Below are 57,671 nucleotides of genomic sequence, written 5' to 3'. Positions count from 1 at the left end.
AGAAATCGTAAATATTCAGTTCCAAGGCCGTGAGTTTCAATATCATATCCGCAGCGGCTCCGATCATCTGGAGGTTATTTCCTCCCTGCCGTTCCGGTTATACGATAAGGTAACTTTAAGTCTCAAACAGCAAGTCGGGTGAGCTGAATCGGCAAGACGTAAAGGTGGCAGCAGCGCTTCATAGTAAATGTTCGCCGAAGGATATCATTGATCGCCAAAGCAAAGAACCCGGACACTGGCTGTCCGGGTTCTTTCATTTTAAGAATTTCTTTCAACTTGCCTCTTGAGCGCTTACATTCTTCATAACATACAACTTTTTACCGGATAATGTAAAGATTGAAATCAAGGTGAAGATGAGCGCAATAGAACCAAGTAACAAGTATGCGCTTTTAAATCCAACCGTATCATACATATTCCCTGCGATGGTCGACAGGAAGATCGCTCCTATCTGTTTCGTGAACTGGAAGCCGATCAGATAGATCGTCGCGGACAATCTCACATCGAAATTCGCCGAGATGTACTTGAAGATGGCCACCAGCAGAATCGGAACTTCAAAGGCATGCATTAATTTCACCAAGCTGATGGCGACCGCTCCGTCCGCCAGACTTGATCCCACCATCCGTAAGGACATAATGAAGCCGGCGTAGAGCAGTGCGTTTTTCGCTCCGATTTTGTTGATAACAAACGGCGCCAGAATCATTACAATCGCTTCCAAAAAGATTTGGAAGGTGACGAGATTGCCAAAAACCTGTGTTCCCTTCTCCGGCGTGGAGAAGAAATGGGTAAAGTAAACGGCAAATTGCTGATCGTAAACATCGTAAACGCATCCAACTCCAAGAACATACAGCATAAGCATCCAGAACTTTCTATTCTTAAAAAGAGCTATCGTTGAGCCTTTAGGAGGAGCCGTTGCTTTCTCCGTATCAACGGCTTGGGACTCGGCTTTCCCCATCTTGGCGAAGGAGAACACAACGGCCAGCAGCAGCGCCATCCCTGTACCGATCCAGAAGACGAGATCCGGGTTGGTATTAAACAAATGCCCTGTCACAAAGGTGCTTGCCGCGGCGCCAATGTTCCCGAATACTCTGACCCGTCCGTACTCAAACCCGTTCAAATGACTGACTCTTTCAATATAGGCTTCGATTGCGCCGACGCCGCCATTGAAAATTGCTCCCAGGTAAGCGCCGCCAATTACAGCCGCCAGAATGATATTCGTCTTAAGCAAAGCCGGAAATAAGTAAACAAAGAACGGTCCAATGAACACCAGCAGTCCAATAAACAGCCAAAGCAGGCTCTTTTTGAGTCCCAGCTTATCCGACACGATTCCGAAAAAAGGCTGGAAGCACATCGCCGCGATCGATATAGCCGAAAAGATAATCCCCGTCTTGGTGGAGTTGAGACCTCCCTCTTGTGTCAGCCATAACGACAAAAACATGGTACAAGCAGCCCAAATGAAGAAGTAAAGCATAAAGAATACCCCAAAAATCCAATAATTTCTGTTAAGCGTTCTCAATTAAATCTCCTCCTTAACTTGCTTTGTTTCCGTACCTGGTAAAACGCTTTCTTAAAGTTAACTAGTTAATAGTCGAATAATTTACTAAAACGAGTATACCAAAGATAACGCATACATTCAATAGAATAATTGGATTTTTCCCATTTTCTATTAAATTGTTATATTATTTTTGACAATTAAGCGAATAATCACGAAAACGAACAACTTCATCGCTTATTTTACCGATTTATTAACTAAATAACCAGATTTATAGATAGTTAAACGGCCTCTCCTCTAAAGGAAAGGCCGCTTCTTAATTTTCGTAATTCGATTTTACACTTCGGTAAAATGCCAAACATAACTATGGAAATCCCGCTCAGCCTCCGTGGGAATACTCAACCCGACATAAGCAAGCTCGTCTCCGCCGTATACCTGATCCGTCCCGGTTAACCGGTATGTCTTGGTCACATCGATTCCGTTCAACTTCAAGTATTTTAACGGGGCCGCGGGTTCGGCCACAACATTGAAGAAGAAGGCCATGACTTCTTTCTTCTCTTTGTCCGCAAACAGCCATGCGGTTTCATTGCCCTCAAACGGGCTGAGCAGGCGGTAGAAATCGCCGAATTGAATCAGGCTTCGGATCTCCTTGTACTTGGCTACCTGCTGTTTGACCGTCTCTTTTTCCTCATCGGTCAGTTTGGTCAAATCCAGCTCATAGCCCAAATTCCCGGACATCGCCACATCGCCCCGCATCTCCATCGAAGTAATCCGGTGAACCTGGTGATTCGGAACCGCGGAGACATGGGAGCCCATTGTAATAATCGGGTACACGAGACTTGTGCCGTACTGGATTTTTAAACGGGAAACGGCGTCTGTGTTATCGCTTGTCCACGTCTGCGGCATGTAGTAGAGAATACCGGGATCGAATCTTCCACCCCCGCCGGAGCAGCTTTCAAACAGCACTTCTGGAAAAGAGGAGGTGATCGCATCCATAACTTTGTACAGTCCAAGCATATAGCGATGCGCCGTTTCTCTCTGTCTGTCCGCCGGCAGGGATGCGGAGCCGATCTCCGTCATATGACGGTTCATATCCCACTTCACATAAGACACCGGAACCGTCTCCAGAATCGCGCTTACCCTCTTGGTAATTTCTTCACATACATCTTCCCGGGAAAAATCAAGAATGAGCTGATTGCGGCTCTCGGACCGGGGACGGCTGGGCACATGCAGACACCAATCCGGATGCTCACGGTATAAATCGCTGTCCACCGAGATCATTTCAGGCTCGAACCAAAGCCCGAACTGCAGCCCCATTTCATTTACCCGTTCCGCCAGATGGTCCAGCCCGTCCGGCAGCTTGTCACGGTCCACGAACCAGTCGCCTAGCGAGGACTTGTCGCCATTTCTTTTTTCAAACCAGCCGTCGTCAAGAACAAACAGCTCGATCCCGAGTTCCTTTCCGACGCTTGCAATATCCAGTATTTTATCCGCATTGAAATCGAAATAAGTCGCTTCCCAGTTGTTAACCAGCACAGGCCGTTCTTTGTCGCGGTAGCTTCCTCTCGTGAGCCGGGTCCGATATAAATCATGGAAGGTTCTCGACATCCCCCCAAGGCCCTCCGATGAGTAGACCATAACCGCCTCGGGCGCCTGGAATTCTTCGCCGGGGTCAAGCTTCCAGTTGAAGTCGAAGGGATTGATCCCCATCGTCACTCTGGTATTGCGGAATTGATCCACTTCGGCCTGGGCCAGGAAATTTCCGCTGTACACAAAGTTAAAAGCATAGACCTCGCCGGAGGTTTCATTCGCGCCTTGTCTCAGCAGGGCAATAAACGGGTTGTGCTGGTGGCTGCTGGCGCCTCTTGTGCTTTCAATGGACTGGATTCCGTGTCTGAGCGGCTGTCTTGCGATATGCCTTTCTTTCACGTGGGCCCCATACAGATGAAGGAAATCGAAGTCGGCATCCTGAAAATCTACGCTTAAGCTTAAGGCTCTCAGCAGCTTCAGGGACTCGGACCCTTTATTCGCGAAGCGAACGGATCTGGTAATGACATTGAACTGTTCAAACACGGTGTAGCTTAACAGCACCTGCAATCCGGATACTTGATCTTCCAAGACAATTTCAAGCGTTTCCGCTTCCTGATCATCCTCGGTGTAAACGGCGGGAAGGCCTTCCAGCCCCTGTTTTCCTTTAAAAATAGTATGCGACCGGTAGCGCAAATCGGAAACTGTCGATCCGTTCTCCAACTGAACCTGATAGGCGGGCTTGCGGTAATCGGTATTTCCGTACTGGGGATACTCCTGCGGAAGCGTATCGAGCGAGAAAGCACGGTCTTCTTTGTAGGGATTTCCGGAAAAACCCCGATCAAGCAGCTGAATCCGGTTGGAATGATGATATTCGGCAATTTTCCTTCCCCAATACAGGTGCAGCAGGTATTCATCACGAACAATGCCGATAACATAGCTGGTATCTTTGGCTTGCAAATGAAAAAGTCGGTTCTCTGCATCAAAAAGTACTCCCATTGAAAAGATCACTCCTACTAGATTGTTATAATAATGGCCCGCTGCTTTCTCTCACAACGAGTTCGGTCGGTAAAATGACTTTGAGCGGCAGCTCCCTGCCGTTCTTCATCCGGTCAACCAAAAGCTTGACTGCGGTCCTTCCCATCTCTTCCGTGTGGACTTTAACCGTAGACAGCGTTGGATTCAAAAAGGCGGAAGCCACGATATCGTCAAAGCTGAAAATGGAAATATCGCCGGGAACCTTTAGGCCCGCCTCATGCAGCGCCTTCATGGCGCCAATCGCCATGGGATCGCTGGCAATCACAACCGCGCTCGGAAAGGATTTTTGGCCGATCAGCCGTTTCATCAGGGTATATCCGCTCATTGGTCCGAATTCCCCTACCAGAACATTGTCCTCTTCAAAAAGCCCCTTCTCTTTCATCATTCTCTCATAGGTTTTCAGCCGGATATCATCTTTCTCAATCGTTCTTCCGTTATGGATGCTCCGGATTAAACCCTTTCCGCCGATGTACGCAATTTGACTGTGACCGTTACTAAACAGGTGGTCCAAAATCTTACGGGTTGCGGTTTCAAAATCGGAAATCACGACATCCACATTCACTTCCTCGGGTAAAAAATCAACAAAAACAATGTTAGGGTTGTGGCTGTATACGCCCTGAAGTTCCTCGCTGTTCACATCACCCAGAACGATAAGGCCATCAAGCTGGGCCATGCTGTCGGAGGAAAAATTACTTTTGCCGATATTGAACACCGAGGCGATTTTCACCGAATATTCATCGCATGCGCTCTCGGCGCCTTGTCTGATGGACATGAAATAAGGATCTATGGCTTCATCATTTGTCAAAACAAGGCCTACGTTGTAGGAGTCTTTGTCCTGAACCGCTTTGGTCCTCTTTCTTCTTCCGGGCTTATAGTTTAATTCATTTACCACTTCCAGAACTCTTTTCCTCGTTTCACCGGAAACTGAAAGGGAAGGATCATTGTTCAATATTCTGGATACTGTGGCCGTTGAGACATTGGCGAACTCGGCTACATCCTTAATCCTTGTCATCCTGCTCATCACCCCCACTGATTTAACCAACAATTTTACTTAACAACTAGTAAACTTTTATGGTAACAATATATCAAAGAAATCGTTTTCATGCAATAATTTATCCAAAAAAGGTGAAGCCTTCGCAAGTCCCGAATGCTTCACCCAAGTCGGAATGGCCTCCGGCCGTAGCTTATACCCTCCGGTAGCAATAAACCGGGTGGCGTAAAGCGTCGTGACATATCGGCCCCGGCTGTCCTCCACCCATACGGCGAACTGGTTGGACGCGATTCCGTCCTGACGGACGAAAGGAAATGAAATTCCCAGCGTCCGGGACGCCGCTCCCGGCTGCTTGATGCCGCCAGATCGCTCCCGCCGCAAGCCGTCGCGAGCGGCACAAGAAAAAGCGCCGTCGCTAGCAGCACGGGACCCTGTATTCTTTTCATGACCAAGACTCCTTTTTCGAAAGATAGCCTGCAAAATAGCCCCACAAAGTGAGGTCTATGCTTCGATGCTTATTCCCTTTTGCCGTCGAAATCCTCTTTCAGCTTGTCCACGTCCAGGGCCGCCCGAATGTGCAGAATATGCTCTCTCATCGCTTGATAGGCGGCTTCGCTGTCCCGCTGCTCAATAGCACTGACAATGCTGCCGTGATAAGCAACGGATTCCTCAATGTGAAGCGGGTTCACCGTGTATTTTTCGGCAAAAATATGACGGCTCTGCCCTGCGTGGCGAACGGTATCGATGATTTGCAGAAAGAAATTGTTATGAGCGGCGGCGGCGATTCCCAAATGAACCTCGTTGTCGCATTCCAGAACGGTTGCGATATCCGCCTCTTTCTCCGAATACCGACGCACCGTTTCTTCATGCCTGCGCATAGCCTCTTTGATTGTGCTTAAATCCTCGTCGGTACGGTTCACGGCGGCCAGCCTGGCCGCATCGGCCTCCAGAAGAACCCTCGCTTCAAAAATTTCCTCGATCAGGGAACGGTCAAACAAGCGGTACGTCCGGATGATCTTACCGATTGCACCGGGATTATACTCGCTGACGAACGTGCCTTCTCCCTGGCGGGCTTCCAGAATTCCCAGCGTCGACAACGCCGAAATCGCTTCGCGCAGCGGAACCCGGCTAACGCCAAGCCGTTCCGACAACTCGCGCTCATTCGTCAGCTTATCGCCGGACTTCAACTCACCGCGCTCAATTCTTTCCAAAATATGCTGAATCACGTATTCTCTGATGTTCTGTTTCTCCGCCGGCGGCATAGGGTCGCTCCTCCGCATACAAAATGGTTATACCAATACTGGTATAACCATTTTAACAACGCTCTATGGGAGAGGTCAAGGAAGGAGAGGATCTTCAGACATACCATTTTTGGTATGTATCCTATGATTAATATTCATTTTATTTATGTTAGATTTTGTTGTATTATCGGAACAGACATCAAACGACAATGCTTATTCCACCCAGATAGGGTGACTCGGAAAGGGATTTCCAGAAGGAGGAAGAAACATGAGTTTGATAATGGTAGATCAAGACAAATGTGCGAAATGCGGGGTTTGCATAAACGAGTGTCCGGAACAGGCATTGAAGCTTGGAGAAAATGGTCCGGAAGAAGTTTATCCGCAGAACTGTATTGCCTGCGGCCATTGCGTGGCCGTCTGTCCCAAAGAAGCTATTGATAATAAAAGAACACCGCTTGCTAATCAAACGAGTTCAAAAAAGCTGCCAAAATTAAGCCCCGAGGAGGCGGAAAACTTCCTTCGTTCCAGACGTTCCATCCGGTCTTACAGAAACGCTCCCGTTCCAAGAGAAAAGCTGATACAGCTTGTTAATATCGCTCATTATGCCCCTACCGGAAGCAATTTGCAGGGCGTCTCCTACATAATAATTGACAATAAGGATATCATTGACCGGGCTGTTGCAATGGCAGTTGAAGGATTGGAAAGTGATGCCGAGCTCAGTCGAGGACGGGATAACTTTTTCAAGCCTTATCATGAGAAAGGTATCGACACGATTTTACGGGGAGCCCCCGCTCTTGTTCTGGCCATTGCCGATAAGAACTTCCCGAGAGGCAGAGAAAACTCTATTCTTTCCTTGGCCTATTTGGAGCTGTATGCGCCAACGCTTGGATTAGGTTCATGTTGGGCCGGAATATTTGAGAAGATTGCGCTCAAGGATCATTCCCCCATGCTGAAATTATTCAATATTCCCGAAGGGAAGAAAATAACAGGCGCCGTTATGGTAGGCAGCCCGAAGTATCGCTATCCAAGATTTGTGGATAGAAACCCGCTCAACGTCAGTTTTTATGAATCCGATACGGAGACAATCCACTAGTTCAGTTGCAGGGAGATACTCTATTCCTCTTCCCGTATCTTCTTGTAGTAAGCGGCGGGCGAAAGCCCTGCATATTTCTTGAATACTTTGCTGAAATAATAGATGTCTGCAAAGCCGACGAGATAGGCGATTTCACCGATGCTTAAGTGCGTGGCCTGTAGCAGCTCTTGAGCCTGGTCGATTCTTACCTTGTTGATATAATGGGTGATCGAGTGGCCGGTCAGCTTGTTGAAGGTCCGGTTCAAGTAATCGAAATTGCATTCGAACAGGGCTTCGATATCCCGGCTCGTGATTTTGCTCTGATAGTGGGTGTGAATGTAGTCGAGCAGCCCGTGAGCCTTGACAATCGCTTTCGTTGTCCTTTTCCGGTTGTTCTGCAGTTCCTCCAGAAGACTCTCGCGCGAGAGCAGGATGAACAGCTCGGACAGCTTCAGCGCGGTCAGGCTCCGGTTATAATTTTTGCGCCGGTACAGCTGCAGCATTTCATTCAAACTGTTGTAGATCTGGGACAGAACCGATTTGTCCGTAAGGGTGAAGTGCTTCGGAAAGCAGCATTTGACGCTCTCTTCGGCGCCTTGATCCTCAAAGATAAATCTTTTGGCAAAAGACTCCGGGTCCTCCACACTAAGAGGCGCTATATCGGGATGCTTAAAATGAATGTAGTAGTAGTCGCATGTATGCTTCTCGAACCCTTCATGATCCAGATTCGGCTCAAGGATCAGCACATCCCCTTTTTTCAAAATATATTCCTTCCCGTCCTCCACCATATGGAGCTCGCCGCTCTTGATCAGATACATAATGTACTCGTTCACGTTGCGCTTGAAATGAATCCACGGACTCTTATAGGAAACGAACCCCATCCATGTAATGCGGGGCACGAGATCGATATTTACGGCCAGCAAGCAGAGCACCCCCATCAGCTTAAATCGTTCCAAAAGTCGCTATTGTACAAAAAGAGTCTAGATTCGCCATCCTCATTCATTCTATCACAGACTATACTGACAAAGGAGTCTCCACCAATCTTAACCGTTAGGATGATGATGAATATGGGGAAATTAAAAATCGGTATGATCGGACTCGGTGGAATCGCGGATTTTCACAGCAAAGGGATCTTAGAGAGCGAAGACGCGGAGATTTGGTCCATCTGCGACTGTAACGAAGAGAAGCTTGCCGCCCGAAGCAAGGAGTGGAATATCCCGGAGTCCCGCACCTATTTGAACTATGCCGATCTGCTTAAGGACCCGGAGCTGGACGCCATAACCATCGGCACGCCCAACTATAATCATTTTGCCATTGCGTTGGCCGCAATTGAGCACCGCAAGCCCTTCGCCCTTGAAAAGCCGGTTACTCTGGAAGCCAAAGAAGCGGCGGTCCTCAAGGAAGCGCTGGAGCGCGATCCCCTCCCTCATATGATCTGTTTTTCTTATCGCTACAAAACGGCCGCACGGTACGCAAAGTGGCTGATCGAAGAAGGCAAGCTGGGGACCATTCATCATGTATACAGCCAATATCTTCAGAGCTGGGGCATTAAAGAGGAGATCCCGCTGGTGTGGAGATTTCAAAAGGAGCTTACCGGCTCCGGAGCCATGGGGGATCTCGGCTGTCACATTCTTGATCTGACCCGTTTTCTGGTCGGTGATACGCAGCGCGTCTTCGCCGATGCCGGAACAATTATCCATGAGCGGAACCGTCTGGACGGATCGGGCAAAGGCGAGGTTGACGTCGATGATTACTGCCACGTCCTTTCCCGAATGGAAGGCGGAATCTCCGCCACCATGAACATCTCGAGATTTGCTTACGGCCGCGGGAATTACCAGCAAATTGAGATTTACGGAACCAAAGGCGCTCTTGTGTATAATCTGGATGAAGAAGATACGCTGCTGGTGAAATTGGCCGACGAGGAAGATAAGCAGTTCCGCCAGGTGCAGATTCCCGATTCGTTCAAGCTGGGCCAAATGCAAGCCTTTTTCAATCTGCTGAACGGACGCGGCGATGGCAAGAACGCCACAATGGCGGACGGATATGTCAATCAACTGGCCGTTGACGCTATTGTTGAATCTTTTACCGAACAAAAATGGGTATCCATCAAACAGGAGGTTCTCACAAATGAATACGCTTAAAGTAACCGTATGGAACGAATACCGGCATGAAAAGGTCAATCCGCAGGTGGCGGGCATTTACCCTGAAGGGATTCATAACGCCATTGCCGGCTATCTGAAAACCGCCCCCGGCCTGGAAGTCGCAACGGCGACGCTGGACGAACCGGAGCATGGATTAACGGATGATGTATTGGACAACACGGACGTGCTCATCTGGTGGGGGCATATGGCGCATGACGAGGTCCGGGATGATATTGCGGATAAAGTACGGGACCGGGTTTTAAAAGGAATGGGCCTCATCGTTCTTCATTCGGGGCACGGCTCCAAGGTGTTCGAACGTTTGCTGGGCACCAAGACCGGCGCTCTTAAATGGCGGGACGACGGTGAAAAGGAACGGCTGTGGGTCATCGAGCACGGCCATCCCATCGCCGACGGGCTGGGTGAGTATATCGAAATTCCCAAGGAGGAAATGTACGGGGAGCGTTTTGAAATTCCGGCCCCGGACGAATTGGTCTTCATCTCCTGGTTCGAAGGCGGCGAAGTGTTCCGCAGCGGATGCTGCTACCGCAGGGGCAAAGGCAAGCTTTTCTATTTCAGACCGGGTCATGAGACCTTCCCGATCTACCATCAGCCTGAGGTTCTGCATGTAATTAAGAACGCCGTACACTGGGCGGCCCCGACGCAAGGGGCGAATATATCGTACGGCCGTGTGTCCCCCATTGAACCCTTGCAAATAAACAGCGTACTTAGCTAACACTTGTACATTTTGAAAAAGGTGTCCGGGCAGCCACTGAGGGCCGTTCCGGACACCTTTTTTTTGAGCAAATTTGCCGAATGGAGTTCATCCGCGAATGCATATTCGTCAGACCGTAACTTCCTCCGTGCAGGGCATCAGCGCCTTTTGCTCCCATGCTCTGCTTCTCCAGCGCATATAGAGGACCAGTCCCCGCACCCACTCGTCAATAATAAATCCGGCCCATATGCCGTACAGGCCATAACCCAGATGAATCCCGAGCAGATACATAAGCGGCATGCTGAACAGCCACATAATGAGGATTGCCGATTTCATGGCGAACCGCGCATCGCCCGCCGCCTGCAGGGAGCGCTCGAAGATGATATTGAAGTTTCTTCCCGGCTCCAGTAAGAAGCCCAGCAGGATCAGAGTGGACCCCATCCGGATAATCTCCTTCGACTCGGTGAACATTTCAAGCATCGGAAAGCGGAAGAAGCAGATGACGGCGACGGCCGCAAGCGTAATCAGCATACTGCGGAACAGATTGCGAAGCACTTGCTTATAGGCTTCCTCACGCTCTCCAGCCCCTACAAGATGTCCTACGATGATCTGGATGCCCCTTCCGATCGATACGGCGATGATCATGACGATGAACGTGATGTTCTGTGTATAAATCTTGGTGGTCAGCATCATGGGGCCAAGCGACGTAATGAACGAGGTGATCACGATCTGGCTGACGTTGTACGACAAATTGACCGCTGAAGAGGGAATGCCGACCTGCAGCACTTTGGACACAAGCTCGCGGTTCCAGTGAATCAGATTGAACCATTGAATCGGAACCCCGACCACCTTCCGAAGGATGAACAGATTGATGGCTAAACCGATCAATTGACTGACATTCGTTGAGATCGCCACACCCGTCACACCAAGCTTTGGAAACCCCATGGGACCGAAAATAAACATATAGTTGCCGAAGACGTGCAGCAGGTTGATCCCGACGGCTACCATCATCGTGTGCCGGGTAAATCCGTGGGATTGAATAATCGCGACCGTCACCGTGTTCAAAGCCTGCAGTACAAGCGCTCCGCCGGTAATCAGCAAGTAAGTGCGGGCCATTTCAAACAGGTCCGGCCCCAGATTGAATATATGCAGCAGCTTCCCGCTGAACAAGACGACAATCAGGCTCATAAGGAGGCCAAATACAAAATTGATTCCGAGCGATGAAGCCACGATCTTCTCGATTTCTCCCGTCCGGCGGGAACCGAGATACTGGGTGACGACAACGGTAGAACCCAGTGCGATAAAGTTGAATGTCAGCAAGGCAAACATGATAATCTGGTTGGACACGCCGACAGAGGCAACCGCTTCATCCGAAACCTTGCTCAGCATCAGTGTATCCGTCGTCCGCAAGAGCACTTGGAGGGCGGATTCAATAAATATCGGCCAAGAAATAGCAAACAGGGATAAGCTCCCTGCCTGGTTTCTGTTCATGTTAGACGCCTTCTTCCTTATACCCCGTAGGCTTTCTTGTTTTCCCCTTTAACGTCAATTCTTTAACCTTTTTGTACAATAGCGACCTTGGGGATATACGCAAGCAAAAAGGGCATAACCCCTCAGGATTACACCCTTTCCGCATGGTCTTATTTCCTCACTCTTATTTGCCGTTAGCCGCGCGCCAAGCGTCAAGCTGTTTTTGCGCTTCGGCGATGACTTTGTCAGCGCCTGCCGCTTTTTGCTTCTCAAGCAGCTTCGGAAGATTTTCCTCCGGATCCAGTTGGCCGGATTTAATTCCGTCTACGAATGCTTTGTTGGCATTGTCGATGGAGATCATTTCATTCTTCACCGGTTCCGGGTCAAAGACGAATCCGAAGATCCGGGACGGGTTACCGGAAACCAATGCGTTAAACTTCTCGTAGTTTTGATATTTGTTCGGATCTTCGCCCACCCGGGTATAGTTCAGCATTTGGTTCCCGATTTGCCACATAATATCGTGATAGAATCCGACATCGTTATTCGTTTTGCCGTCAGGCAGGGCAACTTGTCCGTCTTTCAGCACATAGTGCGTTCCTTCAATACCGAAGTTGAACAAGGTCAGCAGATTTTTATCCTTGAAGAACAGGTTGAGGAGCATCATCGCGCGTTCCGGGTCTTTGGACGTTTTGGAAATCGCCTGCATCGTCGCCGTCATTTTACCGGTCTGCAGTCTGTCGACGTTGAGCGGAATTTGAAGCATATCTCTTCCGGCCTTGAGGGAGCCGTTCGGCGATTTCGATACCGAGCCGATCTCCATGTTAGCCAGGATATCCATATCTCCCACCAAGGCGAAAGCTTGACCCGCCTGAATCTTCTTCCAGGCATCCAGACCCGGAGTCAGCGCATCCTTGTTGGTGTATCCCGCCTTGTACCATTTGTTCGTCATCTTGGCCAGCTCCATAAAGCGCGGAGTGTTGTACATATTTGTAACGGTGAAATCATCGGGCGCCGTACCTTTCACATTGAGAGCGGCCAGGTTGCCGATTTGATCCAGCGTACCCGAAGAGTAGTAGGCGTCCAGCGGGAAGCTCGGCATAACGAGCGGAGTGATGCCGGGCTCGTTCTCTTTGATCGTCTTCAGCATCGGCTCCAGTTCTTCAACCTTGCCCGATTTAAACGCGCTCAGATCAAATTTATATTTGTCGACCAGCGCTTTATCGAGATAAACACCCTGCGCGCCGCCCAGTTCCTGGTGGGTATGAATGCCGTACAGCTTTCCTCCGCGCTTGGCCGGATCATGATAATTTTTTTCGACCGCTTCGATGTCCGGTCCGTATTTGGCAAGCAGGTCATCCAGAGGAAGCAGCGCTCCCTTGGTTACTTCCTGCTGGAAGCCGAGCCAGTCCGCGGTAAACATCAAGTCGAACTTGTCCCCGGAAGCCATCATCAGATTCGTTTTGTCGCTCCAGGCGCCCCAATCGATCGGGTTCAGCTTGACGGTTACGTTCAAGTCGGGGTAGGTCTTTTTCAGATAATCATTCATTGCGTTCTGAACCAGCTCATTATCCTTCTGCGGCGCGTCGGGGAAGACCATAACCACTTCGTACGGCTTAAGTCCGCCTGCTGCACTGTCTCCGCCGCTGGATGCCTGGGGAGAATTGGAACTGCCGCTGTTATTGCTGCTGGAACATCCTGTTGCCGTCATAGCAACCGTCAGCATAAGTGAAGAGAGAATGACCGAACCTTTCTTTAACCATTTCATATTGCAGCCTCCCTAGTTCGTCTCATATTTCTATATACTAATCCGGTCTGTCCCGGTATTAGCCTTTCACTGCCCCTACCGTAAGCCCTTTCACAAAATACTTTTGCAAGAAAGGGAATACGAGCACCAACGGTCCGATCGCAATCATGGCCATGGCCATGCGGATCGATTCCAGAGGCTGGGTAACCTGCGCTGTGGAACTGTAAGCCTTATTGGCGATACTCTGGAGAAACGAAGCATTCATCAAGGTTTTGTTCAGCAAATACTGTAGAGAGAACAGCTTCTCATTCTGGATAAAGACCAGGCTTGTGAACCAGTCATTCCAGTACGATACGGTAATGAACAGACCGATCGTTGCCATAACCGGCAGCGACAGCGGAAGAATAATGCTGAAATAGGTTCTGTATTCGCTGGCTCCGTCAATCTGGGCGGAGTCAATCAGCGACGGCGGAATGCTGGTGGTAAAGAAGGTGCGCATGATGATTACATTAAAGCCGCCGATCAAACCGGGGATTATCAAGGCCAGCAGCGTATCCTGCACATGAAGGAAACGTGTATACACCAGATACCAAGGGAGCAGGCCGCCCGAGAACAGCATCGTAATTAAGATATAGAAGCTAAGGGCGCCTCTCAGCGGAAAGTCCTGGCGGGACATTGCAAAGGCCATCGCCGAGGTTACGAACAAGCTTACGACGACTCCGACAACCGTAACAAATATAGATACCCCATATGCCCTTAGGATTTTTTCGGCATCCTGCATCAGATATTGATAGGCGACAAAGCTAAACTTCTGGGGCCAAAAGCTGTATCCGTGTTTCAAAACCTCTTTCTCATCGGCAATGGACACGGTCAGCACGAGCCAGAACGGAATAAGGCAGGCCAGACTGAAGAGAGACAGAACCGCAATGATCAGCGGGTTGGTCCGTTTGTTCGTCGACATATTCTCCTCCTAAAATAATGCGTTCTCTTTACTGAATTTACGTACGATGAGATTCACTGACAATATCAGGACAAAGCCGACTACCGATTGGAGCAAACCTGCCGACGAGGCCAGCCCGGTATCGCCCGTAACCATCAGCGCATTGTATACATAAGTGTCGATGACATCCGTTGTCGATTTCAGCATGCCCGACGCCATGGTCGCCTGGTAGAACAACCCGAAGTCCGCATTGAAGATTCTGCCGATAGCCAGCAGCGTTAAGATGATAATGACCGGGGCGATAAGCGGAATCGTAATCTTCGTCATCTGTTTCCATCGGCTTGCGCCGTCAATGACAGCGGCTTCATAATATTCCTGATCGATTCCGATAATCGCCGCCAGATATACAACGGCCGCATAGCCGACATTTTTCCACGTGTTAACAATCGTTAAAATATAAGGCCAATGCTCAGGAGCGGCATACCAGTTGACCGGTTCCCAGCCCATAGGTTCCATGATGAACTTGTTGACAAAACCGAGATCCGGATTCAGGAAACCGTATACAAGGTAGCCCACAATAACCATGGAGATGAAATTCGGCAGGATGACCGTGCTTTGAAAGAACTTGGACATGAACTTATTCTTGACTTCATTCAGCAAGATCGCCAGCAATATGGCAAGTATGGTGTTGATGATAAGAAAGGCCACGTTATAAAAAATCGTATGCCGGATAATTACCCAGGCGTCGTTGGAAGCGAACAGAAATTTGAAGTTGTTCAGGCCCACCCACTTGCTGGCCCAAATACCATCGGTATAATTCAGATCCTTGAACGCCAGGAAAATGCCGAACATGGGCAAATAATTGTTGATAAACATTAACAGGATTCCGGGTAAAGCCAGAATAATCAGCGACCGGTACTTCCACAGCTTTCCTTTTCTTGTCTTACTTCGCGTTATGGAAGCCTTTGCTTCCAGGACCTCTACCGAAGCCATAAGTCCACCCTCTTTGATTTGGTATGGCTTCATTATACGTTTGGAAAAAGGTCGTACCCACCGTTTTTGTAACCTCAGTCCATTCGTTTTGTGACATTCCGGTATTCCTGCGGATTTACCTCAAATTGCTTCCTGAACATTTTGGTGAAATGGGAAAAGTTGGAGTATCCCACTTGCTGCGCAATGGCGCTGACCGTCATGCCTGTGGTGTCCAGCAGTTCCTTCGCCCGGTTCATTTTGGCTTCAATCAGGAAGTCGATCAGGTTCTGGCCGGTTTCCTTCTTGAACAGCCGGGACAGGTAAGCGGGATTCAGGCCGACGTGAGCGGCCACATCCTCCCGCGACAGGTCCTCCTCCACATTATGGTGGATATACCGGATGGATTTCTGGATGACTCCGTCCCTTTCATCCGGCTCGAAGGCCGCCTCCATTACGGCGGAGACCAGGCTCTCCGCCCAATGCATATAATGGCGCAAGCTGCGAACTTGAGCCGATGCCCACATGGGGAACTGGGGAACGTGATTGGCGCTGATCCCTTTGACCTGAAGAAAATGATAAATAATCTGCAAGGTATCCTGATGAAGAGTCGTCAAGTGCTTCCCCTGAACATTCGGGGTCGCTTCCAGTCTGCCGACAATCCGGTGAATCAGCCGGATCATCATCTCCTTGTCCCCGTTCAGCATATAGTTGGCCCATTCCGAAATATGAATCTCGCCCGGACCGGCGGATGGCAATGCCTGAAGAGACTGGGGAGTGTACAGTAGAACGGACTGCGTTCCGGTGATATTGTCTCGCTCCATATTTTTCAAATTGTCGCATAGACCAGGCAACTCCTGAAGCAGGGCATATTTGCCCACGTAGCAGGTTACCGAACAATAAAAATACTCCCGGCACACGTTGATAAAACGGCTGCCTGTTTGTATCCATCGGTCTAAGCTAGAATCCGTCATGCTTGCTGCTGCGGCATCCTCCGCTGAACCGGAAGCGTACACGACGACGAACATAACGCCGGCTTTGTCCGTAATGACTTCTCCAGGCTGGCCGGCAAGCCAAATTTCCTCCGCCGCCTTCTTGACCGCATACTCCATGATTTCCTGATTCCGGGAATCCATAGGCTTGTTCCATTCTTCAATACTGATCAGAATAGGCAGCACCCTGTCGTCCGGATGCAGGTCAATCTGCGCATCCTGAAGCGCGCGTTCCAGAAAATCGCCGAAGGAAAGCAGTCTCCGGGACAGCAGATCCTGCCAGAAGCGTTCTACCAGCCGCGGCTTCTGTTTCTTCCACAGCGAATAGTATTTACGGTACATCTCGGTGTAGCGCGTATGCTCTTCTTTTTCCTTAATAGCTTGCAGCATGCGGGTGACGGCCCCGGCCAATTCTCCCCCGTCTACCGGCTTCAGCAGATAATCGAAGCTTCCCAGATTGATCGCCTGCTTCGCATAAGCAAACTCCGAATGGCAGGTCAGGAACAGGGACTCCGTGTGAGGAGAGCACTCTTTTACCCACCGGACCAATGACAATCCATCTTCGTCAGGCATTTCAATATCGCAGATCAGAATGTCTATCCGGCGGTCCTGCATAATCTCCCTTGCCTCATCGGCGTGATTGGCTGTATGCACTTCATCGATTCCAAGCGCTTGCCAGTCGTTGCAGCGGCAGATTCCTTCCACCGCAAATTTCTCATCGTCCACAATCAGCATCTCCATGATGTTCTCACTCCTCAAATATATTCGATGGGCACAACCATCGTCACCCGCATGCCTTTCGGCTCGTTGTGGCTGAGATGGATCCTGGCCTTTCCTCCATAACGCATCGCTATCCGCTTCTTCACATTCCAAATCCCGATATGCTTGTCCTCGGATGCCGGGGCATATTCGGGAGCATTCAGCTCCTCCAGCTTCTCATCAAGGATGCCTTTGCCGTTGTCCTGCACATCAATGCGCATCAGCCCTTCCATTTCCTCTGACGGGTTCGCTGAAATCTGTAGACTAAAGGATTCGCCTTTAAGGCTCATACCGTGAATCATGGCATTCTCCACAAAAGGCTGAATGAGCAGGGACGGAATACAGGCGCCAAGCAATTCATCCGAAATCCGGATGTCAAAATCAAAGGAATCCTGATAGCGCATTTTCTGAATTTCCAGATAATTTCGGATATGCTCCAGCTCCTGGCTGAGAGTGATCGTGTCTCTCTTCGACTGCAGCATAAACCGGAAATACTGGACCAAATGACGCACCGTCTTCTTCACCAATTCATACCGCTGCAATTCCGCCAGTTGATAGATAATGTTCAGCGTATTGAGGAAAAAATGGGGATTAATCTGCGTCTGCAAATGCTTGAGTTCAGCATTCTGGGCATTCAGCCGCTCTTCATACACATCGATCTTTAGGTACCCAATTTCCTCTACCATACTGTTAAAGGCATGATTGATGCTTTGAAATTCGACGAGATTGGAAACCGGCAGCTTCGTCTCCATCGCGCCGCCCCGGATCCTGTGGATGGCGCTAAGCAATTTCAGGATGGGCCGAATGACCGTTCTGCGGAAGATATAAAGATAAAGCAGCAGAATCAGAAAGACGAACAGCGGCAGCAGATTCACCAGAGTCTGAAAATCATTCAGTCCCTGTAAAAGCTCGGAATTGGGGAGAACGATCGCCATATTAATTCCAATCTCGGGAGATTGGCTGGAGACGACAAAAAGCTTCCTGTGCCCTTCCGATAACGAAAAGGAGGAGTTCTTGTTCATTTTATCCGCCGGCAGCCTGAAGTCCCCGCCGAGGGAGGCAGAGGGAGAAGACAAAACGATTCCGTCGTTGCCGACAAACAGGAGATCTCCCCCCGCCTGCAGATTGAGGCTGTTCAAGGGGGACTTCAGCGAATTTATATTGATCAAGGCCCCTATATAGGCGTTATTGGTCAGATCGTCGCTAATAACGCGGTTCAAATAATATTCTCCCCCGATCCGGACGATCGTCCATTTATACAGCAACGCCTCCAAAGACTCGGGATGAAGAATGGAATCCGTAATCCAATTTTTGATGTTGTCCATATAGCCTTCCGTAGAGCCGAGGATGTTGGAGGTAACCAGCACATCATTGGGCTTAGAGTAGGCATAAAACATGTCGACGGTGTGATAGTAGGCTTGATAAGCCTGGTTTCGCTGGATCAGTCCCATTTGGGCAAAATAATAATCGGAATCCGAAAGGCCCGGCCGCCCGAACCTCTGGAAGTTCTCGTCATGATCGACCATATCAATCATGTTTGTCGTAATATCATCCAGGCTCTTATCGATCATCTGAAGATTGGAGTTGACCAGATTTTGATAAGATTTGGACACCTGTGCAAGCACGACATCCTTGGCATAATAGCCCGCCGCAAAAAGAACAAGCAGAAGAGGAATCATAATAGCGGAAAAAAGCAGCATTAACCGAAACCCCAGCGTATTGGTTTTTATCCTCATGTTTATCCCTCGCCTTGTAATGTAAAAGAACCGTATATACTTCCAGAGTAAGCGTTTACGTTCCTCTCTATATGCTAAACTAAAACCAGAAAAATTACATCAAAAATCTCAGGTGGAAACGAGTGAAATCCTAATCAAAGCAAATAAAAAAGAAGGCCTCGTAAAATGTTTTACGATGCGCCTTCCTTTTTTATGCAGTATAGCTGCCTCTGTGTTTGACACCAACTTGGAATCCTATCATTTAAATGATTCGTTTTCTTTCCGGTACAGGGCAGGCCTGCGGTCGTAAAACGGAGCGACGGTACCCCGTTCGCGGTTCTCGCGAAGCATGGTAAAGTCGGCGGTTGCAAATACGAGCATGCTCTCATTCATCTCCCCCGCCCCTATCACTCCATCCGGAGGAAAAGGGAAATCACAGGGAGCAAATAGCCCTGCTTGACCATATCCCCTGTCTACTTGAGAGCGCTTCTCCGTCAACTCTCCGACAATCCCGCTCAAGGCGACGAACAGCTGGTTTTCGATGGCGCGCGCCTGGCACGTATTCCTTACCCGGTAATATCCGTTGGCTGCTTCCGTATAAGAAGGACACAAGATAAGCTCTGCTCCTTTATCGGCCGCGATTCTGGCCGCCTCGGGAAATTCGATATCGTAGCAGGTCAAAATCGCCAGTTTACCCCACGGAGTTCCAATCACGTTTAATCCATCCCCATACCCAAGCTTCCAATCCCTCTGCTCTTCCGGAGTCAGATGAAGCTTGTTTTGCGTTTCCACCCGGCCGTCGGGGAAAAACAGCGACGCTTTGTTCACAAACCGTCGCTCATCCCTGCAAATATGGGTTCCCGCCAAGATGGCTATGCCGGATTTTGCGCTGGCAGACTGGAAAAAGTCGCGATACACCGCCGTAATTCCGTCCAGATAGCCGCAGGCCTCTTCATAGCTCATGGCGGGAACGATGGACAGCAAATGGGCCGTCGTGTACTCGGGAAAAACAAGCAGATCGGCCTTTTCTTTCACAGCCTCATCGATTCTGGACTGCAGCCCGTCCCAAAACTGCGCTTCCGTTTGGATAGGACTCAGCCCATACTGCATAACGGCTATTCTAAGTTGTGTCATTAGCTGTCCTCTCTACGAACGGACGTGAAGCGAATAGATGTCCGTCCTCCGGTCACTCATCGTCAGCACGTCCTTCGTTTTTTTGTAACGTTGCAGCACTTCCAGATCCACTTCCGCCATAATGGCGGTTTCCGTATTTTCACTGCATTCCCCGGCGATCCCGTCCCTTGAAAAAGAGAAATCCGACGGTGTATAAATGCCCGATTGCGCGTACTGGATATCGACATTGTCGACGTGGGTCAGGTTTCCGACGGTTCCGGATGTCACCACAAACACCTGGTTCTCGATCGCTCTTGCCTGCGCGCAGTATTTTACCCGCAGGAAGGTCTGGCGGTCTTCCACGCAATACGGCACGAAAATGATTTGCGCTCCCTCTTCAGCTACAATTCTCGAAACCTCAGGGAACTCAATGTCATTGCTGAGGAGAAGGGAAACCTTCCCGCAATCGGTATCGAACACCTCCAAATCATTCCCGCCGTTGATTCCCCACCACTTTTGCTCATTGGGAGTGATGTGAAGCTTGGTCTGCTCGGAAATCGTACCGTCCCGCCGGAATAAATGGGCTACATTGTAAATCCGGTTGTTTCGCTCGACAAAATGGGATCCTCCAATAACGTTAACGTTGTATTTAACGGCCAGTCCGGAGAACAGTTCCATATAATTCGGGGTGAATTCCGCCAATTTGCGTACGGCCTGGCTCGGAGACTTCTCTTCGAGAAAGGAAAGCAGCTGCATCGTTATATTCTCCGGAAACACGGCAAAGTCGGATTTATAATCGGACGCGACATCCACGTAATGCTCGCACTGCGTGGCGAATTCCTCAAAGGATTCAATCTTTTTCATCATGTACTGCACTACGCAAATCCGTACGGGAAAAGACATTTTACTATGGATTCTGGATTTCTTCGGCTTATACTCAATGTTGTTCCACTCCAGCAGAGCCGCATAGGTCATGGATTCCTTATCGTCCGGCAAATAATCCGTAATAATCCGTTTCAGAGTAAAGCCGTTCATCATTTGAAAGGTAAGAACGGGATCATAAATATTTTTCTGCAGCACCTCTTCGGCATATTCCCGCGGGCTCAGCTTGTCGCTGTATTTATGGTAAACCGGTATCCGGCCCCCGACGATAATGCTCTTCAGATTCAGCTCCTCCGCCAGCCGCTTCCGGGCCTCGTATAACCGTCTTCCAATTTTCATACGGCGGAAGTCCGGATGAACCATAACCTCCATTCCATATAAATTTTCACCGTTTGGATTATGGTTTTTAATATAGCCGTTGTCCGTAATTTCGTCATACGTATGCTGCTCCAAATAATCGTTGAAATTGACGAGCAGACTCGAACAAGACCCGATAATGCGCGAATCGTACTCCACACACAACTGCCCTTCCGGAAAAATCCGGATATGGCTTTCGAGCTGACTCTTTTTCCATGGCTTCATGCTCGGGAAACATACCTTCTGAAGCTCAATAATATCGTCAAAATCTTTGCGTTCAATTCTGCGTATAATGATCTTTTTTTCAAATGGTGAAATATGCCCGTCATCCGTCATAGTAACTCCCCATTCGTCTGTAAGGTGGGCTGCAATCCAGCTCTTTACCGTTAATTTATCCTCCTGCGCATGGAAAGAAACATAAATGGCTTCCAAGGCTATGGTTTAATCTCGGGCAGCGGCCGGCCTTCCCTGACAAGCTGCACTCCATCCTGGCATACCCCGTATGATTTCCACGGACAGGTGACACATAAACGCTCGATGTCGGAAGGTTCCACCTGCTTGGCTACATACCCGCATACCTCCCGCCACTCTCCCCGAAAACCGGGTGCAAGACCCAGCTTGGCCAAAACCGCCTGATCCAATTCATGCACGGTTCCGTCACAATGATTCTCTTGATCATGCGGAAATGCACGGCAAATGTCGTCCAGACCCGTGACAATTTCGATCCCGGTATCCGGTTTGGTTCGAAGAGTCTCATAAATCTCCGTCATGTTCACACAAAAATCCGCGGAATATCCCATTCCACGGTATCCCAGCAGGCAGAGCAGATGATGCCCGCGCAATCGTATCGTCATCCTGTCTTTCCCCTATCTATGAAGATATCCATAATTTCATCAATTATAGCATGGCAGCCTCCTGGATTAATCCTGGCTGGATAAGGACATATAAATAATAAAGAAAAGAATGGTAATCTTAAAAGTGAAATACTACTATGCTTGGGGGTCAATAACAATGAAACCATTTGCTTTTCTCTCCGATTTTGACGGCACGCTTTCGCAGCGGGATTTTTATCATTTGATGATTGACCGTTTTTTCCCGGAATGGGGGCATCAATTTTACCGGGACTGGAAGAAAACAACGAAGATTAATGTGGAGTTTCTTAACCATATTTTTGGCAAGCTTAATCTTACGGAAGAGCAGCTATTGGACGAGATCCGCAAAATCCCGCTCACGCCGGGGGCGATTGATTTTGTCCATGAGGTTCAGGCGCGCGGGGGAGACTTTTATATCGTAAGCGCGGGTACGTCATGGTATATCGAGCGGCTCCTGCAGGCTCTTGAAATTCCGAATGTTACGGTCATTTCCATGCCGGCCGTACACGAAAACGGTGCGCTGCGGATTGTTCCCGACACCTCAAACCCTTTTTTCTCGGAGATTTTCGGGCTGGATAAACGCAAGGTGCTTGAGGATATGCGGGGACGCTACCGCACGGTTTTATTTGCCGGGGACAGCGAGCCCGACCTTGAAGCGGCCAAAGCGGCCGACATCGCTTTTGCCCGAGGCGAGCTGCGCGATCTGCTGACGCGGGACGGAATCAGTCATGTGCCGGTTGACGATTATCATGCCATTTCCGGCTATTTGAAAGAAAAAGGGTGGCCGGAGTGAAGCGCCAGGCCCATGAAATCGCAATTCCTGCGCTTCTGGAGGTTGGCGACCAGGTTCTTTCCCATTTTGGAGCGCTGCTCTGTAAGGCAGGGTTTTCACGCATTGTCCTCTGCTTTGGCGAAGGCATTCGCCCTCTATGCGAGCCGCAAATTGTTCAATCGTTGACGGAGCAAGCGCAGCTTGAAGTGCTGGACAACCGGGATGTTCTGGACAACAGCCTTGAATCTATTGCGAAGACCGCCTTCACGCTTCCGGCTCGTACAGAAGCTGTTGTCGGAATCGGGGGAGGGAAGGGACTGGATATTGCGAAATATATCGCGTTTTTAAACGGGCTGCCGTTTATCAGCGTGCCGACTTCAGTCGCCCACGACGGCTTTGCAAGCTCCGGCTGTTCCCTTTATGTGGAGGGGCGCCGCACGTCGGTTCCGGCCCGGATGCCTTACGGCATTTTGGTGGATCTTGGACTTGTCCGGAATTCGCCGATTCAGTTCCTTTACAGCGGACTGGGGGACATCCTCTCCAAAATCCCGGCGATTTTCGACTGGCGGTTCGAGGAATCCCGCGGCGCTACCCGCGTTAACGACTTCGCGGTGATGATGGCCAAAAAATCGGTAAACAGCATTGTGCGCATGCCCTATACCGATATCCGCGAGTTCTTTTTTATAAAAGAAATTGTGGATTCCCTGACGCTTTCCGGAATTGCCATGGAGATTGCCGGAAGCAGCGCGCCTGCAAGCGGCAGCGAGCACCTGGTCTCCCATGCCCTCGACCAGATTGTGGAGCGGCCGCAGCTGCACGGAATTCAGGTGGGCGTAGCCTCTTACCTGATGTGTCTCGTGCAGGAGCACCGAGTGGAGCGGGTCCGGAAGTTCCTCGGTGAAACCGGATTTTTTGATTTCGTCGCGACGCTTGGGATGAAGCGGGAGGATTTTGAACGGGCGATTGCGTTGGCCCCATCCATCAAGCCGTCCCGCCGGACGTATCTGCATCTGCCGGAGATGCGCGAGAAGGCGCTGGGCCTGCTTCGCAGTGATGAAACGCTGCGGCGGATTTTGAGTTGAGTAATGAATCCGACTTGAGTGGCCATTCTTTAGAGCCGGAAGTTACTCCTTGATGAGATATTAGCAGGCAATGGGTTTAATTTGTCCATACGGGTCCAACTGAAGATCTCACAAGTTCGGGATCGGATGTTATGACGGCAGAAAACTGCCTATGTTCTATACTCATGTAAATATCTTCCTAAATATAATGCCCCCATGGTATAATCACAGCAGCGATAGAAGGCTTGCAAGGGCGGTCGGCTAGTCTCCCGGAAGGGAGGTGATGCCTGTGGAGGTTTATCAAGCGCTGTCTTTAATGTTCATGTTTGGCATGTTCATTATTGCTCTGCTCAATTACCTCAAAAAGAAATAGACCGCCCTGGTCAAAGGAAGCGGTCTATTTCATGAGGCCTAACCTGTTAAGCCGCCGCCCTTAAAAGCGGCTATTGCTTGGGGAGTCGTGTTGGTAGCACGGCTCTCTTTGCATTGTACGCAGTTTCTGGCTTTATTATAACACGAGGAACGGATAATTCAATGACACGAGTCGTTCCTCATGACCCTTTACTTCCTCTAACATGCGCCAATATTTAACTCCACATAGGGATATGTACTGAATTTTACCTGATACCGGCATTGATGTTCATTATTCCCGCTAGATAATTGACCGCATCTTCATAACAATTAACTTTCTTCACCGTAAAATACTTCATGAATTCTTTCGTCCACATATCCATTTCTTCTTCTATTTCATTTACTTCATTCATGATGAACACAACATATTTACAATCTGTATTTGCCATAGCCGGAAGCAATACGGAAAATCCCCATTCCACATCTTCTTGTTCATCTTCAAATCCGTTTCTCGCATCCACGACAAAATTACTATTGGGGTATTTCTTAAGCAATTCCAAAGCGAATGTCGTTGGGGTTCTATAATCATCATAGCAGCAGAATTTTTTCCATGTAAGAAATACAATATTGTCTTCCGGCATATATTTCACATGACTAAATTCCGAATTAAATTCATTTTTCTCAACATTCATATTCATAGATTCCCCCTGCTGAATTGGATGAATTCCTATTACATTTTTGCCTGTATCCATCAAGTATATCATTGTTACCGGAAGTCAAGCATGAACATTCCTCCATCTTAGAATCCTCGGGGGTACACCGCTTTGAAAATCGCACTGAAAAATTATCAAAAAGATCTTTCAAAATAATTGTGAAATACTTCACAAATAAACAAATTTAATGGTATACTTAATATAATGAATTAAAGAGAAACATGTTGAAGACCAGGGACGTAGCAGCGAAACAAGATTTGAAGTCCGAGATTAAAGCCATGCTCGCGCTCCTTCACTTCCCATTTCGTCCGTTGCTCCCTTCTTTTTTTGTTTCGTTCTTTCTTTCATCTTAAATAAAAGAGATTCAAAACTGGGGGGTTAACCAATGAACAAGAAAGTATTACCGGCTCTTATTCTCGTTCTCTCGGTCCTGCTTGTTATCGCGGGATGCGGCAGCGGGAATGCGGGCAACAACACCGAAAACAAAGAATCTGCTGGAGCAACTGTGGGACCAACCGCCAAAGCAACAGCTGAAGCCACTTCGGGAGCGTCTACAGTCGAGTATACGCCGATCGATCAACTGAAAGATAAATACGATATCATCATTGTCGGAGCGGGCGGTGCCGGTATGACTGCCGCGCTTGAAGCCAAAGCGAACGGCAAGAACCCGGTTATTTTCGAAAAAATGCCGGTTGCCGGCGGGAACACGACCAAATCCTCTTCGGGGATGAACGCTTCGCAGACGAAATTCCAACAAGAGCAAGGCATTAAGGACAGCAATGATTTATTTTATGAAGAGACCTTAAAAGGCGGCCATGGCACCAACGACAAGAAAATGCTTCGTTTCTTCGTTGACAATTCCGCAAGTGCTATCGATTGGCTGGATTCCATCGGCATCCGATTGAACAATCTCACGATTACCGGCGGAATGAACGAAAAGCGCACACACCGTCCTGAAGACGGCTCCGCGATCGGAGGATACCTGGTCAAAGGTTTGGTGAAGAACGTAAGAGAACAAGGGATTCCGCTTTTTGTTAACGCCGACGTGAAGGAGCTTACGCAAGCAGACGGCAAAGTTAACGGCGTGAAGGTCCTCTTCAACCAAACTGACGAAAAAACAATTGCTTCCGATGCTGTCATTGTGACAACCGGCGGATTCGGGGCCAACAAGGAAATGATTGAAGAAGTCAGACCAGATCTCAAAGGATATGTGACCACTAACCAAGCAGGCAGCACCGGCGACGGCATTAAGATGATTCTCAGCGTTGGCGGCACAACCGTGGATATGGATCAAATTCAGGTCCACCCGACCGTGCAACAGGAAAAATCCTACCTCATCGGGGAAGCGGTTCGCGGCGAAGGCGCCATCCTCGTTGCCCAAGACGGCAAGCGTTTCGTGAACGAGTTGGATACCCGCGACAACGTTACGGCAGCTATCAATGCCCTTACCGAAAAATCCGCTTATCTGGTGTTTGATTCCGGCGTGAAATCCCGCGCCAAAGCGATTCAACAGTATGAAAAAATGGGCTTTGTGAAAACAGCCGACACCATCGAAGCACTAGCCAAAGAAATCAACGTTCCGGCGGATCAGCTTAAAGCGACACTGGGCACTTGGAACAGCAGTGTGAAAAATAAAAAAGATGCCGAATTCGGCAGAACTACAGGAATGGACAACGACTTGTCCGCAGCGCCTTACTACGCCATCAAGATCGGCCCTGGCATCCACTACACCATGGGCGGCGTGAAGATCAACACGAACACCGAAGTGCTCAATAAAGAAGGCAAAGCGATTCCGGGCCTTTTCGCCGCAGGCGAAGTCACCGGCGGCCTGCACGGCCAAAACCGCATCGGCGGCAACTCCGTAGCCGAAATCATTATTTTCGGCCGCCAGGCGGGTATTAAGGCTGCTGAATCTGTAAAAGCACAATAAGATATTAGCTTTCTCTTTTCACTGAGTAAAATACAAACGCTTGGGCCATCATGGTCCAAGCGTTTGTTTGTTTTGTTATTCGGTTGGGAGACGCCCGGAAGACGGAGCTTCCACTTTTGAAGTTCCTCCGGTGCAGCTGTCTATGACCGGAAACAGCTATCGCTTAAGTCCCTTTGATCTCATCCAGCATTTTGACCATTCGATATAAGGCTCTGTTATAAGGAAGGTCCATCCCGAAGTCACCGGCTAACCGGATGACAGCTCCGTTCAACGCTTCGATCTCCGTCATTCTCCCTTTCAGCACATCCTGCAGCATACTGGGCAAATGATCGCCGCATGCCTCAGGTTCGCAAGCCCGCCTCAATTGATTCATGACCTCATCGGTTCTCACATTGATACCCAGCCGGTGCCCCACTGCCGCTACTTCCCCCACAATCGAACTCATCAGTTCTATGCCAAGCGGGTGGGTTCCCGCCTCTCCCGCGTTTAGCCGGGTCAAGGCCGTAACCGGATTGATCGAGGCATTAAACGCCAGCTTTTCCCAAATCATCTGCATTGCATCCTCTGAGACCACCGTCTGAAATCCCGCCGCGTTGAAAGTAGCTTCCAGCAAATCAACAGCAGGCGAACTCCCGCCGGTCAACCGGGAGAGATATGTGATGCCTGAACCGCCGATTTGTACAGCGCCCGGACCGAGCAGGTCGGAGCTGTACGTAGTGACGCCGGCAAGAATACGTTCCTTCGGAATATAGCGGGGAAGAATTTCGATGCCGGCGATGCCGTTCTGAAGGGAAACCACATGGGTATCCGTCCCGATAATGTCCCTGAAGCCGGAGAGGGCCTCATCCGTCTGGCCGCTTTTGGTCAGGAGGAGGACATAATCATATACTTCGCCGGGAAGCGGCCGGCTGGCCGCCTTAATCCTAAGTGTTCGGGCTGAATGTTCGTGTACAATGCGCAGTCCATTTCGCTGTATTTCAGCCACGTGGTCTTTCCAGGAATCGTAAAGAACAACCGCATACCCCGCTTCAAACAAGTGGGCGCCGATCCGGCTTCCCATCGCGCCCGCTCCCAGAACGGCGATTCTTGGAGAAGATTTCATAGTCCCAGCTCCTCTTTGCTCTTTTACGTAAGTTTACCTTACATAATAACAACATATCGGAAACAAACCGGTTCGAAAACGACTGAATCGTACGCTTTTCAGGTTCTGACTTATTCGATTCGCCCAGTGCGGCTTGTTTTTTGTGAAGGATTTGTGAAATGAACTGTACGGTTCGCCCGGTAAACTTAAAAAACACCGTCCGTTTCGAATGTATTCAACCTTTTTCAATTCCGTTATGGTAGACACATGGAATATAAGATGACATAAATTATTAATTTTTCTTGAACGATACGGGGGCCGGCAGGTTAATCCGACGTTCAAAAGTCCGCTTCTATTCCATCCGGATACTGAAACAAGGAGGAACGAAGGCATGTTAAAGACGGAAGACAATGAATTGCTGACGCGTACCGGTCCGGAAACCCCCATGGGCGAAATGTTCCGGCGTTACTGGATTCCCGTTCTGAAATCGGATGAACTGCTTTCGGACGGGGAGCCGAAGAAAATCAAAATCCTCGGCGAAGATTTACTGGCTTTCCGGGATACGGACGGGAAGGTCGGCTTAGTCGACGAGAAATGTCCGCACCGCGGCACCTCCCTGAGTCTCGGCAATAACAGCGGCTGCGGATTGACCTGTATTTACCACGGCTGGAAGTTCAACACCGAAGGGGAATGCGTCGATCTGCCGTCCGAGCCGAAGGACAGCAAGCTCAAGAAAGGCATTCACCTTAAAGCCTACGAGACGACCGAGAAGAACGGCATCGTATGGGGGTATCTGGGGCCCCAGGAGCATCAGCCTCCTTTTCCGGACTTTTACTGGATGAACTTGCCCGATTCCCGGCTCGTATCCGAACGGGTATGGCAGGAATGCAACTATTTGCAGGTTATGGAGAATGACCTGGATTACGTCCACGCCGCTTTTCTGCACAAGGCGCTTCAGAAGCAGAACATCAAGGACGGGCTGCTAAGCAGCAAGCTCGGCATTAATCCCGATCATCCCCTGGTTAAGAATCCGCCGGTCAAACAAGCCGTCGAAACGACCAGCTACGGCAAACGCTGCATCGCCGTAGGCAGCGAGGACGAGACGACCGATGTGTTTATGGAAATCCACTACATTTTCCCTTTTTATACGTACCCTCCAAGAATGAAAGGCGAGGACGGCATGTGGCACGCCTTTATCCCCCGGGACGATCACAGTACATGGAGCTGGGACGTACAATTCGCCCATTACAGCGACATCGACGCGGAAGCCCAGCGCGAACGGCGCGGCATCCTGGTCGACGAGCAGTTCCGCAAGCTGAACAATATGACGAACAACTACAAGCAAAACCGCGAATTGATGACCTACGCCAACTATTCCGGGATCGAAGGGATCGCAAATCAGGATCATGCCGTCACCGAAACGATGGGACCAATTGTGGACCGTTCCAGGGAGCATCTGGGGACGAGCGACCTCCCGATTATCCAGATGCGGCGCATGCTGCTCGATAATGTGAAGGCGCATATGCGGGAAGAGCCCACCATACGGCTGCAGGACATTCCACTCGGTAAACTGTACAGCTGCGGACTTACAGGACCCAAAGGCCGGAAATGGAGTGAAGTAATTCCGCTGGACGGCGAGTTTGTCTACAAGGACGGAAGCTTTACGGAAGAAACCGAAGGCCCTCATTCCTATGAAAAGGTTTGACGGGTACCGGTCATTTCAGTACCTTCGCCAAGAAGCCGATTACCGGTTCTATCCGCTCGCGGAGCGGTCCGATCCGGGGAAAGCGTGTGAAGAAACGCTGACCGAACCGGAGCGGAGGCGATACGAAGCCTTGATGAGCGGCCACCCCATTCTCTCCCTGCGCGATCACGGCTTCACCATGCCTAAGCACAGTGAAGATATTCTCGCATACTGCCGTCAGGGGTATACCGCATTCGACTATGAAGGCCTTGCATTGTCCAGACTTGACGGCCTGTTCGAAAACTTCATGGACGGCGTCATGAATGTGACGTCCAAAGCCGGACTGAAATGGGACGATGTCCTGTGGAACCTCGGGATACGGTACTGTGATATGGCTCATCAGGATACGGTGCGCATCGCTTCAAGTGTGAACGATATCCTCTCTGCCAAAGCAACCGGTCAAATCGCCATTATCCCTTCACTTGAGGCGGCTACCGCCCTTGAGAACGAAATCGAACGCGTGGATATCCTCTATGGCTTCGGAATCCGCTGTATGGGCATCACCTATAACGATGCGAATACGCTCGGTTCGGGACTGTCAGAGACGCATGACGGCGGACTGACCCGATTCGGCAGGCGGGTAGTGGAGCGCATGAACCGCCTCCGCATGGCGATTGACATTTCCCACTGCGGCGACCGCACGAGCATGGAGGTGATCGAGGCGAGCGAACAGCCCGTGCTGATTACCCACGCGGGAGCCAGAGCGCTGTGGAACACTCCCCGGATGAAGCCGGACGAGATTCTGCTCGCCTGCAAGGAACGGGGCGGCCTCATCGGAATCCTGGCCGCTCCGAACACGACCATGACGCGAAACCACCCGCACCACTGCCTGGAATCGGTCATGGAGCATTTCGAATATGTCGCAAATCTCGTCGGAATCGACCATGTTGCCTTTGGACCCGATACGTTCTTCGGCGATCACACGGCGCTGCAGCGTGCGGTAGACAATCAGCTCTCGATCGGAGCGTCGCACAGCGGAGAGCATTTTACCGAAGCGGACTATGTAAGGGGAGCCGAGAATCCGGTGGAGGCAGTGCCCAATATGATCCGGTGGCTGATCCGGCACGGATACACCGACAGCGATATCGCCAAGGCAGCCGGCGGCAACATCTTGCGCGTCCTTCGTCAGCTGTGGGACTGAGGCGGAACTACACTTCCAGAAAGGAGACTACATATGGATGTCTCGGAACACCGGACCGTTATCGTTACCGGCTCCTCGCAGGGAATCGGGCTCGCCATCGCTGGCTATTTCCTTGATAACGGCTGGCGTGTGGCATTTGTCAGCTTGGACCTGGAGCAAATCCGTTCCCGATTTCAGGCGAAGCTGGACAGCGGGGAGGCTTTGTTTTTTGAAATGGATGTTACCGACAACGCCAAGATCGCCGAATGCGTGAGCGTTGTGATGGAACGCTGGGGACGAGTCGACGCGCTGGTGAACAATGCCGGCATCCGGACAGGAACCTCCATTGCCGATACGACGCCGGAAGAGTGGAACCGTATCATGTCCGTTAATTTGGGAAGCACCTTCTTCTTCTCCCAGGCTATTGCTCCCGTTATGAAACAGCAGAGCCAAGGCCGGATCATCAATATGTCCTCCTTCGGCGGACAGTTCGGACCCATGACTTCGAGCGCGGCCTATTCCGCTTCCAAGGCCGGACAGCTCGCGTTAACCAAGGTATTCGCACGCGAGCTCGCTCCTTACAGCGTAACCGTGAACGCCGTCGCTCCGGCTTCCGTAAGGACACCGGAAATGGACAAGATGGACCCCGCCTTTATTGAAAAAATGGTTGAGACGATCCCCGTGGGGCGTGTCGGAGAATCGGAAGAGGTAGCGGAGCTCGTCTACTATTTGGCGGCCGGTTCCACCGGCTTCATCACCGGAGCGACCTTCGACATTAACGGCGGAAGGCTGATGCGGTAGTCCGCGTGCGCTAAACAGTAAGTTGCGTGAACCAAATTTTATGAATGAGGTGATAGCTATGGCCATGGAGCACGGAGCCCCGAAAATCCCCGAGAAGCTTCGCGTCCTGATCATGTTCGAATCGACAGGCTGGTTCGATACGACACCAGAGGAGAAGAAGGAGCATGTACTGCCTGCCCTGAATGAGGTCATCACCGCCTGGAAGCAATACGCAATTACGCTTCTTGGCACGATCGACCGGGACATTCTAACCGCCGGACATGCCGGAGAAAAAGGCTTTCACGCCCTTTTTCTGTACGACGTTCCGGATCTGCAGACCGTAACAAACATGACCCACGCTTTTCGCGCGACCGGACTGGACCGTTATTTCCGTCTTGAAGCGATTATCGGACGCCCCTTTTTCTTGCTGGAAGCCTGATTATTTCATACCCGGGAGGTAATGACGATGAAGTTTGGTATTTATGTGGAAATGCAAAATCCGAAGTCGAACCCGAAGCCCCACGCGCAGTTATATCGCGAAGTTCTGGAGCAGATTGAGCATGCCGACAAGAACGGCTTCAATTCCTTCTCTACGCTTGAGCATCACTGGTTTGAAGAGTTCTCCATCTCCGCGAATCCGCTGGCGCTTTATTCGGCGGCGGCGCAGCGGACGAACCATATCCGCTTCCGCACCTGCTCCCACGTCCTTCCGCTTCACAATCCGATGGTCTTCGCCGGTCAGCTGGCGGCCGCGGATATCCTAACGGGCGGCCGGATCGAAGTTGCCTTCGGTCGAGGCCATTCGTGGGTATTCCCGAAAGCGTCCATTCCGCTGGAGCAGAGCCGCGGCCGGTTTATGGAATCGCTGGAAATTCTGAAGCTGGCCTGGTCGCAGGAATCCTTCTCCTATGACGGCGAGTATTACAAGGTAAAGAACGTTTCGATCGTTCCGAAGCCGGTGCAGCTGCCGCATCCGAAAATTTATACCGGCGGCGCAAGCAACCACAACTACGAGCTGGCCGGCAAGGAAGGCTGGGGCGTCCTGATTACTCCAATGCTGCCGTTCAGCAAAGTGAGGCAGCACCTGGATATTTACCGCGAAACCTGCGAGAAGTACGGCAACAAGCCGGATATCGTATACGTCCAGGCAGTCTACCTGGATGAAGACGAGCAGCGGGCAATCAGCGAGGCTGAACCTTACATCAAGCAGTTTATGGCAGGCAACGTCTCTCCGACCAAGGAGATGCCTTCCCGGGAAGAAATGCTGGCCAAGGATTTCGCATTCTACGCGTCCGGCGCGTTGGAAGAGCTTGTGAAAATCCCCTATAAGACGCTTGTGGAAGAGGAATACGTATGGGTGGGCACTCCGGAGACGATTAAGGAAAAGGTCCAGCAGATCGTCGATGAATGCCCGGGACTAACGGAAATCAGCCTCCTCTGTACCTATGGCGGGATGGAGCACTGGCGCACAATTCGCACCCAGCAGCTGTTCAGTGAGCGTATTATGCCGCACATTCATGAGAAAGCACCGGTTATACCCGGTTAATATTCCTTCACCCGGGAGGTTGATCGACGCCATGAGTTTAAGCGAATATATCGCAAGCCTGTTCGGCGAGGAAGCAGTCGCGCTGCTTGAGGAGGAACCGGCCTTTATCGGCCCGCTCTTTGAAGAAGGTGATGCCGAATGAACGAGTCGGTTCACAGCCTTACGCTTTCTGCGCTGTTCCCGTTAATCAAGGACAAGCAGATTTCGCCCGCCTGGCTGACGGAGCAGACGCTCCGGCGCATCGAATCACTGGAGCCCGGGCTTCGCGCCTTTATCCGGGTACTGCCCGAGGAAGCGATGGAGCAGGCCAGGACGCTTGAGGCCGAGGCCGTGCAGGGATACATTCGCGGTCCCCTGCACGGCATTCCCGTCGCCGTCAAGGACGTGCTGCAGACTGGTGGAATCCCAACAACGGCCGGCTCCAAAGTACTGGAGCACTGGATCCCCGATCAGGACGCAACCGCCGTCGCCAGACTCAAGCAGGCTGGGGCGATTGTGATCGGGAAAGCGAATCTGCACGAATTCGCCATGGGAGCTACGACGGAGAACCCCCATTACGGCACGACCCGGAATCCCTGGGACCGGGACAAAATCGCTGGCGGCTCCAGCGGCGGCAGCGCAGCGGCTTTGGCTGCCGGGATGTGCTTCGGGGCGCTCGGCACCGATACGGCGGGCTCCATCCGGCTGCCCTCTGCCTTGTGCGGAACAGTCGGCCTGAAGCCGACTTACGGGGCGGTCAGCCGCTTCGGCTGCGTCCCCTTCAGTTGGTCGCTGGACCATGTCGGCCCGATGGCGCGCACCGTTGAAGATACCGCGATCCTGTTCGAATCCATAAGCGGATTCGACCCGAAGGATGCCGCCTCGTCCCGGCGGCCGCTTGCGCCAGACCCAATCGGGAAGCGGGAAGATTTAAAGGGTTTTAGGCTTGGACTCTGCAGGGAGTATTTCTTTGAAGGCATGCATCCGGAGATCGCCGGGATCGTGGACCGGGCAATGGAACGCTTACAGAGCCTCGGGGCGGAGATACGGGAAATCAGCATCCCCGGTCTAAGCGAGGCTCAGGGGGCGGCGAGAATTATCGCCCAGTCGGAGGGCTATTCCTTTCATAAACCGATGCTTCAGCATGCGTCCGGGCAATACAGCGAAGATGTGCGCTTCCGGCTCGAGTTCGGGCGGCAGGTGTCCGCGGACGATTATTTGCAGGCGCAAAAATTCCGCCGGAAATTTATCGCGTCAACGGCTGCGGCCATGGCATCCGTTGACGCGCTGATCTCTCCGATGAATCACAATCCGCCGTTTCCTATTGGCTCGGTCTCTCCGGAGCAGGCCATCCACAACATGTTCCGCCTGGCCAAAGCGCCGCTGGCGAATTTTCTCGGCTTTCCGGCGCTATCCGTTCCCTGCGGTTTCGTGGAAGACCGGCTGCCGGTAGGGCTGCAGCTCATTGGGAAGCCGTTCGACGACCGCAAGCTCCTGCTTATCGGAGACGTGTACGAACGTTCTGAATCGTGGTCGGAGCGGCTCGCCCGGCATATTTCCGAACTGCTGTAACACCTTAAAAGGCCTGTGACCTTCAGATCCCCAATGGATGACCGGTCACAGGCCTTTATATGCTACAAAACGGATGAAACCCGAAGGAACGTTCCGGTTGTGACACTTAACACTTCCCGCTGCTCATTCTCCACCCTGCACTCCAGAAACAGAGCTTTATATCCATCCTTTACAAAGCGGGCATCGGCGATCAACCGGCCGCCGGCGGCCGACTTCATGTACGAGGTTTTCGTTTCCAGCGATACATAAGGGACATCCTTAAATTGTATCGTCAGAAAACCGAAAGCCGTATCGGCCAGATAAGCATGAATACCTCCATGAACAATGCCTAGCGGATTCAGCATGAGCGTTTGGACCGGGCATTCGATCCGGCATACTTTGTTGTCCTCGTCATAGGAAACGGCAAATCCCAGGAGAGCGAATAAAGGCGTTTGCTCAGTGTCCACGTTCTTTTCCCCTTTCGCCCTCCGGTACTTTTTTATTCAAAAAGGCTTCAATCCCCGCGATATAATCGGGGCCGTCGAAGGATGAGAGGACAAGCGCGGAGATTTCTTCATTTTCCTCAGTCATTCCGTCCATAATCTCGTGAATGATTCTCTTTGTTCCTTTAATGGAAAGCTGCGAATTTTGCGACAGCATGCGGGCATAGGCATAGACCTCATCCTCCAGCCGATCCGGTTCAAACAGACGGTCGATCAGGCGCATCCGTAACGCCTCCTCGGCCGCCACCCTCCGGGCTGAATATAAAATATCCTTGGCATTCGACGGTCCGACCTGCCGGACCAGATATTTCATGCCGAACAAATTATAGACCATCCCCAGCTTGGCGGGCGTAATGGCGAACGCCGCCGAGGTATCGGCAAACCGGAAATCACAGACCAGGGACAGCTCGCAGCCCGCCCCGATGCAGTACCCGCGAATCATCGCGATCGTCGGCTTGTTCAGCCGCGCCAGGACGTCCTCTGCCCGATGGGCCGCTGCGTTGTACAGCTTGGCGGACGCGGAGCTTGCCCGGACGGAAGTGAATTCACCGATGTCCGCTCCCGCCGAAAACGCCTTGTCGTCATCGCTCCGGATAATAACAGCTTTGACCGCCTCGTCCCTCTCCACTTCGATCAGCCGCTCATACAGGGTGTGCCACATGTCCAGTGAAATGGCGTTTCGCCGCTCGGGCCGGTTGAGCACGATTGTGGCGATATCCCCATCTTTTCTAACATATATCTGTTGATCCTCCCGCATCCAATCCCCCCTAAATCACGTCTTGCCGGCGCAGCATTTCAATCTCTTCCTTGGACATTCCCAAATAGCTGCCCAGGACCTCTTCCGTATGTTCACCCAAAAGAGGGGCCGCAGACCGGATCTTTCCCGGCGTTCTGGACATTTTGGCCGGAATGCCAAGCATCCGGGTCTTACCCGCGACGGGATGCTCCGCCTCGAGCACCATTTCGCGCTCAAGGACATGCGGATCGTTCATCGCCTGATCGAATGTATTGATGGGCCCGCCGGGCACCCCGGCCTGCTCAAGCTTGCTGACCCAGTAATCCTTCGTTTCACAGACAAAGATGTCTTCAATGCACCGCTCCAGAATATCGACATTGTGAATGCGATCCTTCGGCCGGGCGAATCGTTCGTCCTCTATCCATTCAGGCTTATCGATCACATCCGTGCAGAATCGTTCCCAGGTGCTCTGATTGGCCCCGCCGACCAGAACATAGCCGTCTTTGGCCCTGAACGCCTGGTATGGAGCCATGACCCGGTGCCGGGAACCGTTCGGCTTCGGAACCGTGCCGTCCGCAAAAAAAGCCGCCGCTTCCCAAAAGGTCCATGCCAGTCCCGATTCCATGATGGACACATCGATATACTGCCCTTCGCCGGTTTTGAGTTTATGCACATAAGCCGCCAGGATTGAATAAAGCGCCGTAACGCCCCCCGTCAGATCATTGATGGCTATGCCCAGCTTTACCGGACGCCCGCCGGGTTCGCCGGTCATGCTCATCAGACCGGTCATCCCCTGGGCGACGATATCAAAGCCCCTTTTATCCCGGTAAGGCCCCGTTTGACCGTATCCCGAAATCGAGCAGTAAATAATGCCGGGATTGATTCGGCAGACCGCTTCATAATCCAGACCCAGCTTACTCATTACACCGGGTTTGAAGTTCTCGACAATGACATCCGACTCCGCCGCCAGCTGGAAAAAGATTTCTTTGCCCCTCGCAGACTTAACGTTCAGCGTCACGCTTTTCTTATTGCGGTTGATCTGCATGAAATTGGCGCTTTCCCCGTGAATAAACGGAGGCGTGGACCGGGTATCGTCTCCGCTCTGAATCTTTTCAATTTTGATCACCTCCGCGCCCAAATCTCCAAGCACCATCGTACAATAAGGCCCGGCCATAACCCGGGTTAAATCCAGAACCTTCAATCCTTCAAGCGGCTGCATCTTGGTTGCCTCCCGTCAATTTTTAGCAGGTTCGGAGCGCTTAAACCAGAACCATTATGATATAATTATAGGAACAATTGGCGGTCTGAAGTGATAGCAAAAAGGAATCACGCCTGTCCGGCTGACGCCCCTCAAGGGAGGATCACGGAATGAACTTGTCCGATATGGAGCTCATCATGACGGTGTCCAGAACGAAAAGCATGCGGAAAGCGGCCAAGCTCGTCCATTTGTCGCAGTCCGCCATCAGCAAGAAGATTCAGCTGATCGAAGATGAGTACGGGATTACGCTGTTTCATCGCACAGCCACGGGAGTGGAGCTTACGGCCGATGGACAGCTGTTTATTCAGTATGCGGGCAGCGCGCTGCACACCCTGAGAACCGGGATCGAGCAGACCCGGATGAAGAACGCCGAACGCAAAGTGACGAGACTTGGGGTAGCCTCGCCCTTGATATCGGAGCTGCACCGGTTCTCCGGGTATTTCCAGTCCCACGGCGGGCCTCTGGAAATCGTCACATCGAACTCGCCTGAAATCGTGAGAAAGCTGCAGGAAGGAACGCTGGATTTCGGCCTGTTCGGGTATGAATCCATACCCGGGAACATCAGCGCCATCCCCCTGTACCGGCAGGATTTTCATCTTTACGCCTCTGAGAGATATCTTCCGGCTTTCCTTCCGTTTGCGGACAGAACCGTCTCTTATGTTCGCGCCTCTTTTATTCAGGCCTTGCGTGAGCTGCCGCTGATCCTTCCTAAACAGGGAATTCATGTCCGGCAAATGATTGACCGAATCATGGAGAAGGAGTTCGGCGGCGAGCCGCGTATCGCGGTTGAAACCGATACGCTTGAGCTGATGGAACAATTGGCGGAGAGGGAGTTTGGCTGCACGTTTATCACCCAATCCGTGTACGAACCGTCCACGGGGCGTTCACCCGCCGATTTCTCCGGCGAGACGTTCCGGATTGAAGCGCTCGGCAGTGGCATGTTCCGGATTCCGCTCCCCTTCCTGTTCCCTTCCCGGCAGGTTTTCTTCGCCCAGTCGCCCCATCGATCGGACGGGCTGGACGGTATCGCCGGCCAGACGTCCGGATGGACGGAACCTCCCCTTGGTCCAGGCAGTCCAGCGGCAGAATAACCCTTCTTTGTGTAAAAGGGCGGAACAAAAAGGGTTATTACATCCGGGCAGGGGTTCGTCCGCAGCAGAGCACTTGCCTCATGTAAAGGACTGGACCAAAAGCGGTGGTTGTCACACAGAACTTCATCCTAGTGCGCTTTGGCATTTATAAAATTTCCTGCTGCGCGCTTCAATAGTTATCTAAATTCCTGCGAATGTACATCAATTAGTGGCAGATGGCTTACTCTCATAAGAATTCCTCCAAATATGCAGGAATTTCGGCCACGATCAGTGTGGTGAGTCTCCATACGTTAAAAATACTGCATAATCGCAGGAGTTCTCTCAAAGCAACCGATAATCCCTATAAATTCCTGCACATCCGCAAGCTTTTCTTCAACGACAACGCCGCTGCTGCTGCTAATTATTCCATTCTTCAAGGCAACGCTCTCTGCCGGAGTACAATCCGATCAAAAAGCATGCTGCGGAGCACAAAACTAGGTTACCTCTTTATTTAGCCGCCTTGTTAAGTAGCAGTATTCTACTTTTGGACCCTAGCGTTTCCCCGAGATCCTGCTATTAATAATCGATCTTCCCGAGCACCAGGAATATCTCCAAGGCCAATTGCACCTCGAACCGGGTCAGCGAGTTGGATAAATCGAAATCGGACAGCTGTTTAATCCGGTCCAGGCGATATCGCATACCGCTGATGGAGATATTCATCGTCCTGGCAGTTTTATGCAGATTGCATTCATTGTCGAAATAGTAGTAGATCGTCTTCAGCAGCTCCGTTGCGTACTTTTGGTCGTATTCCTGCAGCGCTCCGAGCAAATTAGAGGCGTACTGCTCCAGCTCTTCCGGGCGTCTCGCGTCCAGCAAAATCGACAGATGTTTGATATCCGTGGACAGGACAACCCGCTCAGTCTTCCCTTTGATCCTTCCGATATCGATCGCTTTGACCGCTTCATTGAACGCCTTGGAAAAAGAAGTGCGGTTGTGGCATACGCCGCTGATTCCCAGCACCGTTGTAACGGCTTCGTCGCCCAGTCCTTCGATCAGGGATTCGCCGTAATCCCGCACCTTCATATTCAGCTTTTCGATATAGGCCTGCGGAATCAGGGTATGAACGCGTTCCAGCTTGGTGGACATCAGGATATGGAATCCGTTTTGCTCGGCCCTCCTTTTTAAACGGTCCATGATTTTTTCACGCAGGGCGGTGGAACGGGCATCCTGAATCGACCCTTTTTTACCGGACGTTTCGAATTGAAAAACAAAGACATAGTGAGGCTGGCTGAGGTCATGGTCCAGATAGGCCAGCCGCCTGGATACAGCGGAGATATCGGCGGAAGGATTAAACAGCTCGTCCAGCAGTTCGCCCTTCAGGCGCTGTTCCGTCTCGACAACCGTCCGTTCGTTCAGCAGCTGGATGGCGCAAATATTGGCGGACCGCTCAAGCAGAACCGATTCCAGCTCGCCGAACCGGCCCTCTGGTTTGAGGATGGAGATATAGCCAAGCACTTGATTGCGAAGCATAATGGGGGTAACGAGCCGAACATGGGGAAAGAAAAATGGCTCGGGGATTTCAAATTGCACCGTGCAGTGTTCTCTGAGCATAGTGTTAATTTTACTGTATTGCTGGCTTCCTTTATCGTGAGCAAGATGCTCCATTACTTTATTTAACGAGCTGTCCAAAACCTGGCCGTAGCCCGTGAGCATATCCAGGTGCTGATTTTCGATAATAACGTTGCAGTTCAGGCTTTTTCCGAGAATCTCGGCCATATCTTCCAGCCCTTTACCCTGCAGGATCATACGGGTGAGTTCCTGGCTGACCGTCGTTACCCGGTTCAATATTTCTTTCTGTTTTTCAATCCGCTTGTAAGCCCGGTCGAGCTCATCTTCCAGCTTCTCCTGGCCATCATCGATAAGATCCTCAGGAAGGCCGTCACCCCACTGTTCCAGGGTCTTGCCGACATACTTGCATCTTGGATCTCCTTTGGCAACGCATTCTACTTCTTTAAAAATAATTTTGGTGCCTACTGTTTCCGTACAATACCCGCTGGCATAACCTACCAAAAAGTGGCATACGGGCTCATGGTGTTTATTAAAATGCATCAAAAATTGCTTCGCTTCATTGGAATCGATCCAATACCCTTCGACATCGAACAAGCCTTCACTCTTGTTGATGTTCATCCGGATGGGGGTCGAGAACACGCGCCCCGCAATATTGTGCATTTTGGACCCGGCCAAAATCCATTCCAGATCGTCATCCCAGCTGAACATATCGTTCAAATAGCGCGCTTCGCTTACGCCGAATTGCCATCCGTAGCGCTGCAAAAAGCGTTTCGCCCTTTCCAATCCGAGAGCGACGATCAAATCCCTGCACAGCATACCAAAGGCATCTGAGCTGATCAGCATCATTCTCCGGTCCCTCAGGAAAAAATCGCCTTCCTCCTTGCTGAAATGAACCAAATCTTTCAGTGACATCGTACTCGCTTTTGTCATCTGACCGTCCCTCCTTTGACTGCGTTCTAAAGGATTTTTCAGAATGGAAATATGACTACCATGAAACAATTTTAAATTTTAACATGTTAGCCAGTCAACCATAAGTTGAATGATAAAAAGCCCCGTGAACAAGGAACATTTTCGGCTCCTCGTGTTCATCAGGGCAATATAGGTACACTTTATATCGAAGTTTTGATTTATTTCGAATAAGAGGCCTTCAATTCATCCAGCCGCTTCTTGAATTGTTCGGCAGGCAAGCCCTGTGCTTCGAGATCGGCGACCGCCTTATCCTGAAGCGGCTTCAGCTTCGCATCCCACGCCTGTTTCTCCTCTGGCGTCAGCGTAATAACTTTCAGCCCTTCTTCCTTCATGGACCAGTCCATGGCTTCCTTCACATGATTATCGAGATATTCCCCGGCCCAGGCGGCCATCTCCGGCCCTAACTCCTCAATCACCTGCTGGACGTCCGGAGGAAGCGAATTCCATGTATCCATGTTCATAACAGCGGCGAAGGTCGAAACGCTCAATGGGTAGTCCGTCACAAATTTGGCCATTTCTGCAAGCTTCAAATCCATCAGCACTTCGCGCGATGACACGTAGCCTTCGATGACGCCGGTTTGCATCGCTTCGACGGATTCCGCCTGCGACATCCCGACGGGTGAGGCGCCCAGCTCCTTTAGCAGCGGCGCAAGCGCGCCGGAAATCCGGATCTGTTTGCCTTTGATGTCATTTAAGGACGCGACAGCGGCTTTGGTCTGGATATAAGCCGGTTCGGTTGCAAAGGCGGTGATGACCTTCAGGTCTTTAAAAGAATCCTGCGGGTATTCCTTCAGCAGATCAAATATGACCTGGCTGGCTACCTTGCCGCTTGGAAATCCCGAAGGCAGCTCGGCGATCGTAAGCAGGGGGAATTTTCCCGGTTCGTATGTCATAACCGACAGGCCGATGTCCGCCACCTTGCTTTTGACCCCGTCATACATATTGTTGGCGGCCAGCAGGGTGCCGCCCGGGAACAGGTTCACCACAACCTTTCCGTTCGTCCGTTTCTCCACTTCTTCCTTCCATTTCTCCATCTGCTTCGCCGGAAATGTGCTGGCCGGAGCAAAGAAAGCATAGTTCAGCTCGATCGGTTTATCGTTAGATGCCGCCGCATTGGCCGCGCCCGTCTCTTCCGGCGCGTTGGCGGTGTTCGCATTGCCTCCGCATGCAGCCAGCACGACAACCATGAACACAGACATGACGCCAATCCAAAATCTTCTCATGCGCTTCTCTCCATCCGTTGTTTATTTATGTAGGCTTGGGCTGATTCCCCGCAAAGACGGCTCACCCGGAGGCGACCAATACCCCAGGTGCTGCAGCAGATCGACGAACTTCCGCATCGTTTCCCGTTGGTAGGCGGTGACATCCCTGCCGCTGAAATCGTAAAAGCCTCTCCCGGATTTCATGCCGATCCGGCCGTTCGCCATATTCTCCGAGATAATGTCCGGGGGAGCGTAGCGATCCGTAGACAGCTCCTGCTCCAAATAGCGGTCGGCGTAATACAGGATGTCTCCGCCTCCCCAATCAATGAATTCCAGCAATCCCAGAACGGCAAACCGAAGGCCGAAGCCCACCCGGGAGGCAGTGTCGATCGCCTCGGGTGCAGCCACCCCTTCCTGAACGAGCCGGGCTGCCTCGTTCATCGCCAGCGCCTGAATTCTCGGCACAATGAATCCGGGCGAAGCGGCGCACTGGACCGGCACTTTTCCAACGCCGGACAGCAGCTCCATCATACCGGCCAGCACTCCGGAAGCGGTCTGTGCGCCGGGACTTACTTCAACCAGCGGGATAAGATAGGCAGGGTTAAGCCAATGCGTATTGACGAACCGCTCCGGCTTGTCCAGAAAGGAAGCCAGCGTATCCACCATAAATGTCGAGGTTGTGGAGGCGATCCAGGCATCGTTCCGGGCCGAAGTGCCGATCCGGTCAAATGTGTCCTTTTTAACCTCCAAAATTTCGGGAGCCGCTTCAAACACAACATCCGCCCCGGGCAGAACCGCTTCCATATCATTCAGAGAATGGTAATCGATTCGCCCGAGAATCTTCTCCGCGAGCGATGGATCGAACAATTCAAGAGACGCCAAAAAATGGAGGTTGTTCTCCATTTGTCCGGCCGCTTCCTTCAGGAAACGTTCCGTCTCCGGCTGACTTCTTTCTTTGCTGTCGATCAGCTCGACCTTATGGCCCGCATAAGCAAAAACATGGGCAATGCCAATTCCCATACGACCCGCGCCGACAACAGCGATTACGGGCTTGTTCATACCCATTGCCGCACACCCTGCTGCAGCATCATTCGCATGCCATTAACGGACAGGCCGCTCAGCTGCAGGTTTTCCAGTGTCCTGCCCGTCCCGCGCAAATCCTCGCCGGTCACGGCCGAGGCGATCGCGAGCAGCCCCTTGGCGACGGGAGCGGGCATACCCGCCCAATCTGCCAGAGACACAAGGAAGGCTAAACCGCAGGCGACATCTTCGCGCATGTACCGGTGCGTCATCAGATCCAGATGCTCGCGCCAATCCGAGCTATCCACCAGCTTCTCATGGGCGGCATTTCCGTACATCCATTCGTCGCCGTCCTTGCTGTAATGGTCCGCGAGCGGAAAATGCGGCGCCCGGTAGCCCAGTGCTTCCCGGACGGAAATTCTTTCCGCATCCAGCGCATCATGCACCCTCCGTACAGACGGCTGCGTTCCTTCATTATGAATATCCCAGTGTTCAAAATGCTCGATCGGACCGGCGTTCATGAGAATAAGGGGCGGATGGATAATCGGTCCCGCGTTCATCAACGCGCCGTCCAGCGCGTCCTGCAGCCGTTCGACTGCCGGAAAGGCTTCCTCCAGGACGGCAAAAGCTTGCTCCGCCAGCTCGCCCGGAAATACGCCGGTCGGGAGCCGGGTCGCCCGTCCGCTGACGGCGACCGTGTCAGCTCCGTGCTTGCGGGCCAGATAGGGAAGCGTGCCCGTTTCGGCAAACGCAACCTTGGCCCGGCTGCCCGCTTCGGCCAGCGCCTTCGCCATCACATAGCTGCCGAAGGTTCCGGGGGGCAGGAAGATCACCTGCCCGTCCTGCAGGTGAGGCGCAAGCTCTGAGGCTACAGAAGCCTGGGCAAAAGCGGGCAGGGGGAGCACAATCAACGCGGCGCCCTTCACGACCGCGGACAGATCCGTGCTCGCGAGCGACAAGCTTACCTTCCGGACGCCGCCGGCGTCCTTCAATATTAGGGACTGGCTTTCCAATACAGGCTGAAAAGCTTCCTTGTCCCGCCTCCACAGCCGTACACGGTGGCCCTTGTCGGAAAGGTCCGCCGCCGCCGCATAACAACCGTGTCCGCCGCCTATCACTGCAATTTCCATGCTGTGTCCTCCACTCGTTGTTTTTGGAAATGCCTAATCCAGAAAGTCGGGCTGCAGCCGGATAATTTTATCCCACAGCGGCTGGAAGCAGCACCAGCCGGCCGTTTCGGATCCTACATGCTGCATGGTCGCCAGAGCGGCTTCGTGAGCAACCGGTATCGGGGAAGTTGAAGCGCCTTCGGCAAGCAATTGGGCATGGCAGGAACGCTCCATCGTAATGTACCACCATGCCGCCGATTCCACGGAATGCCCGACAGTCAACAGACCGTGATTTTGCAGGATAACCGCCTTCTTGCTGCCCAGGCACTCCGCGATCCGTTCCCCTTCTTCCGTTTCGTACACTACGCCGGAATAGTCGTTGTACAGGCCGTGATCGTTGTAAAAAATACAGGCGTCCTGGGTAAGCGGGTCGAGCAGGCGGCCGAGGCTGGAGAACGTCTTTCCGTAAAAGGAATGAGCATGTGCGGCGGCAACGGCGTCGGGACGGGCTTTATGGACACTTGAGTGAATGGCGAAAGCCGCACGGTTGAGCATATTGCTGTTGCCCTCGACTACCTTCCCTTCATCGTTCACCAGCAGCAAATCGGAAACGCGAACCTGGCTGAAATGCATGCCGAACGGGTTCACCCAGAAATGATCGGGAAATTCCGGGTCCCGGGCGGTAATATGACCGGCGACGCCTTCATCGAAGCCAAACAGGGAAAACAAACGGAAAGAGGCGGCGAGCCGCTGCTTGCGGTGCAGCCGTTCTTCCTCAAAGCTGCCGAATTTCATCGGATACTTATCCTGCATCAATTCCAGGTTTGTGCTCAATTCTGTACTCATATCCCATACCTCCCGATATTTTTGGTTTGTGCTTTTAGTTCTGTACACTTTCCTTAAATTCGCGGATTAAGAACGGAGGGGTTTCCCCTTTGAGAGCCGCCACCAGGTTTCGGGCTGCTGACATGACCATGTTGAAGCGGGTTTTTGCCGTTGCCGAACCAACATGCGGAAGTGTGATCACATTGTCCATGTTCAAAAGAGGGTGATCCGGGTTAACCGGTTCGAACTCGTAGACGTCCAGGGCGGCTGCGCTTATTTTGCGCGCCCGAAGCGCTTCGATCAGTGCCCGCTCGTTCACAATGCTGCCGCGCGAAGCGTTGATTAGGACTGCGGAAGGCTTCATAAGGTCGAAATGCCGGTCGCCAATCAAATGATCCGTTTGTGCAGTGAGCGGCAGCATCACGACGATAAAATCCGACTGTGTCAGCAGCTCCTCCAGGGAACAATACTCCGCGCCCAGCCGGTGCTCGACCTCAGGCCTTCGGCTGCGGTTGTAGTACAGCACCTTCATGTCGAAGCCGGCTTTGGCGCGTTTGGCAACCTCCTGCCCGATGCCGCCCATGCCGATGATTCCGATCGTGGAATGATGGACATCAAGTCCGTACCAAGACGAGTCGATACCCCGGGTCCAGCACCCTTCCTTTACATAGCGGTCCAGCTTGACGATTTTTCTGGCGGCTGCAAGCAGTAATCCAAATACGAGGTCTGCGACGGAGTTATCCGAAATACCGGGATTATTCGTTCCTATGACGTTGCGGCTTTTCATCGCTTCGATATCCAGGTTGTTGTATCCGGCGCTGATCGTGCTGACGACCCGTAAATGGGGGGCCTGCTCCAATAATCCGGCGTCGATTCTGCCCTCTCCGAGAAGCAGCCCTTCGGCATCCTTCAGTTCATCTTTCAGCTCCTCGTACCGGATCGGAATTTCCCCCTTCCACTTTCGAAGGCTGCAATGCTCAGCCAGGTAAGCCTCAATTTCATCCGGGATGGGCCAGGCAATATATACTTTGGGCCGCATTTCGATATCACCTCCACTATAGGGTCAACCGTTGTCCGCCCTCCCTGCTGCTTACAGAATAAAAGTCATAAGAGCCGGAAATGCCGTCAACAGGATGATGCATATCAGATAGGCATACACATAATACATGGAGCCTTTGAATATTTTCGTAATGGGCACGTCTGGCGCAAGGCCTTTGACAACAAAGACGTTGATCCCGACAGGGGGCGTAATGGCTCCCAAGCTGGTAATAATGCACATCATAAGCGCAAACCATACCGGATCATAGCCGAGCTGAAGAGCCGTCGGAAAAAAGATCGGGATGGAAATGATCAGGAAGCCGAAGGCGTCCATAATCGCGCCGCCAATTGCAAATACAATGAAGATTCCGGCCATAATCCAGACAGGCTCCAAAGGCAAGGACGTCACCCAATCCGCCACTTCATACGGAAGCCTGGTAATCGTCAGGAAACGGCCGAATATCAACGCTCCAACGACTAGCATGATGACCATAGCGGAGGACCGCAGCGAATCAGAGACGGCCAGCTTGAAATTCGCCCAGCTTAGACTTCGTGTCGCCAAGGCATACACCAAAGCTCCGATTACGCCGACGGCCCCCGATTCGGTTGGAGTGAACCATCCGAGAAACAGACCGCCGATAACAAACACCAGAAGCAGAAGCGTCGGCATAACGCCGCTAATGGCCTTCAGCTTCTCCACCAGGGCCACATTCTCACTCGCGGGGCCGATATTCGGGTTTCGCTGGCAGATGTACCATACGATGAGCAGGAACAGCACCACCAATAAAATGCTGGGAATAATACTGGCCGCGAACAAATCTTTTATCGAGAGCTGTGCCTGAATGGCAATGACCAGGAGCACGGTGCTCGGCGGAATAATAATCCCGAGCGATCCGCCTCCGGCAACGCTGCCGGTGCTTAATTCATCGTCGTACCGGTATTTCTTCAGCTCCGGCAGCGCCATGGAGCCGATCGTTGCCGAAGTAGCCGAATTGGAACCGCAGATCGATCCGAAGCCGGCGCTTGCCAATATAACCGTCCAGATCATGCCGCCTTTATAGTGGCCGACCCATTTGTAGGCCGCCTGGAACAGCTTACCGGTAATACCGGAGCGATAGACGATCTCTCCCATTAAGACATACATCGGAATGACGCTGAGGGAAAAACTGGAGAACTGCGACCACAAATCGCCGCTGATGACGGCATAAGCCGCATTGGGAGAGGCGACAACAAGCAAGCCAAGGAAACCGACGATAAACATGCTGAAGCTGATGGGCATTCGCAAAAGCATGAGCACGAACATGACCCCGATGCCGATCAGCGCGTAGGCCGTTAAGCTCACCGGCGATCCCCCCTTACGAGGTATTTGATGGAATCGGTCAACAGGGATAGCGTTAAGCCGAAGAACCCGATAGCGAGGAGGTAAATATACGGATAATAAATGACGGCCAGCGTTTCCGAAAGCCCGCCGCTTTTCATCGTCTCATAGGCATAGATGGCGAGGCGGTAAGAGATCAGACCGAAAAACAGCATGCTGATGAGCAGCATCAGCCCCTGAACAGGGCCTCTTATCCGGGCCGGAAACTTCTCCAAAATAATGTCGATATCGACATGACCCCGATGAATTTGGGTATAGCCCAGCGCGAATGCAGCCGTGATCGCGGACAGCCATCCGGAGATTTCCCCGACACCGGGAATCGGCACGTAAAAGACCCGGATAATGACATTGGCGACGATCAGGAGCGCGATCAACAACATGGCCAAACCTGCGATAACGGCCAGAAACTGATTGACACGGAGACTGATTTTCTCCAGGGCATTCAAAATGGAGGCTGTACCTTCTTTCCAATCGCTGCGTATGCTTTCCTTTCGAACCGCCTTAAGCTCATTCACCCTCTCCAATCTTCTCACCTTCCCTTTTGGCAGTTCCGCCGTGATGGCCGCCGATTCGAAACGCCGGCGATCACAGACGGTCCGCGGATATTATTTCGAGTATTCCGCCTTCAGCTCATCGAGTCGTTTCTTGAATTGTTCGGCGGGAAGACCCTTTGCTTTCAAATCGGCAATTGTTTTCTCCTGAAGCGGATGCATTTTTGAATCCCAAACCGCTTTTTCTTCCGGCGAAAGAGTTACAACCTCCAACCCCTGCTCGTTCACCGACCAATCCATCGATTCCTTCACATGATTGTCCAGATAGTCTCCAGTCCAGGCCGACATCTCAGGGCCTAATTCGTCGATAACCTTCTGCACATCGGGAGGCAGCGAGTTCCACGTATCCATGTTCATGACCGCGGCATGAATGGATACCGTCAGCGGGTAATCGGTCACGAACTTGACCATCTCGGCAAATTTCAAATCCATCAGTACTTCGCGGGAGGAGACGTACCCCTCGACCACTCCGGTCTGCAGCGCTTCAACCGCTTCGCTCTGCGACATGCCTACCGGAGAAGCGCCAAGCTCTTTTAATACCGGGGCGAGGCCGCCCGGAATTCGTACTTGCTTGCCTCTCAAATCCTTCAGGCTAGCCACCGGCTCTTTCATTTGTATAAAGGAGGGTTCGGAAGCGAATGCGGTGATCAGCTTGACGTCCTTAAACGTATCCGGCGGAAATTCTTTGATCAGATTATAGATAACCTGACTCGCAACCTTGGAGTTCTGAAATACGGTGGGCGCTTCGGCAATCGTCAGCAAGGGGAATTTGCCCGGTTCGTAGGTCGTTACCGACGAGCCGATGTCCGCGACCCCGCTCTTGACGCCGTCGTACATGTTCTTGTCGGTCAGGAGCGTCCCCCCGAAAAACAGCTTGACGGATACCTTGCCGTTCGTCCGCTTCTCCAGCTCTTCCTTCCACTTCTGCATCTGTTTGGCCGGAAACGTGCTGGCCGGGGCAAAAAAAGCGTAGTTGAGTTCAATCGGTTTATCGGTTGACGCCTTTGTTTCCCCCGTCCCGCTCCCTTCAGCAGGCTCAGCCTTTGAAGTACCGGAATTATTGCCGCAAGCGATCAGCATGAGCAGCATGCTTACGGATAAGAAGCTCATCCACATTCTTCTCATAGAACCACCTCCATCCTTAATCGTTGGCTGATTATTCGGCAACCGCTGCTGCTTCTCTCCTCAACTCTCGATTCCTGTCCTAACGAATCCATTCCGGGCCGGTTAATACCTAAAGGAGGGTGACGGCTAATAGAGATTGAATTATATTGCCGTCGGCTAAACATCTCCTTCCCGCTCACTGCACCCCCTTAGATGTTATTATAATGTAATGTAATCTACCGTCTCATCTTAACTTTTCTTTTTGTATGTGATATTTTATACCACAAATTAAACACTATATGAATTTTGTGTGAAATAAAACAACCGATTCGTATGGTATTATACCTCGAATTTAATATGATTCATCTACGATTGCAGAAAGTTGCAGAAAAAACCTGCCAGAGGCATGGAAAAAACCATGAAATTCGTGTTTTTTCACATCCTAAGCGTAGGGTAGATCAGCGGATATTCACTGGGGATATTAGGAATTGGAACGGTGATAAGCTTGTTCGAAGCTTTGGAATCGGTGCGTGTTCCATGAGGATGTTAATTACATTAAACGGTCTAATCGGATGGGATAATTTGAAAAGCGGCAACATGATCATCGATCATTGGACGCAAAGGTATTCGGCCTGCTTTAAAGTATTTACGGCTTTTATGCTACTTCAGTATTGCCACTCTGGAGGTCCAGTATATAAATATCTTCCTTCACATGTTCTCCAGTTTGAATACCGGAGTCCTTAATTCATTTTTCGATCTATCCAGTTCCTTGGCCCTTTGAACAGTTTTAAGCAACAATTGCTCAATCCTTATACGGATCAAACTCATCCGCTCCCGCCATACAAACACCAATCGGTTTAAGTACATGCATGACCTCGATCGTTTCGGCATGCGCATCCAACACTTCTTGAAGCTTCCGGTAAACAAAGGGGCTCTCGTCCGTACCTGCGCCACGCAACTCTACACCGAAGGCCTGAACGGCGTCCAACATTTGCTTCGTGGTGATTTGACCCCCGCTTCTTGTACGAGTCTTCCAGTTCATTTTTCCTGCTGCTTGGGTCCGGCTCATGATCCGTCCGGCTCCATGTACGGTGCTGTAGTAAGTCTCCCGGTTCTCTATGCTGTCCTTGCCTTTTACGATAACGGATATGTCCCCCATACTCCCGCCGATAAATCCGGTCTGGCCCGGCGCGGACGGAGTCGCTCCTTTGCAGACGACAACGACTTCTTTTCCGCTATGCGTCTCTTTCCAGGCGTAGTTATGATGGTTATGCACTTCAAGGTCCGCTTCTGTTCCGAGAATCGCCAAGACCTGCCTCATCATATAATCCCGTCCCGCATAGGCGTAACGTCCAGCCAACCTCATCGCCCGGTAATACATATCGCCAAGCTCGCTGCATAGATCAAGCAGTACAGGCGGCTGGTCCATCTTCTCGCCAGGAGCGTTCGCTAGAAACTCCCTGCCTGCCGCCAGATTGATAAACCCGCTCGCCGTTTTATGCCCAAACCCTCTGCTTCCGAAATGATCCGCGATCCATACACGGCCCGTTCCCGCTTCTTCAAACAAATCGACGAAGTGATTGCCGCTGCCGACCGTACCCAGCTGAGCACGCGCCAATGTCTTCAGCTTGTCGTGTTCCTGCCTGCCTACCGTCTTGTAAACGTCCCAATCGGGATCGTCAAAAAGCTCATGATCAACCTTTTCTTGATTGACACGGCCCACCCCGAACGAAATTTTGCGGGCGATCTCATCCATAATCCTCGCCAATCTGGGCTTTATGTCTTCCGCAGTCAACAGGGTTCGCACCGCTTTATTTCCGCATGCAATATCATATCCAACGCCAGAAGGGGAGATTTGCCCGTCATATACGACAACCCCACCGATCGGCTGACTGTATCCTTTATGATGATCCGCCATAAGTAGCGTTTGGACGACATTTCCTGTTTCTGCGCAGGTTTTTGCTTGAGCAAGCGCCCCCTCGTCGGGGGTGCCCCATACAAGCACGCCGTTTATATTTTGATAAGCCATAAATTAGTTCACTCCTGTTATAAGAATGCCTTTCCAATCGTACTCATCACTTTTCCCCCCATGCTTCCTTTAGCACGGAACGGAACAAATCATCAAGCCGCTGATCCTGGCCCCCACCAGACGATTGCAAGACCGCTGCCATCCGCTCGTAATACTCGATCCTTTCCTCCAAAAACTCGTTGATCGGATTAATCCTCGCTTCGTAATCCATTTCATCGCCTGCCTTTTTGCGGACAAGCAAACCGTCGATAACCATCTTAAGCTCGCTTCCCTTTGGCACAACAGAATCGACCAGCCGATCAAATTCAATAGGCGGCATGGTATTTTGCTTCTCGATCCACTCGCAAGCTAATATCGGGCGGAGAACATAGAAGTATTTTTTGATTTTCACCCGCTCACCCTGCAGGTACTCCCGGTAGTTCCCCTTTGCCATGTGCAAATAGTGGTACATACATGACTTTGGGGAAAACGTGAATGGAGAAATACGGCGAATTTGTTCTGCAATCGTATGATTCTCCCTATATACAATCGGTGACTGAAGCCACTCGAGCAGCGGCGGATTCGACTTAAAGGAAGTTATGTGAAAAAGCTGATTCCGGGGACCTATCACTATTGGTATCCCCTGCCCATCTATGATCATCCGCAGGTGTAAATCATTCAGTTCACACCCCACCCCGCCTCAACTCATAAAAATACCGCACAGCCGGATGCTTTAACATCATCTTCTCGGACATGTTTAGAATCCGCTTTTTCCCAACCCTTCGGTCCACCAAAGCCAGAATATTCAATAAAATATCATTGCTCTCCAGGCTTTCCTCTACAGGGGTAGTTAAGAACTTATTAGCCACTACGATAAAATTGGATTTAACTAATGAAGCCTGTGCGGACAAAAGCTCTTTTGCATGTTCTGAACTTTTTCTGCTTCTGGCCATTACGATTAGACGATCCTCCGGCACTGGCCCCTTGGTACCTTTTCTGACCGCTTCAATGTCGTCACTGCTGATAGGAATTTGGATACCGGGATCATTCTTAACTTCTAGCTCCGTTTGATACCATCTGATGGAGCTCGTTTTATCACTCATATTGAGTATGTTCTTTTTATCTACCGAAAAATAACAAATCCCTGATTTATCAGGTAAATAGCGGTAACCCGGTGCGCGGTATTCTACCCTTCCATTTAACGAAGGACTGAGAAAGCCCTCCAGATGCTGCTTCAATTTGCTCCAGGACATGTAATCCCCCTCCATAACAAAACAGAGGAAAGGCTTGTTGGCTCCGGGTTTGGTCCCCGTCTCCGTTCATCCGATCCTCCATCTAATTCACGTCTCTTTTTTTATTTTCCACGTTCCTCTGCCCCATCATGCTCCTTATTGCCAAATTCATCGAGCAGCGCACGTACTTCACTTGTTGACTTTGTGTTCATTAAGCTATTTCTTAATTCACTTGCCCCTCGAAATCCACGGACATATATTTTAAAGAATCGAGGAAGAGATCTGAACGAACGTGGTTCCAGTGCTGAATATTGATCATGGAGATCCAGATGCAGCCGCAGCAAATCAAGCAATTCCCTACTACTGTGATCCTTCGGCTCCTTCTCAAAAGCAAATGGATTATGAAAAATACCGCGCCCAATCATAATACCATCCACACCGTATTGCTCAGCGAGCTGCAAGCCGGTCTGACGGTCAGGGATATCCCCGTTAATGGTCAGCAGTGTATCTGGTGCCACCTCATCACGAAGTTTCTTAATCTCCGGAATCAGTTCCCAATGAGCATCCACTTTGCTCATTTCCTCTCTTGTCCGCAGATGAATGGACAGATTAACAATGTCTTGTTTCAAAATATGGGTTAACCAGTCGCGCCATTCGTCTACGGCACTAAAACCGAGCCTTGTTTTTACGCTGACTGGCAGTCCCCCGGCTTTTGCGGCCTGGATGATATCCGCTGCGATTTCAGGACGGCAGATCAGGCCGCTTCCCTTTCCATTCTCTGCTACATTTGCTACAGGACAACCCATATTAATATCGATGCCTTTAAACCCTTCTTTCGCCATACCGATGCTCATTTGACGAAAGTATTCCGGCTTATCTCCCCAGATATGAGCTACAATGGGCTGTTCATCCTCTGTAAACGTCAAACGCCCGCGCACACTATGGTTCCCCTCCGGGTGACAATAACTTTCTGTATTCGCAAACTCCGTAAAAAACACATCCGGTCTGGCTGCTTCACTTACGACATGACGAAAAACAACATCCGTCACTTCTTCCATGGGCGCCAGTATAAAAAAAGGTCGTGGTAAATCACGCCAAAAATGATCTGTCATATCAAAAACCTCTCTATGAATATCAGAACAAATCGAGAGAAGCATACTCACCCAATATATTCAAAAAAGAGGGGGCGCTCCCCTCTTTCAAAAAATCCGCCAATACATCTCAACTATTAGTCTTTCCTGACCAACAGTGAGCAACACTCCACATGCACCGTCCAAGGAAACATATCCACCGGCTGCACCTCCACCGTCTTGTACCCGCCATCCTCGAGCACCCGCAAATCCCTTGCCAAGGTGGACGGGTTACAGGACACGTACACCACCCGCTCGGGCTTCATTTCCAGTATCGTCGCCAGCAGGCGGGGATCGCAGCCTTTGCGCGGGGGATCGACGACGATGACGTCGGCTGTGATGCCCTGCGCTTTCCAGTTCGGAATAACGTCTTCGGATGCACCGACCTCGAACACCACATTGTTCATATCGTTAAGCTTCGCGTTCGACCGCGCGTCTTCGATGGCTTCGGGGACGATTTCGACGCCGTATACCTGATCAGCGTGCTGCGCCAAGAAGAGAGAGATTGTCCCGATGCCACAGTAAGCGTCGATCACGGTTTCGGTGCCCGTCAGTCCGGCATACTCCACTGTTTTGCCGTACAGGACTTCGGTCTGCGCGGGGTTCACTTGGTAAAAAGACCGCGCCGAAATGGCGAATTGCACATCGCCGATGTAGTCATAAATGACGTCTCTGCCCCACAATACGCGGGTCTCGTCGCCAAAAATAACGTTCGTCCGCTGCGTATTGACGTTCTGGCAGATGCTCGCTACCTCCGGAATCTGCTCACGGATGCTGCCTGTCCAGGCATCAACATGCGGGATATCCCGTCCGTTGGTCACCAGTACCAGCATCATCTCTCCGGTACGGAACGCCTTTTTCACGACGACATGTCGCAACAGTCCGCGCCCCGTCTCTTCGTTGTACGCGCTAATGCCGAGCTCGCTTCCGATGGCCTTGACCCGGCGAACGACTTCGTCGTTATGTTCATGCTGAATCAGACAAGTCTCCATGTCGATAATCCGGTGGCTGCCGCGCGCGTAGAAGCCGCCGACCAGCCCGCCGTCTGCAGCGCCAATCGGCACCTGCGCCTTATTGCGGTAGCGCCAAGGCTCGTCCATGCCGAGCGTCGGGCGCACCATAATTCCGCCGCTGCGCAAGGCCTTACCGGAGTCGGCGGTCGCTTCATCGCCTTCCAGCGAATCCCTTCCCCGCGGCGCTCCCGCCAACAACTCTCCTTCCGCCTCCATGTCAGCCTTATCCGGCTCCCCGATCTGCTTCCGTTCATCCGGCAACTTCCCTTCCGCTTCACCGCCAGCCTTACCCGGCTCCCCGATCCGCTTCCGTTCGCCCAGCGGTTCTCCGTCCGCCCCTTCCTTCACCACATCCAGCTTCCCTATCCGCTCCAGATTGTCCACAACAAGCTGCCGCTTCCACTTTAGCTGGGCGGCGTAGTCCATGTGCTGCAGCTGGCAGCCGCCGCACTGGTCATAGATCGGACAGGGCGGCGCGATGCGGTCAGCGCTTGCCTCCACAAGCTCAAGCAGCTTGGCGTATCCGTACTGCTTCTTCGTCTTGAGGACCTTCGCCCGGACCTTCTCACCGGGAAGCGCCCCCTGCACAAAAAGGGTATAGCCCTCTACCCGGCCTACCCCTTCGCCTTCATGCGTCATGCCGATGATATCGAGCACGACCTCATCGTTTTTATTTACAGGCAGTCCGGCGATTGGCGCCGCGCTGTCCCGGCGGCTGTGACGGCGGCCACTGCGGTTATTATTCATCAGATCGGTTTCACTTCTTTCATGATCTTCATTATTCATGCTGTTTATAGAATTTCGTCTTTATGCGGTTTACGGATTCTGCGCGAATATACGCAAATGCTGCGGCAGGATACGGAAATGACCCGGAAGCGTACCGCCCAGTTCTCCGTCCAGGTTGAGCTGTACATGGCCGGGAGAGGTGACTTCCATTTCATTCGTGCGGAAGTACACGACTTTCTTATCCTGCAGATGCTCGCCGCGCAGCGCAAGGCTGACGAGCCGGATTAATTCGGCAAGATTGCACTTCTTCAGAGCAATGACGTCGAACAGGCCGTCATCGATGCGTGCATCGGGAGCGAGCTTCTCGAACCCGCCGACGGAATTGGTGTTGGCAATCAGGAACAGCATGAACTCGTCATGGATCAGCTCCTGTCCGCTTGCGCGGATCACCAACTCCGTCGGGGACAAGCTCGCCATTTTCTCAATTCCTTTTAAATAATAGGCAAGCTGGCCCATCATCGTCTTCAGCTTGCTTGGCACTTCATATGTCAACTCGGTCAGCGTACCGCCGCCGGCAATATTGATGAAATAACGGTCATTGGCCTTGCCAAGATCGATAAGCCGCGACTGCTGCTTAATGATCAGATCACAGGATTCTTCCCAGTACTTCGGAATACCCATTGCGCGCGCAAAATCATTTGTGGTTCCCAGAGGAAGCACCCCGAGAGGAGGAAGATTCGGCTTCTCAGCCATCCCGTTAACCACCTCGTTCAGCGTACCATCGCCGCCGGCAGCAATAATGAGATCGTATCCGCGATCCACCGCATCCGCCGCGGCCTCCGTCGCATCGCCTTCGCCCGTCGTCGCATGGGTGGTAGCCTCAATGCCGCCCTGGTCGAGACGGTCCAGAATATCGGCAAGCCTTCTTCTCATTTCTTCCCGCCCGGAAGTTGGATTATATATTAATCTTGCAGTTTTCATTTCCGGAACGCCACCCGTTTCTTTATTGAACAACTTAACTGATTATACCCAATTCTGGAGGGCACAATCAATATATGCGGGAACGGAGAGAAAAAACACAGGAGGATAGCTGCTAATCGATCTCCGCAGGCACACTGCGAGAAGCAGATGGATTCCGCGCGGATGGATGTCAAAACTGGGTAAAATCATGCATCTGAAAAACGGTGGACGACTGAAGCAATCCTTATCTTTTACCGGTCCTTTATCGACCAGTTTCCGTTTCTTCCCCGCCCAGCCGCTTCAGCATCGTCTCCACCTGGGTAGCGATCCAGTGCGGCAGCAGCGGGTGGGGCAGCAGCGTTCTTCCGTTATATTTGTAGGTCAAGCCTTTTAGCCTGCCGGGAATGACATTCTTGGTGAAATAGCCTTCGCTTAAAAAAATCGGCGCCACCAGCACCTCATGTCCCTGCTCCCGCCAGTACCGCACCTTATCGCCCACACCGCCCACACTCAGCAGCGCGTAATCCGCCGCCGCTAATCCGCTGATGTTGCGGACGCGTTCCGCCAGCGACGACATCCCCCGCTCCCAGCGCTGGCGGAAGCCGGAATGCACGCTTCCGTGGCCGACCAGCAGAATGGTCTCACTGGCGGGATGAACCGACAGTTCCCGGATTTTATCCCAGACCATGACCGCAATGTCCGGGTCGTCGTCGACAGGATCGCCGTAGTGAATTCGGGCATTAACTCTACAGCGCTCAAGATCGGTCTCTTTTTCCGGTTCATCCTTGGCCCCAAGCGCATAGGCTATCTCATCGACATGGGTGCTGCCCGAAGAGACGAATAATGGAATGACCAGAATATCTGTAACTTCCTGCTCTTCCAGCATGTCAATTCCGTCTTGAATAGAGCGCCCGTTCACCAGCTCCAAAAAAGAAACCGCCACGGGAAGAACTTCCCGCAGCGATAAACCGTTAACAGCTTCATCGACGATCGCCACCCAGGACGTATCGCGCGAACCGTGACTGATGATGAGAACGCCCGCTTTCATCGGTTTTAACGCCCCAGGCGTTCCAGAGTCAGCTTATAACCGTCGTTGCCATAGTTGAGGCAGCGTTTGACCCGCGAGATGGTCGCCGTGCTTGCACCGGTCTCCGCTTCAATCTGGTTATAAGTGCAGCCCTTGCCCAGCATACGCGCAACCTCAAGACGCTGGGAGAGCGACTGGATCTCGTTCACCGTGCACAGATCATCAAAAAAAACATAGCATTCTTCCATATTTTTTAAAGTTAAAATGGCTTCAAATAACTGATCGATACTTTTATCGTTTAGCTTCTTCAGCTGCATAAAATTATCATCCCCTAAAATGGCTTTTCTGCCTTTTACTATATTGCACCAGAGCAGTTTTTTCAAGCATTAACGATTTCACGCTGTAAAGAACGAAAACGAAGGACAAATGTCCACCCACAGCGCACAAAACAGTTATGCCTGCCGCGCTCCGTTCGCCTCCCCCACTCTGACGGCGCCCTACCTATATTACTCTATTAGAGTGCTAAAAACAAAGCTGGACAAGGATTTTTCAAGATTTCCTAGGGCCGCTGGGCATCTGCCCTTTTCCGCT

At 51.5% G+C, this 57,671-nt stretch carries 51 protein-coding genes and 1 pseudogene (1 of these 52 cut by a window edge); 15 read left to right on the top strand and 37 right to left on the bottom strand.

What is annotated here, in order from left to right; translation table 11 throughout:
- Positions 1-142: the end of an ABC transporter ATP-binding protein gene (locus EH198_RS15100; protein WP_124696343.1), read on the top strand. Its footprint begins 899 nt before the window's first position; 142 of the gene's 1,041 nt are visible here — the last part of the coding sequence; the start codon falls outside the window, past its left edge; it ends in the stop codon at positions 140-142.
- 129 nt (positions 143-271) lie between these two features.
- Here EH198_RS15100 and EH198_RS15095 read toward each other — a convergent pair whose 3' ends face one another.
- The 5 genes from EH198_RS15095 to EH198_RS15075 form a co-directional block, all read right to left on the bottom strand.
- Positions 272-1,513 (bottom strand): MFS transporter, encoded by a 1,242-nt coding sequence (locus EH198_RS15095; protein ID WP_148091505.1) that lies wholly within the window; start codon positions 1,511-1,513, stop codon positions 272-274.
- Positions 1,514-1,825: 312 nt separating this feature from the next.
- Positions 1,826-4,015 carry an alpha-galactosidase gene (locus tag EH198_RS15090; RefSeq protein WP_124696342.1) on the bottom strand — a complete coding sequence of 730 codons (2,190 nt, stop codon included), beginning with the start codon at positions 4,013-4,015 and terminating at the stop codon, positions 1,826-1,828.
- A gap of 25 nt (positions 4,016-4,040) precedes the next feature.
- Positions 4,041-5,066 carry a LacI family DNA-binding transcriptional regulator gene (locus EH198_RS15085; protein ID WP_185702907.1) on the bottom strand — a complete coding sequence of 342 codons (1,026 nt, stop codon included), beginning with the start codon at positions 5,064-5,066 and terminating at the stop codon, positions 4,041-4,043.
- 57 nt (positions 5,067-5,123) lie between these two features.
- Positions 5,124-5,426, bottom strand: a complete 303-nt coding sequence (locus EH198_RS15080) for a T9SS type B sorting domain-containing protein (protein WP_221621529.1) — start codon at positions 5,424-5,426, stop codon at positions 5,124-5,126.
- Positions 5,427-5,560: 134 nt separating this feature from the next.
- Positions 5,561-6,307 carry a FadR/GntR family transcriptional regulator gene (locus EH198_RS15075; protein WP_221621528.1) on the bottom strand — a complete coding sequence of 249 codons (747 nt, stop codon included), beginning with the start codon at positions 6,305-6,307 and terminating at the stop codon, positions 5,561-5,563.
- A gap of 247 nt (positions 6,308-6,554) precedes the next feature.
- On the opposite strand from EH198_RS15075, the gene EH198_RS15070 reads away from it, so the two are divergent.
- Positions 6,555-7,379 (top strand): nitroreductase family protein, encoded by an 825-nt coding sequence (locus EH198_RS15070; protein WP_124696339.1) that lies wholly within the window; start codon positions 6,555-6,557, stop codon positions 7,377-7,379.
- Between the two features lie 20 nt (positions 7,380-7,399).
- Here the strand turns inward: EH198_RS15070 and EH198_RS15065 are convergent, their stop codons facing one another.
- A complete protein-coding gene (locus EH198_RS15065; protein ID WP_342772038.1) occupies positions 7,400-8,314 on the bottom strand; it encodes an AraC family transcriptional regulator in 915 nt (304 codons plus the stop codon).
- A gap of 111 nt (positions 8,315-8,425) precedes the next feature.
- Here EH198_RS15065 and EH198_RS15060 point away from each other — a divergent pair, with 111 nt between their 5' ends.
- Together EH198_RS15060 and EH198_RS15055 are read left to right on the top strand one after the other, a co-directional pair.
- Positions 8,426-9,499 carry a Gfo/Idh/MocA family protein gene (locus EH198_RS15060; RefSeq protein WP_124696337.1) on the top strand — a complete coding sequence of 358 codons (1,074 nt, stop codon included), beginning with the start codon at positions 8,426-8,428 and terminating at the stop codon, positions 9,497-9,499.
- Positions 9,486-10,232: a ThuA domain-containing protein gene (locus tag EH198_RS15055; protein WP_124696336.1), complete on the top strand. Its 747-nt coding sequence runs from the start codon at positions 9,486-9,488 to the stop codon at positions 10,230-10,232. Before EH198_RS15060 ends, EH198_RS15055 begins: the two co-directional genes overlap by 14 nt.
- Positions 10,233-10,340: 108 nt before the next feature.
- Here EH198_RS15055 and EH198_RS15050 read toward each other — a convergent pair whose 3' ends face one another.
- From EH198_RS15050 to EH198_RS15010, 9 genes are all read right to left on the bottom strand, one after another.
- The gene (locus tag EH198_RS15050; protein WP_124696335.1) at positions 10,341-11,702 is read right to left on the bottom strand and encodes an MATE family efflux transporter; all 1,362 of its coding nucleotides are present in this window, start codon (positions 11,700-11,702) and stop codon (positions 10,341-10,343) included.
- Between the two features lie 163 nt (positions 11,703-11,865).
- Positions 11,866-13,446: an ABC transporter substrate-binding protein gene (locus tag EH198_RS15045; protein WP_124696334.1), complete on the bottom strand. Its 1,581-nt coding sequence runs from the start codon at positions 13,444-13,446 to the stop codon at positions 11,866-11,868.
- Positions 13,447-13,504: 58 nt separating this feature from the next.
- Positions 13,505-14,386 carry a carbohydrate ABC transporter permease gene (locus tag EH198_RS15040; protein ID WP_124696333.1) on the bottom strand — a complete coding sequence of 294 codons (882 nt, stop codon included), beginning with the start codon at positions 14,384-14,386 and terminating at the stop codon, positions 13,505-13,507.
- Between the two features lie 9 nt (positions 14,387-14,395).
- Positions 14,396-15,358 (bottom strand): ABC transporter permease, encoded by a 963-nt coding sequence (locus EH198_RS15035; RefSeq protein WP_124696332.1) that lies wholly within the window; start codon positions 15,356-15,358, stop codon positions 14,396-14,398.
- A gap of 74 nt (positions 15,359-15,432) precedes the next feature.
- Entirely contained in the window at positions 15,433-17,067 is a 1,635-nt protein-coding gene (locus EH198_RS15030) for a helix-turn-helix domain-containing protein (RefSeq protein WP_246014339.1), read from the bottom strand.
- Between the two features lie 14 nt (positions 17,068-17,081).
- Positions 17,082-18,821, bottom strand: coding sequence for a sensor histidine kinase (locus EH198_RS15025; protein WP_124696331.1), 1,740 nt, complete (start codon positions 18,819-18,821; stop codon positions 17,082-17,084).
- 237 nt (positions 18,822-19,058) lie between these two features.
- Positions 19,059-19,934 carry a carbon-nitrogen hydrolase family protein gene (locus EH198_RS15020; RefSeq protein WP_124696330.1) on the bottom strand — a complete coding sequence of 292 codons (876 nt, stop codon included), beginning with the start codon at positions 19,932-19,934 and terminating at the stop codon, positions 19,059-19,061.
- A 12-nt stretch (positions 19,935-19,946) separates the two neighbouring features.
- Complete coding sequence (locus tag EH198_RS15015; RefSeq protein WP_124696329.1) at positions 19,947-21,488, bottom strand: bifunctional GNAT family N-acetyltransferase/carbon-nitrogen hydrolase family protein; 1,542 nt, start codon at positions 21,486-21,488, stop codon at positions 19,947-19,949.
- Positions 21,489-21,586: 98 nt separating this feature from the next.
- On the bottom strand, positions 21,587-22,006 hold the full coding sequence (locus tag EH198_RS15010) for a DUF1284 domain-containing protein (protein ID WP_124696328.1): 420 nt from the start codon (positions 22,004-22,006) through the stop codon (positions 21,587-21,589).
- A gap of 157 nt (positions 22,007-22,163) precedes the next feature.
- Between EH198_RS15010 and EH198_RS15005 the strand changes: the two genes are divergently transcribed.
- The 3 genes from EH198_RS15005 to EH198_RS25430 all read left to right on the top strand — a co-directional run bounded on the left by EH198_RS15005 (position 22,164) and on the right by EH198_RS25430 (position 24,230).
- On the top strand, positions 22,164-22,817 hold the full coding sequence (locus EH198_RS15005) for an MtnX-like HAD-IB family phosphatase (protein WP_124696327.1): 654 nt from the start codon (positions 22,164-22,166) through the stop codon (positions 22,815-22,817).
- Positions 22,805-23,878, top strand: coding sequence for an iron-containing alcohol dehydrogenase family protein (locus EH198_RS15000; RefSeq protein WP_246014337.1), 1,074 nt, complete (start codon positions 22,805-22,807; stop codon positions 23,876-23,878). Before EH198_RS15005 ends, EH198_RS15000 begins: the two co-directional genes overlap by 13 nt.
- A gap of 262 nt (positions 23,879-24,140) precedes the next feature.
- Positions 24,141-24,230, top strand: a complete 90-nt coding sequence (locus EH198_RS25430) for a putative holin-like toxin (RefSeq protein ID WP_268958508.1) — start codon at positions 24,141-24,143, stop codon at positions 24,228-24,230.
- A gap of 244 nt (positions 24,231-24,474) precedes the next feature.
- Here the strand turns inward: EH198_RS25430 and EH198_RS14995 are convergent, their stop codons facing one another.
- A complete protein-coding gene (locus tag EH198_RS14995) occupies positions 24,475-24,972 on the bottom strand; it encodes a hypothetical protein (protein ID WP_221621527.1) in 498 nt (165 codons plus the stop codon).
- A gap of 334 nt (positions 24,973-25,306) precedes the next feature.
- On the opposite strand from EH198_RS14995, the gene EH198_RS14990 reads away from it, so the two are divergent.
- Positions 25,307-26,851, top strand: coding sequence for a flavocytochrome c (locus EH198_RS14990; protein ID WP_124696325.1), 1,545 nt, complete (start codon positions 25,307-25,309; stop codon positions 26,849-26,851).
- Between the two features lie 163 nt (positions 26,852-27,014).
- Here EH198_RS14990 and EH198_RS14985 read toward each other — a convergent pair whose 3' ends face one another.
- A complete protein-coding gene (locus tag EH198_RS14985; protein WP_124696324.1) occupies positions 27,015-27,953 on the bottom strand; it encodes a ketopantoate reductase family protein in 939 nt (312 codons plus the stop codon).
- A gap of 370 nt (positions 27,954-28,323) precedes the next feature.
- Here EH198_RS14985 and EH198_RS14980 point away from each other — a divergent pair, with 370 nt between their 5' ends.
- The 6 genes from EH198_RS14980 (at position 28,324) to EH198_RS14955 (ending at position 34,673) form a co-directional block, all read left to right on the top strand.
- Positions 28,324-29,637 carry a Rieske 2Fe-2S domain-containing protein gene (locus EH198_RS14980; protein ID WP_124696323.1) on the top strand — a complete coding sequence of 438 codons (1,314 nt, stop codon included), beginning with the start codon at positions 28,324-28,326 and terminating at the stop codon, positions 29,635-29,637.
- Positions 29,624-30,817 (top strand): dipeptidase, encoded by a 1,194-nt coding sequence (locus tag EH198_RS14975; protein ID WP_246014335.1) that lies wholly within the window; start codon positions 29,624-29,626, stop codon positions 30,815-30,817. The genes EH198_RS14980 and EH198_RS14975 overlap by 14 nt, the downstream gene beginning before the upstream one ends.
- A gap of 33 nt (positions 30,818-30,850) precedes the next feature.
- Positions 30,851-31,597 (top strand): SDR family NAD(P)-dependent oxidoreductase, encoded by a 747-nt coding sequence (locus tag EH198_RS14970; RefSeq protein ID WP_025333249.1) that lies wholly within the window; start codon positions 30,851-30,853, stop codon positions 31,595-31,597.
- 40 nt (positions 31,598-31,637) lie between these two features.
- Positions 31,638-32,015, top strand: a complete 378-nt coding sequence (locus EH198_RS14965; RefSeq protein WP_038595516.1) for a hypothetical protein — start codon at positions 31,638-31,640, stop codon at positions 32,013-32,015.
- Between the two features lie 27 nt (positions 32,016-32,042).
- Positions 32,043-33,122, top strand: coding sequence for an LLM class flavin-dependent oxidoreductase (locus tag EH198_RS14960; RefSeq protein ID WP_025333247.1), 1,080 nt, complete (start codon positions 32,043-32,045; stop codon positions 33,120-33,122).
- Between the two features lie 138 nt (positions 33,123-33,260).
- Positions 33,261-34,673, top strand: a complete 1,413-nt coding sequence (locus tag EH198_RS14955; RefSeq protein ID WP_124696322.1) for an amidase — start codon at positions 33,261-33,263, stop codon at positions 34,671-34,673.
- A gap of 62 nt (positions 34,674-34,735) precedes the next feature.
- Here the strand turns inward: EH198_RS14955 and EH198_RS14950 are convergent, their stop codons facing one another.
- From EH198_RS14950 to EH198_RS14940, 3 genes are read right to left on the bottom strand one after another with little or no spacing between them, the layout of a single operon-like run.
- Positions 34,736-35,119 (bottom strand): PaaI family thioesterase, encoded by a 384-nt coding sequence (locus EH198_RS14950; protein ID WP_025333245.1) that lies wholly within the window; start codon positions 35,117-35,119, stop codon positions 34,736-34,738.
- Positions 35,109-35,912 (bottom strand): enoyl-CoA hydratase/isomerase family protein, encoded by an 804-nt coding sequence (locus EH198_RS14945; protein WP_025333244.1) that lies wholly within the window; start codon positions 35,910-35,912, stop codon positions 35,109-35,111. The genes EH198_RS14950 and EH198_RS14945 overlap by 11 nt, the downstream gene beginning before the upstream one ends.
- 10 nt (positions 35,913-35,922) lie before the next feature.
- The gene (locus EH198_RS14940; protein ID WP_124696321.1) at positions 35,923-37,110 is read right to left on the bottom strand and encodes a CaiB/BaiF CoA transferase family protein; all 1,188 of its coding nucleotides are present in this window, start codon (positions 37,108-37,110) and stop codon (positions 35,923-35,925) included.
- Positions 37,111-37,259: 149 nt separating this feature from the next.
- Between EH198_RS14940 and EH198_RS14935 the strand changes: the two genes are divergently transcribed.
- A complete protein-coding gene (locus EH198_RS14935; RefSeq protein ID WP_124696320.1) occupies positions 37,260-38,240 on the top strand; it encodes a LysR family transcriptional regulator in 981 nt (326 codons plus the stop codon).
- Between the two features lie 555 nt (positions 38,241-38,795).
- On the opposite strand, the gene EH198_RS14930 is transcribed toward EH198_RS14935, so the two are convergent.
- From EH198_RS14930 to EH198_RS14850, 17 genes and pseudogenes are all read right to left on the bottom strand, one after another.
- Positions 38,796-40,718, bottom strand: a complete 1,923-nt coding sequence (locus EH198_RS14930; RefSeq protein ID WP_124696319.1) for a XylR N-terminal domain-containing protein — start codon at positions 40,716-40,718, stop codon at positions 38,796-38,798.
- Positions 40,719-40,915: 197 nt separating this feature from the next.
- A complete protein-coding gene (locus EH198_RS14925) occupies positions 40,916-41,980 on the bottom strand; it encodes a TRAP transporter substrate-binding protein (protein WP_124696318.1) in 1,065 nt (354 codons plus the stop codon).
- Positions 41,981-42,001: 21 nt separating this feature from the next.
- Complete coding sequence (locus tag EH198_RS14920; RefSeq protein ID WP_246014334.1) at positions 42,002-43,018, bottom strand: 3-hydroxybutyryl-CoA dehydrogenase; 1,017 nt, start codon at positions 43,016-43,018, stop codon at positions 42,002-42,004.
- Positions 43,015-44,109, bottom strand: a complete 1,095-nt coding sequence (locus tag EH198_RS14915; protein ID WP_124696316.1) for an NAD/NADP-dependent octopine/nopaline dehydrogenase family protein — start codon at positions 44,107-44,109, stop codon at positions 43,015-43,017. The genes EH198_RS14920 and EH198_RS14915 overlap by 4 nt, the downstream gene beginning before the upstream one ends.
- 33 nt (positions 44,110-44,142) lie before the next feature.
- Complete coding sequence (locus tag EH198_RS14910; RefSeq protein ID WP_124696315.1) at positions 44,143-44,934, bottom strand: class II aldolase/adducin family protein; 792 nt, start codon at positions 44,932-44,934, stop codon at positions 44,143-44,145.
- A 34-nt stretch (positions 44,935-44,968) separates the two neighbouring features.
- Entirely contained in the window at positions 44,969-45,952 is a 984-nt protein-coding gene (locus EH198_RS14905; protein ID WP_124696314.1) for a 2-hydroxyacid dehydrogenase, read from the bottom strand.
- Between the two features lie 51 nt (positions 45,953-46,003).
- Positions 46,004-47,293, bottom strand: a complete 1,290-nt coding sequence (locus EH198_RS14900) for a TRAP transporter large permease (protein ID WP_246014332.1) — start codon at positions 47,291-47,293, stop codon at positions 46,004-46,006.
- Positions 47,290-47,862, bottom strand: coding sequence for a TRAP transporter small permease (locus tag EH198_RS14895; RefSeq protein WP_221621526.1), 573 nt, complete (start codon positions 47,860-47,862; stop codon positions 47,290-47,292). The genes EH198_RS14900 and EH198_RS14895 overlap by 4 nt, the downstream gene beginning before the upstream one ends.
- Positions 47,863-47,934: 72 nt before the next feature.
- On the bottom strand, positions 47,935-49,005 hold the full coding sequence (locus tag EH198_RS14890) for a TRAP transporter substrate-binding protein (RefSeq protein WP_124696312.1): 1,071 nt from the start codon (positions 49,003-49,005) through the stop codon (positions 47,935-47,937).
- Between the two features lie 781 nt (positions 49,006-49,786).
- Positions 49,787-51,013: an RtcB family protein gene (locus tag EH198_RS14885; RefSeq protein ID WP_124696311.1), complete on the bottom strand. Its 1,227-nt coding sequence runs from the start codon at positions 51,011-51,013 to the stop codon at positions 49,787-49,789.
- Between the two features lie 46 nt (positions 51,014-51,059).
- Positions 51,060-51,581 (bottom strand): annotated as a pseudogene (locus EH198_RS14880) (DNA polymerase beta superfamily protein); the annotation flags it as partial.
- 94 nt (positions 51,582-51,675) lie between these two features.
- On the bottom strand, positions 51,676-52,245 hold the full coding sequence (locus tag EH198_RS14875) for an SF0329 family protein (protein WP_124696310.1): 570 nt from the start codon (positions 52,243-52,245) through the stop codon (positions 51,676-51,678).
- 101 nt (positions 52,246-52,346) lie between these two features.
- Positions 52,347-53,336, bottom strand: a complete 990-nt coding sequence (locus EH198_RS14870; protein ID WP_124696309.1) for a tRNA dihydrouridine synthase — start codon at positions 53,334-53,336, stop codon at positions 52,347-52,349.
- A gap of 116 nt (positions 53,337-53,452) precedes the next feature.
- Complete coding sequence (gene rlmD / locus EH198_RS14865) at positions 53,453-55,114, bottom strand: 23S rRNA (uracil(1939)-C(5))-methyltransferase RlmD (protein ID WP_124696416.1); 1,662 nt, start codon at positions 55,112-55,114, stop codon at positions 53,453-53,455.
- 69 nt (positions 55,115-55,183) lie between these two features.
- On the bottom strand, positions 55,184-56,074 hold the full coding sequence (locus EH198_RS14860) for a diacylglycerol kinase (RefSeq protein WP_124696308.1): 891 nt from the start codon (positions 56,072-56,074) through the stop codon (positions 55,184-55,186).
- Between the two features lie 241 nt (positions 56,075-56,315).
- Entirely contained in the window at positions 56,316-57,101 is a 786-nt protein-coding gene (locus tag EH198_RS14855; protein WP_124696307.1) for a sirohydrochlorin chelatase, read from the bottom strand.
- Positions 57,102-57,106: 5 nt separating this feature from the next.
- Positions 57,107-57,397, bottom strand: a complete 291-nt coding sequence (locus EH198_RS14850; protein WP_025333183.1) for a YerC/YecD family TrpR-related protein — start codon at positions 57,395-57,397, stop codon at positions 57,107-57,109.
- Positions 57,398-57,671 lie beyond the last annotated feature (274 nt).

Source organism: Paenibacillus rhizophilus (genome assembly GCF_003854965.1).
Taxonomy (GTDB): Bacteria; Bacillota; Bacilli; order Paenibacillales; family Paenibacillaceae; genus Paenibacillus_AQ; species Paenibacillus_AQ rhizophilus.
The sequence above is the reverse complement of the archived record's forward strand: the minus strand, read 5'-3'. Positions and strand labels throughout refer to the sequence as shown.

Excerpts from the sequence above, each read along its gene's own strand:
- EH198_RS14915 (WP_124696316.1), bottom strand. The coding sequence starts at position 44,109 with ATGGAAATTGCAGTGATAGGCGGCGGACACGGTTGTTATGCGGCGGCG.
- EH198_RS15045 (WP_124696334.1), bottom strand. The coding sequence starts at position 13,446 with ATGAAATGGTTAAAGAAAGGTTCGGTCATTCTCTCTTCACTTATGCTG.
- EH198_RS15060 (WP_124696337.1), top strand. The coding sequence starts at position 8,426 with ATGGGGAAATTAAAAATCGGTATGATCGGACTCGGTGGAATCGCGGAT.
- EH198_RS14905 (WP_124696314.1), bottom strand. The coding sequence starts at position 45,952 with ATGCGGCCCAAAGTATATATTGCCTGGCCCATCCCGGATGAAATTGAG.
- EH198_RS14890 (WP_124696312.1), bottom strand. The coding sequence starts at position 49,005 with ATGAGAAGAATGTGGATGAGCTTCTTATCCGTAAGCATGCTGCTCATG.
- EH198_RS14960 (WP_025333247.1), top strand. The coding sequence starts at position 32,043 with ATGAAGTTTGGTATTTATGTGGAAATGCAAAATCCGAAGTCGAACCCG.
- EH198_RS15055 (WP_124696336.1), top strand. The coding sequence starts at position 9,486 with ATGAATACGCTTAAAGTAACCGTATGGAACGAATACCGGCATGAAAAG.
- EH198_RS15020 (WP_124696330.1), bottom strand. The coding sequence starts at position 19,934 with ATGACACAACTTAGAATAGCCGTTATGCAGTATGGGCTGAGTCCTATC.
- EH198_RS14850 (WP_025333183.1), bottom strand. The coding sequence starts at position 57,397 with ATGCAGCTGAAGAAGCTAAACGATAAAAGTATCGATCAGTTATTTGAA.
- EH198_RS15070 (WP_124696339.1), top strand. The coding sequence starts at position 6,555 with ATGAGTTTGATAATGGTAGATCAAGACAAATGTGCGAAATGCGGGGTT.
- EH198_RS14985 (WP_124696324.1), bottom strand. The coding sequence starts at position 27,953 with ATGAAATCTTCTCCAAGAATCGCCGTTCTGGGAGCGGGCGCGATGGGA.
- EH198_RS14885 (WP_124696311.1), bottom strand. The coding sequence starts at position 51,013 with ATGGCTTATCAAAATATAAACGGCGTGCTTGTATGGGGCACCCCCGAC.
- EH198_RS14990 (WP_124696325.1), top strand. The coding sequence starts at position 25,307 with ATGAACAAGAAAGTATTACCGGCTCTTATTCTCGTTCTCTCGGTCCTG.
- EH198_RS14930 (WP_124696319.1), bottom strand. The coding sequence starts at position 40,718 with ATGACAAAAGCGAGTACGATGTCACTGAAAGATTTGGTTCATTTCAGC.
- EH198_RS14955 (WP_124696322.1), top strand. The coding sequence starts at position 33,261 with ATGAACGAGTCGGTTCACAGCCTTACGCTTTCTGCGCTGTTCCCGTTA.
- EH198_RS14925 (WP_124696318.1), bottom strand. The coding sequence starts at position 41,980 with ATGAGAAGATTTTGGATTGGCGTCATGTCTGTGTTCATGGTTGTCGTG.
- EH198_RS15025 (WP_124696331.1), bottom strand. The coding sequence starts at position 18,821 with ATGAGGATAAAAACCAATACGCTGGGGTTTCGGTTAATGCTGCTTTTT.
- EH198_RS14970 (WP_025333249.1), top strand. The coding sequence starts at position 30,851 with ATGGATGTCTCGGAACACCGGACCGTTATCGTTACCGGCTCCTCGCAG.
- EH198_RS14875 (WP_124696310.1), bottom strand. The coding sequence starts at position 52,245 with ATGTCCTGGAGCAAATTGAAGCAGCATCTGGAGGGCTTTCTCAGTCCT.
- EH198_RS14945 (WP_025333244.1), bottom strand. The coding sequence starts at position 35,912 with ATGCGGGAGGATCAACAGATATATGTTAGAAAAGATGGGGATATCGCC.
- EH198_RS15035 (WP_124696332.1), bottom strand. The coding sequence starts at position 15,358 with ATGGCTTCGGTAGAGGTCCTGGAAGCAAAGGCTTCCATAACGCGAAGT.
- EH198_RS15030 (WP_246014339.1), bottom strand. The coding sequence starts at position 17,067 with ATGGAGATGCTGATTGTGGACGATGAGAAATTTGCGGTGGAAGGAATC.
- EH198_RS14980 (WP_124696323.1), top strand. The coding sequence starts at position 28,324 with ATGTTAAAGACGGAAGACAATGAATTGCTGACGCGTACCGGTCCGGAA.
- EH198_RS14870 (WP_124696309.1), bottom strand. The coding sequence starts at position 53,336 with ATGACAGATCATTTTTGGCGTGATTTACCACGACCTTTTTTTATACTG.
- EH198_RS14965 (WP_038595516.1), top strand. The coding sequence starts at position 31,638 with ATGAATGAGGTGATAGCTATGGCCATGGAGCACGGAGCCCCGAAAATC.
- EH198_RS14910 (WP_124696315.1), bottom strand. The coding sequence starts at position 44,934 with ATGAGTACAGAATTGAGCACAAACCTGGAATTGATGCAGGATAAGTAT.
- EH198_RS15085 (WP_185702907.1), bottom strand. The coding sequence starts at position 5,066 with ATGACAAGGATTAAGGATGTAGCCGAGTTCGCCAATGTCTCAACGGCC.
- EH198_RS15040 (WP_124696333.1), bottom strand. The coding sequence starts at position 14,386 with ATGTCGACGAACAAACGGACCAACCCGCTGATCATTGCGGTTCTGTCT.
- EH198_RS15005 (WP_124696327.1), top strand. The coding sequence starts at position 22,164 with ATGAAACCATTTGCTTTTCTCTCCGATTTTGACGGCACGCTTTCGCAG.
- EH198_RS14860 (WP_124696308.1), bottom strand. The coding sequence starts at position 56,074 with ATGAAAACTGCAAGATTAATATATAATCCAACTTCCGGGCGGGAAGAA.
- EH198_RS14975 (WP_246014335.1), top strand. The coding sequence starts at position 29,624 with ATGAAAAGGTTTGACGGGTACCGGTCATTTCAGTACCTTCGCCAAGAA.
- EH198_RS14940 (WP_124696321.1), bottom strand. The coding sequence starts at position 37,110 with ATGCAGCCGCTTGAAGGATTGAAGGTTCTGGATTTAACCCGGGTTATG.
- EH198_RS14920 (WP_246014334.1), bottom strand. The coding sequence starts at position 43,018 with ATGAACAAGCCCGTAATCGCTGTTGTCGGCGCGGGTCGTATGGGAATT.
- EH198_RS15090 (WP_124696342.1), bottom strand. The coding sequence starts at position 4,015 with ATGGGAGTACTTTTTGATGCAGAGAACCGACTTTTTCATTTGCAAGCC.
- EH198_RS14935 (WP_124696320.1), top strand. The coding sequence starts at position 37,260 with ATGAACTTGTCCGATATGGAGCTCATCATGACGGTGTCCAGAACGAAA.
- EH198_RS15075 (WP_221621528.1), bottom strand. The coding sequence starts at position 6,307 with ATGCCGCCGGCGGAGAAACAGAACATCAGAGAATACGTGATTCAGCAT.
- EH198_RS15010 (WP_124696328.1), bottom strand. The coding sequence starts at position 22,006 with ATGACGATACGATTGCGCGGGCATCATCTGCTCTGCCTGCTGGGATAC.
- EH198_RS15015 (WP_124696329.1), bottom strand. The coding sequence starts at position 21,488 with ATGACGGATGACGGGCATATTTCACCATTTGAAAAAAAGATCATTATA.
- EH198_RS14995 (WP_221621527.1), bottom strand. The coding sequence starts at position 24,972 with ATGATATACTTGATGGATACAGGCAAAAATGTAATAGGAATTCATCCA.
- rlmD (WP_124696416.1), bottom strand. The coding sequence starts at position 55,114 with ATGAATAATAACCGCAGTGGCCGCCGTCACAGCCGCCGGGACAGCGCG.
- EH198_RS14855 (WP_124696307.1), bottom strand. The coding sequence starts at position 57,101 with ATGAAAGCGGGCGTTCTCATCATCAGTCACGGTTCGCGCGATACGTCC.
- EH198_RS25430 (WP_268958508.1), top strand. The coding sequence starts at position 24,141 with ATGCCTGTGGAGGTTTATCAAGCGCTGTCTTTAATGTTCATGTTTGGC.
- EH198_RS15050 (WP_124696335.1), bottom strand. The coding sequence starts at position 11,702 with ATGAACAGAAACCAGGCAGGGAGCTTATCCCTGTTTGCTATTTCTTGG.